At 45.8% G+C, this 56,802-nt stretch carries 61 protein-coding genes and 1 other annotated feature (1 of these 62 cut by a window edge); of the genes, 25 read left to right on the plus strand and 36 right to left on the minus strand.

Annotated features, from left to right (window positions below):
• Nucleotides 1-339 precede the first annotated feature (339 nt).
• Entirely contained in the window at nt 340-585 is a 246-nt protein-coding gene (locus C1T29_RS22955; protein WP_009968363.1) for a GlsB/YeaQ/YmgE family stress response membrane protein, read from the plus strand.
• Between the two features lie 70 nt (nt 586-655).
• On the opposite strand, the gene galT is transcribed toward C1T29_RS22955, so the two are convergent.
• The 4 genes from galT to slrC all read right to left on the minus strand — a co-directional run bounded on the left by galT (nt 656) and on the right by slrC (nt 4,528).
• On the minus strand, nt 656-2,197 hold the full coding sequence (gene galT, locus C1T29_RS22960; RefSeq protein WP_103749230.1) for a UDP-glucose--hexose-1-phosphate uridylyltransferase: 1,542 nt from the start codon (nt 2,195-2,197) through the stop codon (nt 656-658).
• A 3-nt stretch (nt 2,198-2,200) separates the two neighbouring features.
• A complete protein-coding gene (locus C1T29_RS22965) occupies nt 2,201-3,373 on the minus strand; it encodes a galactokinase (RefSeq protein ID WP_095431110.1) in 1,173 nt (390 codons plus the stop codon).
• An 82-nt stretch (nt 3,374-3,455) separates the two neighbouring features.
• Entirely contained in the window at nt 3,456-3,839 is a 384-nt protein-coding gene (locus C1T29_RS22970) for a GtrA family protein (RefSeq protein ID WP_095431109.1), read from the minus strand.
• Between the two features lie 17 nt (nt 3,840-3,856).
• A complete protein-coding gene (slrC, locus tag C1T29_RS22975; protein ID WP_095431108.1) occupies nt 3,857-4,528 on the minus strand; it encodes a transcriptional regulator SlrC in 672 nt (223 codons plus the stop codon).
• A 354-nt stretch (nt 4,529-4,882) separates the two neighbouring features.
• On the opposite strand from slrC, the gene slrA reads away from it, so the two are divergent.
• The 3 genes from slrA to C1T29_RS22990 all read left to right on the plus strand — a co-directional run bounded on the left by slrA (nt 4,883) and on the right by C1T29_RS22990 (nt 7,331).
• Complete coding sequence (gene slrA / locus C1T29_RS22980; protein ID WP_014665849.1) at nt 4,883-5,041, plus strand: transcriptional regulator SlrA; 159 nt, start codon at nt 4,883-4,885, stop codon at nt 5,039-5,041.
• A gap of 443 nt (nt 5,042-5,484) precedes the next feature.
• On the plus strand, nt 5,485-5,793 hold the full coding sequence (locus tag C1T29_RS22985; RefSeq protein WP_003222190.1) for a DUF485 domain-containing protein: 309 nt from the start codon (nt 5,485-5,487) through the stop codon (nt 5,791-5,793).
• Nucleotides 5,790-7,331 carry a solute symporter family protein gene (locus tag C1T29_RS22990; protein WP_095431107.1) on the plus strand — a complete coding sequence of 514 codons (1,542 nt, stop codon included), beginning with the start codon at nt 5,790-5,792 and terminating at the stop codon, nt 7,329-7,331. The genes C1T29_RS22985 and C1T29_RS22990 overlap by 4 nt, the downstream gene beginning before the upstream one ends.
• Nucleotides 7,332-7,360: 29 nt before the next feature.
• Here C1T29_RS22990 and C1T29_RS22995 read toward each other — a convergent pair whose 3' ends face one another.
• The 7 genes from C1T29_RS22995 to C1T29_RS23025 form a co-directional block, all read right to left on the minus strand.
• A complete protein-coding gene (locus C1T29_RS22995) occupies nt 7,361-7,963 on the minus strand; it encodes a DsbA family oxidoreductase (RefSeq protein WP_095431106.1) in 603 nt (200 codons plus the stop codon).
• A 281-nt stretch (nt 7,964-8,244) separates the two neighbouring features.
• Nucleotides 8,245-9,495, minus strand: a complete 1,251-nt coding sequence (gene efeB, locus C1T29_RS23000; protein WP_069838454.1) for an iron uptake transporter deferrochelatase/peroxidase subunit — start codon at nt 9,493-9,495, stop codon at nt 8,245-8,247.
• Nucleotides 9,496-9,513: 18 nt separating this feature from the next.
• The gene (gene efeM, locus C1T29_RS23005) at nt 9,514-10,671 is read right to left on the minus strand and encodes an iron uptake system protein EfeO (protein WP_103749229.1); all 1,158 of its coding nucleotides are present in this window, start codon (nt 10,669-10,671) and stop codon (nt 9,514-9,516) included.
• The gene (gene efeU, locus C1T29_RS23010) at nt 10,668-12,113 is read right to left on the minus strand and encodes a ferrous ion permease EfeU (RefSeq protein ID WP_103749228.1); all 1,446 of its coding nucleotides are present in this window, start codon (nt 12,111-12,113) and stop codon (nt 10,668-10,670) included. Before efeU ends, efeM begins: the two co-directional genes overlap by 4 nt.
• Nucleotides 12,114-12,268: 155 nt before the next feature.
• A complete protein-coding gene (gene thiE, locus C1T29_RS23015) occupies nt 12,269-12,937 on the minus strand; it encodes a thiamine phosphate synthase (RefSeq protein ID WP_071581847.1) in 669 nt (222 codons plus the stop codon).
• Nucleotides 12,934-13,752: a hydroxyethylthiazole kinase gene (thiM, locus tag C1T29_RS23020; RefSeq protein WP_103749227.1), complete on the minus strand. Its 819-nt coding sequence runs from the start codon at nt 13,750-13,752 to the stop codon at nt 12,934-12,936. The genes thiE and thiM overlap by 4 nt, the downstream gene beginning before the upstream one ends.
• A 7-nt stretch (nt 13,753-13,759) precedes the next feature.
• Nucleotides 13,760-14,665 (minus strand): cidABC operon transcriptional activator CidR, encoded by a 906-nt coding sequence (locus C1T29_RS23025; RefSeq protein WP_040081438.1) that lies wholly within the window; start codon nt 14,663-14,665, stop codon nt 13,760-13,762.
• Between the two features lie 105 nt (nt 14,666-14,770).
• On the opposite strand from C1T29_RS23025, the gene C1T29_RS23030 reads away from it, so the two are divergent.
• From C1T29_RS23030 to C1T29_RS23045, 4 genes are all read left to right on the plus strand, one after another.
• Complete coding sequence (locus C1T29_RS23030; protein WP_003227375.1) at nt 14,771-15,157, plus strand: CidA/LrgA family holin-like protein; 387 nt, start codon at nt 14,771-14,773, stop codon at nt 15,155-15,157.
• On the plus strand, nt 15,139-15,816 hold the full coding sequence (locus C1T29_RS23035; RefSeq protein WP_014665858.1) for a CidB/LrgB family autolysis modulator: 678 nt from the start codon (nt 15,139-15,141) through the stop codon (nt 15,814-15,816). Before C1T29_RS23030 ends, C1T29_RS23035 begins: the two co-directional genes overlap by 19 nt.
• A 100-nt stretch (nt 15,817-15,916) precedes the next feature.
• The gene (locus tag C1T29_RS23040; RefSeq protein ID WP_014665866.1) at nt 15,917-17,119 is read left to right on the plus strand and encodes an MFS transporter; all 1,203 of its coding nucleotides are present in this window, start codon (nt 15,917-15,919) and stop codon (nt 17,117-17,119) included.
• Between the two features lie 33 nt (nt 17,120-17,152).
• On the plus strand, nt 17,153-17,350 hold the full coding sequence (locus C1T29_RS23045; protein ID WP_003227367.1) for a YwbE family protein: 198 nt from the start codon (nt 17,153-17,155) through the stop codon (nt 17,348-17,350).
• 32 nt (nt 17,351-17,382) lie between these two features.
• On the opposite strand, the gene C1T29_RS23050 is transcribed toward C1T29_RS23045, so the two are convergent.
• Entirely contained in the window at nt 17,383-18,570 is a 1,188-nt protein-coding gene (locus tag C1T29_RS23050) for a class I SAM-dependent rRNA methyltransferase (RefSeq protein ID WP_103749226.1), read from the minus strand.
• A gap of 120 nt (nt 18,571-18,690) precedes the next feature.
• Here C1T29_RS23050 and glxA point away from each other — a divergent pair, with 120 nt between their 5' ends.
• Complete coding sequence (gene glxA, locus C1T29_RS23055) at nt 18,691-19,071, plus strand: glyoxalase GlxA (protein WP_014665869.1); 381 nt, start codon at nt 18,691-18,693, stop codon at nt 19,069-19,071.
• A 38-nt stretch (nt 19,072-19,109) separates the two neighbouring features.
• Here the strand turns inward: glxA and C1T29_RS23060 are convergent, their stop codons facing one another.
• Nucleotides 19,110-19,787 (minus strand): DUF2711 domain-containing protein, encoded by a 678-nt coding sequence (locus C1T29_RS23060; RefSeq protein WP_103749225.1) that lies wholly within the window; start codon nt 19,785-19,787, stop codon nt 19,110-19,112.
• A gap of 78 nt (nt 19,788-19,865) precedes the next feature.
• Entirely contained in the window at nt 19,866-21,200 is a 1,335-nt protein-coding gene (gene celB, locus C1T29_RS23065) for a PTS cellobiose transporter subunit IIC (RefSeq protein ID WP_014665871.1), read from the minus strand.
• 227 nt (nt 21,201-21,427) lie between these two features.
• Here celB and epr point away from each other — a divergent pair, with 227 nt between their 5' ends.
• From epr to sacY, 3 genes are all read left to right on the plus strand, one after another.
• The gene (gene epr, locus C1T29_RS23070; RefSeq protein WP_103749224.1) at nt 21,428-23,365 is read left to right on the plus strand and encodes a minor protease Epr; all 1,938 of its coding nucleotides are present in this window, start codon (nt 21,428-21,430) and stop codon (nt 23,363-23,365) included.
• Between the two features lie 430 nt (nt 23,366-23,795).
• Nucleotides 23,796-25,175: a SacY negative regulator SacX gene (gene sacX / locus C1T29_RS23075; RefSeq protein WP_014665875.1), complete on the plus strand. Its 1,380-nt coding sequence runs from the start codon at nt 23,796-23,798 to the stop codon at nt 25,173-25,175.
• A gap of 53 nt (nt 25,176-25,228) precedes the next feature.
• Nucleotides 25,229-26,071: a transcription antiterminator SacY gene (gene sacY, locus C1T29_RS23080; protein ID WP_095431096.1), complete on the plus strand. Its 843-nt coding sequence runs from the start codon at nt 25,229-25,231 to the stop codon at nt 26,069-26,071.
• A 52-nt stretch (nt 26,072-26,123) separates the two neighbouring features.
• Here sacY and C1T29_RS23085 read toward each other — a convergent pair whose 3' ends face one another.
• Nucleotides 26,124-26,984: a glycosyltransferase family 8 protein gene (locus C1T29_RS23085; protein ID WP_014665877.1), complete on the minus strand. Its 861-nt coding sequence runs from the start codon at nt 26,982-26,984 to the stop codon at nt 26,124-26,126.
• 109 nt (nt 26,985-27,093) lie between these two features.
• On the minus strand, nt 27,094-27,807 hold the full coding sequence (locus tag C1T29_RS23090; protein ID WP_071582427.1) for a YwaF family protein: 714 nt from the start codon (nt 27,805-27,807) through the stop codon (nt 27,094-27,096).
• A 150-nt stretch (nt 27,808-27,957) separates the two neighbouring features.
• Between C1T29_RS23090 and ywaE the strand changes: the two genes are divergently transcribed.
• From ywaE to ywaD, 3 genes are all read left to right on the plus strand, one after another.
• Nucleotides 27,958-28,473, plus strand: a complete 516-nt coding sequence (ywaE, locus tag C1T29_RS23095; protein ID WP_071582428.1) for a tyrZ transcriptional regulator YwaE — start codon at nt 27,958-27,960, stop codon at nt 28,471-28,473.
• Nucleotides 28,468-28,682, plus strand: a binding site (T-box leader). (Overlaps the previous gene by 6 nt.)
• Nucleotides 28,683-28,723: 41 nt before the next feature.
• Nucleotides 28,724-29,965: a tyrosine--tRNA ligase gene (tyrS, locus tag C1T29_RS23100; RefSeq protein WP_095431094.1), complete on the plus strand. Its 1,242-nt coding sequence runs from the start codon at nt 28,724-28,726 to the stop codon at nt 29,963-29,965.
• 155 nt (nt 29,966-30,120) lie between these two features.
• Nucleotides 30,121-31,488 (plus strand): aminopeptidase YwaD, encoded by a 1,368-nt coding sequence (gene ywaD / locus C1T29_RS23105; RefSeq protein ID WP_103749223.1) that lies wholly within the window; start codon nt 30,121-30,123, stop codon nt 31,486-31,488.
• A gap of 46 nt (nt 31,489-31,534) precedes the next feature.
• Here ywaD and C1T29_RS23110 read toward each other — a convergent pair whose 3' ends face one another.
• The 6 genes from C1T29_RS23110 to C1T29_RS23135 form a co-directional block, all read right to left on the minus strand.
• Nucleotides 31,535-32,374, minus strand: coding sequence for a helix-turn-helix transcriptional regulator (locus C1T29_RS23110; RefSeq protein WP_095431093.1), 840 nt, complete (start codon nt 32,372-32,374; stop codon nt 31,535-31,537).
• A 67-nt stretch (nt 32,375-32,441) separates the two neighbouring features.
• Nucleotides 32,442-32,825, minus strand: coding sequence for a carboxymuconolactone decarboxylase family protein (locus tag C1T29_RS23115; protein ID WP_069150568.1), 384 nt, complete (start codon nt 32,823-32,825; stop codon nt 32,442-32,444).
• Nucleotides 32,826-32,831: 6 nt separating this feature from the next.
• Nucleotides 32,832-34,025, minus strand: coding sequence for an MFS transporter (locus tag C1T29_RS23120; RefSeq protein ID WP_103749222.1), 1,194 nt, complete (start codon nt 34,023-34,025; stop codon nt 32,832-32,834).
• A 137-nt stretch (nt 34,026-34,162) separates the two neighbouring features.
• The gene (gene ywaC / locus C1T29_RS23125; protein ID WP_103749221.1) at nt 34,163-34,795 is read right to left on the minus strand and encodes a GTP pyrophosphokinase YwaC; all 633 of its coding nucleotides are present in this window, start codon (nt 34,793-34,795) and stop codon (nt 34,163-34,165) included.
• A gap of 139 nt (nt 34,796-34,934) precedes the next feature.
• The gene (locus C1T29_RS23130; RefSeq protein WP_103749220.1) at nt 34,935-35,870 is read right to left on the minus strand and encodes a 1,4-dihydroxy-2-naphthoate polyprenyltransferase; all 936 of its coding nucleotides are present in this window, start codon (nt 35,868-35,870) and stop codon (nt 34,935-34,937) included.
• 161 nt (nt 35,871-36,031) lie between these two features.
• Nucleotides 36,032-36,166, minus strand: a complete 135-nt coding sequence (locus C1T29_RS23135) for a hypothetical protein (RefSeq protein ID WP_052438131.1) — start codon at nt 36,164-36,166, stop codon at nt 36,032-36,034.
• Between the two features lie 149 nt (nt 36,167-36,315).
• On the opposite strand from C1T29_RS23135, the gene C1T29_RS23140 reads away from it, so the two are divergent.
• The 7 genes from C1T29_RS23140 to C1T29_RS23170 all read left to right on the plus strand — a co-directional run bounded on the left by C1T29_RS23140 (nt 36,316) and on the right by C1T29_RS23170 (nt 42,690).
• A complete protein-coding gene (locus tag C1T29_RS23140) occupies nt 36,316-36,465 on the plus strand; it encodes a teichoic acid D-Ala incorporation-associated protein DltX (protein WP_003227330.1) in 150 nt (49 codons plus the stop codon).
• Nucleotides 36,466-36,482: 17 nt separating this feature from the next.
• Complete coding sequence (dltA, locus tag C1T29_RS23145; protein WP_103749219.1) at nt 36,483-37,994, plus strand: D-alanine--poly(phosphoribitol) ligase subunit DltA; 1,512 nt, start codon at nt 36,483-36,485, stop codon at nt 37,992-37,994.
• Entirely contained in the window at nt 37,991-39,178 is a 1,188-nt protein-coding gene (dltB, locus tag C1T29_RS23150; RefSeq protein WP_014665890.1) for a D-alanyl-lipoteichoic acid biosynthesis protein DltB, read from the plus strand. Before dltA ends, dltB begins: the two co-directional genes overlap by 4 nt.
• A gap of 16 nt (nt 39,179-39,194) precedes the next feature.
• Complete coding sequence (dltC, locus tag C1T29_RS23155; RefSeq protein ID WP_003227325.1) at nt 39,195-39,431, plus strand: D-alanine--poly(phosphoribitol) ligase subunit 2; 237 nt, start codon at nt 39,195-39,197, stop codon at nt 39,429-39,431.
• The gene (dltD, locus tag C1T29_RS23160; RefSeq protein WP_103749218.1) at nt 39,431-40,609 is read left to right on the plus strand and encodes a D-alanyl-lipoteichoic acid biosynthesis protein DltD; all 1,179 of its coding nucleotides are present in this window, start codon (nt 39,431-39,433) and stop codon (nt 40,607-40,609) included. Before dltC ends, dltD begins: the two co-directional genes overlap by 1 nt.
• Before the next feature lie 90 nt (nt 40,610-40,699).
• A complete protein-coding gene (locus tag C1T29_RS23165) occupies nt 40,700-41,458 on the plus strand; it encodes an SDR family oxidoreductase (protein WP_015385019.1) in 759 nt (252 codons plus the stop codon).
• A gap of 140 nt (nt 41,459-41,598) precedes the next feature.
• Nucleotides 41,599-42,690 carry a branched-chain amino acid aminotransferase gene (locus C1T29_RS23170; protein ID WP_103749217.1) on the plus strand — a complete coding sequence of 364 codons (1,092 nt, stop codon included), beginning with the start codon at nt 41,599-41,601 and terminating at the stop codon, nt 42,688-42,690.
• Nucleotides 42,691-42,722: 32 nt separating this feature from the next.
• Here the strand turns inward: C1T29_RS23170 and licH are convergent, their stop codons facing one another.
• From licH to C1T29_RS23205, 7 genes are all read right to left on the minus strand, one after another.
• The gene (licH, locus tag C1T29_RS23175; RefSeq protein ID WP_040081400.1) at nt 42,723-44,051 is read right to left on the minus strand and encodes a 6-phospho-beta-glucosidase LicH; all 1,329 of its coding nucleotides are present in this window, start codon (nt 44,049-44,051) and stop codon (nt 42,723-42,725) included.
• Nucleotides 44,048-44,380: a PTS lichenan transporter subunit IIA gene (licA, locus tag C1T29_RS23180; protein WP_014478379.1), complete on the minus strand. Its 333-nt coding sequence runs from the start codon at nt 44,378-44,380 to the stop codon at nt 44,048-44,050. The genes licH and licA overlap by 4 nt, the downstream gene beginning before the upstream one ends.
• A gap of 18 nt (nt 44,381-44,398) precedes the next feature.
• On the minus strand, nt 44,399-45,757 hold the full coding sequence (gene licC, locus C1T29_RS23185; protein ID WP_015250911.1) for a PTS lichenan transporter subunit IIC: 1,359 nt from the start codon (nt 45,755-45,757) through the stop codon (nt 44,399-44,401).
• A 15-nt stretch (nt 45,758-45,772) separates the two neighbouring features.
• Nucleotides 45,773-46,081 (minus strand): PTS lichenan transporter subunit IIB, encoded by a 309-nt coding sequence (licB, locus tag C1T29_RS23190; protein ID WP_003218755.1) that lies wholly within the window; start codon nt 46,079-46,081, stop codon nt 45,773-45,775.
• 128 nt (nt 46,082-46,209) lie between these two features.
• The gene (licR, locus tag C1T29_RS23195) at nt 46,210-48,135 is read right to left on the minus strand and encodes a transcriptional regulator LicR (protein ID WP_103749216.1); all 1,926 of its coding nucleotides are present in this window, start codon (nt 48,133-48,135) and stop codon (nt 46,210-46,212) included.
• Nucleotides 48,136-48,297: 162 nt separating this feature from the next.
• A complete protein-coding gene (locus C1T29_RS23200; RefSeq protein ID WP_009968374.1) occupies nt 48,298-48,456 on the minus strand; it encodes a hypothetical protein in 159 nt (52 codons plus the stop codon).
• Nucleotides 48,457-48,484: 28 nt separating this feature from the next.
• Nucleotides 48,485-49,075: a DNA-3-methyladenine glycosylase gene (locus C1T29_RS23205; RefSeq protein ID WP_003227303.1), complete on the minus strand. Its 591-nt coding sequence runs from the start codon at nt 49,073-49,075 to the stop codon at nt 48,485-48,487.
• 129 nt (nt 49,076-49,204) lie between these two features.
• Between C1T29_RS23205 and katX the strand changes: the two genes are divergently transcribed.
• Both katX and C1T29_RS23215 read left to right on the plus strand, forming a co-directional pair.
• A complete protein-coding gene (katX, locus tag C1T29_RS23210; protein WP_103749215.1) occupies nt 49,205-50,848 on the plus strand; it encodes a catalase KatX in 1,644 nt (547 codons plus the stop codon).
• A 103-nt stretch (nt 50,849-50,951) separates the two neighbouring features.
• Nucleotides 50,952-52,154: an MFS transporter gene (locus C1T29_RS23215; protein WP_103749214.1), complete on the plus strand. Its 1,203-nt coding sequence runs from the start codon at nt 50,952-50,954 to the stop codon at nt 52,152-52,154.
• Here C1T29_RS23215 and C1T29_RS23220 read toward each other — a convergent pair.
• Genes C1T29_RS23220 through sigY form a run of 6 tightly spaced genes read right to left on the minus strand, consistent with a single transcriptional unit; the run spans nt 52,151 to nt 55,055 of the window.
• Nucleotides 52,151-52,927: an ABC transporter permease gene (locus tag C1T29_RS23220; protein ID WP_021480961.1), complete on the minus strand. Its 777-nt coding sequence runs from the start codon at nt 52,925-52,927 to the stop codon at nt 52,151-52,153. The genes C1T29_RS23215 and C1T29_RS23220 overlap by 4 nt on opposite strands.
• The gene (locus C1T29_RS23225) at nt 52,924-53,811 is read right to left on the minus strand and encodes an ABC transporter ATP-binding protein (protein WP_032725109.1); all 888 of its coding nucleotides are present in this window, start codon (nt 53,809-53,811) and stop codon (nt 52,924-52,926) included. The genes C1T29_RS23220 and C1T29_RS23225 overlap by 4 nt, the downstream gene beginning before the upstream one ends.
• 6 nt (nt 53,812-53,817) lie before the next feature.
• Nucleotides 53,818-54,006: a sigma Y negative regulator YxlE gene (yxlE, locus tag C1T29_RS23230; RefSeq protein ID WP_003227293.1), complete on the minus strand. Its 189-nt coding sequence runs from the start codon at nt 54,004-54,006 to the stop codon at nt 53,818-53,820.
• On the minus strand, nt 54,003-54,209 hold the full coding sequence (gene yxlD, locus C1T29_RS23235; RefSeq protein WP_003242917.1) for a sigma Y negative regulator YxlD: 207 nt from the start codon (nt 54,207-54,209) through the stop codon (nt 54,003-54,005). Before yxlD ends, yxlE begins: the two co-directional genes overlap by 4 nt.
• Nucleotides 54,206-54,526: a YxlC family protein gene (locus tag C1T29_RS23240; RefSeq protein WP_032722728.1), complete on the minus strand. Its 321-nt coding sequence runs from the start codon at nt 54,524-54,526 to the stop codon at nt 54,206-54,208. Before C1T29_RS23240 ends, yxlD begins: the two co-directional genes overlap by 4 nt.
• Nucleotides 54,519-55,055: an RNA polymerase sigma factor SigY gene (gene sigY, locus C1T29_RS23245; protein WP_003243678.1), complete on the minus strand. Its 537-nt coding sequence runs from the start codon at nt 55,053-55,055 to the stop codon at nt 54,519-54,521. Before sigY ends, C1T29_RS23240 begins: the two co-directional genes overlap by 8 nt.
• A gap of 211 nt (nt 55,056-55,266) precedes the next feature.
• Here sigY and C1T29_RS23250 point away from each other — a divergent pair, with 211 nt between their 5' ends.
• The gene (locus tag C1T29_RS23250; protein ID WP_021480965.1) at nt 55,267-56,640 is read left to right on the plus strand and encodes a cytosine permease; all 1,374 of its coding nucleotides are present in this window, start codon (nt 55,267-55,269) and stop codon (nt 56,638-56,640) included.
• Nucleotides 56,641-56,657: 17 nt separating this feature from the next.
• On the opposite strand, the gene C1T29_RS23255 is transcribed toward C1T29_RS23250, so the two are convergent.
• A protein-coding gene (locus C1T29_RS23255) for an NAD(P)H-hydrate dehydratase (protein ID WP_103749213.1) crosses the window boundary here: on the minus strand, nt 56,658-56,802 show its 3' portion. It continues 683 nt past the right edge of the window; 145 of the gene's 828 nt are visible here — the last part of the coding sequence; the start codon falls outside the window, past its right edge — the gene reads right to left on this strand; the stop codon is at nt 56,658-56,660.

Below are 56,802 nucleotides of genomic sequence, written 5' to 3' on the forward strand. Positions count from 1 at the left end.
CCGCTGTTACTGACGGCAGATTGTGATTGGCGCATATAAGTAAAGAAAAGATGATGAAGAACTAATTCTGACAAATAAAGGTTTACCACAATAAAAAACTTAGGTCAATCAAAAATTTCATTTTGTTAAACTTTCTAGATAGGAATTATTTTTTCCTTGTCTAGCATCTTTTCACACGGTTACCATTTTAACGCATCAAATATTGAAAGAAAAGGCGCAATGAAGAGCCAATATGCTCTGAATTGTCCGCATTTTTTTATGAGAGCATCCAGTTGTTTATCTTATACAAAAAAGAGGAATGATATAAGCAAATAAATAAAAATTAGGATGTGTTGCATGATGAGTTTTCTTATTTCACTTATCGTCGCTATTATTATCGGATGGCTTGGAAGCCTGTTTGTAAAAGGAGATATGCCCGGAGGAATTATCGGGTCTATGATCGCAGGTCTTATTGGCGCCTGGATCGGACACGGGCTGCTTGGAACATGGGGGCCGCACCTAGCCGGATTTGCCATTATTCCAGCGGTAATCGGCGCAGCCATTGTTGTCTTTCTAGTAAGCCTGTTAACCAGAAAAAGAGGATAAAAGCAGCAGCACCCAAAGCGTCAGCGCTTTGGGTGTTTGTTTTGCCATAAAAATCGAAAAAGCCTCAACCCTAGCGGTTGAGGCTTTTGACTGGTTTGGCGCCCAACTGGTCGATAAACCTTCTGAAGGCCTGTTTTCCTTCCGTTGTCTGTTTAAACACACCGGCATGTTCAAGAATGCGAGCGAATACATGTCCCAGCTCTTCTTTTATGACTAGATCTGCATTCTCTTTTGTTATGGTTCTTTTTTCCATCATCCGAATAGCCCACTCACTATGTTTTGCCGTGAGCGGATTTTGTTCTAAGGCTGTTTTTGGATCAGCAGAGCATAGTGCCGCTGCCGTTTCTTTCATTTCCTTCTGTAAGCGGCCAGGCAATATCGCCAATCCCATGACCTCAATCAGGCCGATATTTTCTTTTTTAATATGGTGGACTTCTTGATGAGGATGAAATATTCCTAATGGATGCTCCTCATCCGTCCGGTTGTTCCTCAGTACGATATCGAGTTCGTACAATTCTCCCCTGCGCCGCGCAATCGGTGTGACCGTATTATGGGGCGTATCGCCTGTATAGGCGGCAATGCCGGCTTTTTCATCGGAATACGTTTGCCACGTGCGGAAGATATGATCAGCAGCTTCAGCGACACGATCCGGTTTGTCTCCTTGGAGCCTGAGCACAGACATCGGCCACTTCACTAAGCCCAGCGACACGCTGGGATAATCATTTAAGTCATAAACGTCTTCCGCTTCTGCACGTGCCATTGGAAAATCATGCGCGCCGCCTTGAAAATGATCATGGGTTAGGATGCTGCCTCCGACAATCGGGAGATCCGCGTTCGAACCGATAAAATAATGCGGATACTGCCCAAGAAACGACATCAGCCTTTCAAATGTTTTTTTGCTGATCTCCATCGGTTCATGTTCACCTTTTAAGACGATGCAATGCTCTGGATAATAGACGTATGGCGAGAATTGCAAAAACCATTGTTCGTCTTCAAGGATGACTGGAATGATTCTGTGATTTTGCCGGGCTGGATGATTCACATTTCCCTCAAACCCGACATTTTCTCTACACAGCAAACACATCGGATAATTTGTCTGCACCTGCTCTTTTGCAGCCGCAATCGCTTTCGGGTCCTTTTCAGGCTTGGATAGGTTAATGGTCATTTCCAGCTCGCCATATTCGGTCGGTACTGTCCAATGAACATTTTTGGCGATTCTGTCAGTACGTATATAATAGACATCCTCTGAATATTGATAGAATTCCTTTGTCGCCTGTTTTGGGCCGTATAATGCTTTTGTTTCTTCAAACTTGCGAATGACCTCGGATGGAGGAGGTACAAAACAGCCCATCAGCTTTGCGCTGAGCAGGTCACGGTACGTATCTGTATCCGCTTCCATTCGGCCGGTTTCCGCAGCCCATTTATAAATGGGAGCGAGTAAGTCCGGAAGGCTTTGTGACTGCTTAATAGAGGTGCTGGAGACCGGCTCGGGATGTGTGATGCCCAGCGCTTCATAAAGACGGTTTCTCGTATATTCCCGATCCCAGATTGAAATCAGTTTTCGTTCTAGGCCATACTCAAGCAGCTGTTCCAGATGTTCTACAATACTCATGTGTCACTCCCCCTTTAGTTCTCTTGCTCCTTCTCCGATATCGGCGACATAAAAATCCGCTTGGAGCCCTGTTTTTTCTTGATATCTGTCTCCAACTTTTTGAATAAAATCATCCACAAACACATCTTTTACAATGCTGATGGTGCAGCCGCCGAAGCCCGCGCCCGTCATTCTTGATCCAATTACACCTTCGTGATCCCACGCCGCAAACACAAGCTCATCAAGTTCAGGGCATGTTACTTCATAGTCATCCTTCAATGAAAGATGGGATTCCTTCATTAAACGCCCGATCTCATCTATATTGTTTTCTTTGAACATATGGGCTGTCTTGATGGCACGGTGATTTTCGTATACAGCGTGCTTTGCCCGTCGTCTGTTCGTTTCATTTTGGATCAGGCTGGAATGCGCATCGAAATCAGAAGGCGTGACGTCGCCCAGCGAGGCAATATCGAGGCCTTTTTGCAGATCAAGCAATGCATCGTTGCATTCTTGGCGTCTCGTATTATAGCTTGAGTCTGCCAATGTCCTTTTTTTGTTCGTATTCGCGATGACCAGCGCGAGGCCAGAGACATCGAGCTTGCTATATTCATAGTCAAGCGTGTCACAGTTCAGCAGCATCGCATGATGTTTTTTCCCCATTCCGATTGCGAATTGGTCCATAATCCCGCAATTGACGCCGATAAAGTGGTTTTCCGCATGCTGCGCCATTTTCACAAGCTCAAGCGCATCTACTTCAGGATGAAAATAGCTTTGGAGGACGACTCCCATCAGCAGTTCAATAGAAGCGGACGACGACAGCCCCGCCCCGTTTGGAATATTTCCTGAAAATACAATGTCAAAGCCATGGGGAACAGAATAGCCCCTCTGCTGGAATTCATAAATAACGCCTTTCGGGTAGTTCGCCCAGTCGTCTTCTTTTTGATAGTGAATGTCGCCAAGGCTGCACTCCTTGATGCCTGCGTTTTTAAAGTTATCTGAATACATCCGGACAAGCCCGTCGTTTCTTTCTGCAACAGCAGCATATGTACCCATTGTCAGCGCGCACGGAAATACATGCCCGCCGTTATAGTCAGTATGTTCTCCAATCAAATTCACTCTTCCAGGTGCGAAAAAAAACCGTAATCCCTCTTTTTCTCCGAATACACTTGCAAATATCCCCTTTAGCTCTTCCCGCATGTGCAATCACCTTTCTGGTTTTTATTTTTTATTCCCTTTATTTCTTCAGAGAAAACGGTAGATCATATGCTGCTGTCCTCTGTCATACCCCTTCTTCTTTTGTTTTTTTGAAGACGAGCCATTTGCTCGCAACATAGTTGACGACAACAATGACTGCGTTGTCGAGTATTTTGGCCAAGGTTTCATTTGTATTGAACTGGCCGACAAGAATGATCATCATGCCTAAATCTATGCCGAGAGACAGGACCCGAACGCTGAAAAAAGCAGTGATCTCTTTCAGCAGGCTCTGCAGATCATGTGTTTTTTGCTGAAACACATATAATTTATTTGTTATGTAAGCAAACAGCACGGACAAAATCCAAGCAGCGACAGTGGCGGCTTTGTAATCCATATTTATCATCTCTACCAATATATAAAAGCTGGCGATATTCACAATGGTTGTGAAAACCCCCATAATGACATACATAATCATTTCTCTATACTTCACTGATGTTCCTCGCTTTCTGAAAAACTTTTCAAAATTCTTGGCCTCTCGTGCGCTCTGTCTAAGGTGAAAAATGCCGAAAGTGCGTCTAAAAAGCTGCGGAAGGTGGCGGGCTGGCCCAATACATATGATTGTTTGATGATTCCGTCGAGGACTGCACATATTATTTTAGCCGTATATTCCGGATCAATACAGGCGTCAATCAGCTTTCTCTCCTTCAGCCAATTAATAAACAACACATTTTCTTCCACCCACAATTCGTACAGCCGGACATAGGCCTTGCATTTCTGTAAGACTTTATATGTCGGCATGTTCATGGCAAACGAGGTAATGTCCCACGACGGTTTATTTATGTAATAGGAATAAAGCAGTTCTGCAGCGTGTTTTGCAGCCTCGTCCAATGTCAGCGATTTCACTGATTCCCGCTCCATTTGATCAAGGTACCCTATAATGATCTTTTTTTTCATCTGGCGTTTTTCAAGAAGATACAGCAGAAAATCGTCCTTGCTGACAAAATGAACATAAAACGCTCCTTTGCTGTATCCGGCGGCTCTGCTGATATCTTCTACAGAAACCGGATCATACGCTCGATCAATCAACAAATTCACGCCAGCTTCTATAAAACTTTCAAATGTTGCTTCTCTTTTGATTTGAAATTTGTTTTTTTTCATATTTTTCTCCTGGCGGTAATGATTACCCTTATCTTACACCGGATCAATCTTTAGCGGTATTTATTTCTTTGAACGGTTATGCTATTCGGTTTCCCAGGGGTCATTTTTAATAGGCTAATTGATTTATTTTCATTTACATACTATCCAGTCAGTATTTAATTGTTTATTATTATAATTAAGATCCATTGGTTATATTAGTCATTTTTTTAGGGAATAGGTAGGTGGTTTTTCCTTCAGTTTGTGAACACCGAGCAACTATGTGTGAAATTTGTTGTACTCGCCTCATCATCGCGCCGGCTTGTCTTTTATTGCCCGCATGTTGCAGGAAAACATTTTATACAATTGGAGGTTACTATGAAAACTCATGTTAAAAAAGATTTGGACAAAGGTTGGCATATGTTGATTCAAGAAGCTAGATCCATTGGATTAGGCATTCATGATGTGAGGCAGTTTTTAGAATCTGAAGCAGCATCGAGAAAGAAAAACCACAAAAAAACCGTCCGCCAAGACTAATCCGAACAGGCGGATCTATTTACCTCTGGCTTTTCTATCACCTGATCTGAGTTTTCACCATATCCTCTATTTCGAAAGCACATTGCTGCGCTTAGCTTGAGGACAAACGGTGTGTCAGCTAACAACAACAGACAGCCGGTGATGCGATCACCTCTTGGCACATGCATTGTCATAAAGAGGTGATGTGAATATGATAACCGTGCTCTGATAAACAGCAGCTTTGCTGAGAAGAAGCTGCATTCGGTGAGGTTTTGAAAGCAAACTCGTTTATACACGGCCGAGCTTGAAAACCTTCGCCTGTCTTTATACCGCTGTGTTCACTTCTTCACGACTTCCTTCTTTTTTCATCCTCCAGGTATAGTTCAACGCATAAATCAGACTTTCAGTACATACCTATTGGTGTACCTTTTTGCTTACGTATAGCGAATAAAAGGAGGAAAGCCATGTACAAAGCTGATTACAAACAGATTGCTGCAACGCCGTCTTTCCAAGCTTTTTTAAAGCAGAAACGCGCTTTTATTGTTCCTTCAGCGATTTTCTTTTTTGTCTTTTATTTTTCACTTCCTGTTTTGACATCTTATTTCACCTTTTTGAATGCGCCGGCCATTGGAGCTGTTTCATGGGCTTGGCTGTTCGCCATCGCCCAATTCGCCATGACCTGGATACTGAGTACGGTGTATTCCCGGAGAGCAGCTCATTTCGATCGGTATGTAAGCGCTTTAAAAGAAGATCTAAAGGGTGAACAGACATGAATATGACCGCTTTTTTATTGTTTTTGGCGATTGTCGGCCTGACGCTTATTATCACGTATTTTGCCGCGAAGAAGACAAAAACGACAAGTGAGTTTTATACGGCGGGCGGCGGGCTCACCGGTGTTCAGAATGGACTGGCAATTGCGGGTGACTATATGTCTGCCGCCTCGTTTCTTGGGATTGCCGGAATGATTGCGTTATATGGATTTGATGGTTTCTTTTACAGCATCGGTTTTCTTGTGGCTTATCTCGTTGTCTTGTATATCGTGGCGGAACCGCTTCGGAATCTTGGAAAGTATACAATGGCAGACATGATAGCCGCTCGATTTAAAGAAAAGAAAATCCGCGGAGTTGCGGCGCTCAATACCATTGCCATCTCTACTTTTTATATGATTGCCCAGCTCGTGGGGGCAGGCGCGCTGATCAAACTGCTTCTTGGACTGGATTACACCGCGGCGGTTCTCATCGTCGGAGTGCTGATGACCATTTATGTCGTGTTTGGGGGCATGATCGCGACAAGCTGGGTTCAAATTATTAAAGCCGTTTTGCTGATGGCCGGCACACTCGTGATTTCGATCATCGTGTTTTCAAAATTCGGCTTTAGCCTTAATACCATGTTTGAACAGATGAAAACGGCTACTCCGCTTGGCGCTGATTTCTTGAATCCCGGGAATAAATACAAGGTGCCGCTTGAAACCTTATCGTTAAACTTGGCACTCGTGCTGGGAACCGCCGGGCTTCCGCATATACTGATCCGGTTTTATACGGTTAAGGATGCCAAAACGGCCCGTACATCTGTTGTGTCAGCGACATGGATTATCGGCGTGTTTTACATTATGACGGTGTTTCTCGGCTTTGGCGCTGCTGCATTTGTCGGTTTTGACGCGATTACGGCAGCTGATCAAGCGGGAAATATGGCGGCTCCGCTTTTAGCAAAAGCGCTCGGGGGAGACTTCCTATTCGCGTTTGTATCAGCCATTGCCTTTGCTACCATTTTGGCTGTCGTGACAGGATTGGTGCTGTCTGCCGCCTCAGCATTTGCCCATGATATTTACAGCCAGATCATCAGAAAAGGAGAGGCAACTGAAAAAGAACAGATGAAAGCGGCCAGATGGGCTTCTGTCGCCGTCTCAGTGCTCTCGATTCTTCTAGCGATTTTTGCACAGTCCTTAAATGTGGCGTTCCTTGTTGCCCTTGCGTTTGCGGTAGCCGCCAGCGCAAATCTCCCGCTGATTGTGTTTACTGTCTTTTGGAAACGATTCAATGCTTCAGGCGCTTTATGGGGAAGTCTGACAGGCCTGATCAGCGCGCTTGTGCTTGTGTCGATGAGCCCTAGTGTGTGGGATCCGGCCGGAGGTGCTATTTTCACAGGCGATCCGCTCATCCCGCTGTCTAATCCAGGGATTATTTCCATCCCGCTTGGCTTCCTCGGCGCGTGGCTCGGAACGGTGCTGTCGTCTGATAAAACAATTGATGAAGATACCTTTGCAGAAATACAGGTGAAGGCGCATACCGGCATTCATATGGAACAGGAGTAAAAAAGCTCTCTTTATCGAGAGCTTTTCCCTTACTTTTTCTTCTGCTCGTCAGAAATCGCTTTTTCAAATACATCCTTGCCGGCCGCACCCGGAATGACAGTGTCGCCAATAATAAAGGTTGGAACGGCTGTGATGTCAGCCTCTTCATAGGCGTGCTTCAAGGCTTGGCGCTGCACGTCCTGATATGTTCTTGCTTCCAGTGCTGATTGAAATGATGCTCCGTCTAATCCCACTTCCTCGGCGAGCTTCGTCAAGATGTCAATGTCGCCGATATTTTGTCCCTCTTGAAAAAATGCCTGAAAGACACGGGTGTTGTATTCATGTCCTTTATTGAATTCCTTCGCAAAATGGAAGCCTTCAAACGCGAGATCTGTATACGGATGGGGCGAGACGTTTGGAAAATTGATCTCGACTCCTAATTTCTCCGCCATTGGCTGAATGGAAGTCTGCCACATGTATTGTTTGGACGGATCATTGACCGGATCAAGCTGAGGGGATGGGCTTGGGCGCAGTTCAAACGGCATCCACTCGACTTCAACATCCTTTCCTTTTATCGCTTCTTCAAAAGCGGCTTTTCCAACGAAACAAAATGGGCAGACGTAATCTGAATAAACTTTGATGTGTACTGTCATGATAATTCTCCTTTCGTATAAATTGATTTTAAACTGTAACAATTAAAGTTACAACTGTTTTTTTAAAAAGAAGCCGATAAGGCTTCTTTCAGATTGTTGACAAAATCCTAAAAAGTTTTAGGATTTTGTCATCCTTTCAGCGTGATTGAAAACCCTTGAAGTCTAGGAAAGCCGAGCATTGGAGCGGAGCGAATGCTCTAATTCGTGAGCACCAACGCACAGGCTTGACAACGAATGCGAGGGTTTGTCGACACGCTGAAAGAAGCCTGTAAAGGCTTCTTTTATGATTCCAGCAAACGCTGGGCAATATATTCTCCTTTTTTGCAGCCGCCTGGGCATGCATATAAAGCAGAACCGATTGTTTGTGTATATTCGTTTAACGCATCCTTTGCTGAAAGAGCCTTCAGCATCGGGATAAACTGATTGTCGGGATTTTTTTGAAAACTGATAAACAGGAGACCTGCATCCATATAGCCGGTTTTCGGATCAAGTCCTTCTGTGTAAGAGAAAGCTCTTCGCAAAATTTGTTTTCCAGTAGATTTCGCTAGACTGACGTGCGAATTAGACGGAATTTGATTCAGCTTCACGGGATCTGTTTCCTTTTTCTGTCCGAAAGGCGCCCCTGAGCTTTTTCTGCGGCCGAAGGTATCCTCTTGGTCCTTGAGGGAAGAGCGATCCCATATCTCAAGGAACATTTTGATTTTCCGAAAAGCCATATAGGTGCCGCCCGTCATCCAGTCAGGCTCACCGGACTCAATCCACACGATCGAGTTCATCAAGCTGTCATCCTCCGTGCTCTGGTTGCCTGTTCCATCTTTGAACCCGAAGAGGTTGCGCGGTGTTTCACCATTTTTCCCTCCGCTTAAAAAGCCTTTGTTCACAAAGCGGACCTCACAAGTGCCGACCGCTTGATTTAACAGGTTGCGCAGCGCGTGAAACGCCACTTGCTCATCGTCTGCACACACTTGAATGCAGATGTCCCCGCCTCCCTGCTTTTCATCCAGGTTGTCATTCGGCATCGCTGGAAGAGCGGCCAAGTGCTTCGGTTTTTTGCTTTTCAGCCCGAAGCGGTCCTTTCCGTCTTTTTCAAAAAAGCCAGGCCCGAATCCGAATGTGACCGTTAAGTTGGAAGGGGGTAAATCAACAGACTCACCTGTATCCTGCGGCGGCAGATATTGATTTTTCTGCTCAGCCGACATTTTCTTGCCAGACGTCAGCATCTGTGTGAGACTTGTCCAGTTTCTAAATAATGTAATGATGTCGCTTTTCTCTTTTGCTGTCACATCCAGCGCAGCAAAGTAGACATACGTTTGATGGGCAGTTGTGATTCCGGCCTGATGCTTTCCGTAAAACGGAACGACCTGGTCATCCTCTTTTTCATCCTTTTTCGATGGCTTAGCCGCGGTCTGCACAAGCGGAGCGAGTCCGCCGAGTCCGCTGGCACCGATCGCAACGGCTGCCCCCGCCATTGCCCCCCATTTTAAAATGTCCCGTCTGTGAATTTGTTCTGGCTTTTTTTGTTCATCGCTCATGATGTTACAAAACTCCTTTTATAGCACATTCGCAATCTTCGACATGGTTTCAGAAAGAGTCGTCAGCTTAGTGCTCAGCTCTCTGATTTGCTTTTCACTTAATTTATCATAAGACGTATAGGACTGATCATTTGTTTTGTATTTTGCCATTAAAACTTCAAATTCGCTGAATTCCGTATCCAGTTTTTCCGTCAAGTCGGAGTGATCTTTTACAAGCGCGCTTTTCACTGTTTGATAAACGGCTTCGGAGCCTTCTACATTTGCCATAAGATCGACTAAGTCGATTCGTGAGTAGCGCTCTTCTTCTCCCGTGATTTTCGAAATCCCGGCTTCGTTCAGAAGCTCCATCGCGCCTGCTACAATTTGTTCAGGTGTTAATTTCAGTGATTGAATTGAACCGTCAAGCTCTTTTACATCTTTGAGAAGCTGGTCAGCTGTTGCCTTTTCCCCGGAAATATCTTGATCCTTCCAAATGGCCTTCTCAAGCTTATGGAAGCCTGTCCATTTGTCTCCTTCTTCAACATCGTTTTCTCGTGCATCAATTTTCGGGTCAAGATCTCCAAGGCTTTCAGCGATCGGCTCGATTCGCTCGTAATAAACACGCGCTTTCGCATATAACGTTTTAGATTTTTCGATATCGCCGGATTTCACAGCGCTTGTAAATGCTTCAGTCGCTTTGACAAGCTGGTCACTCTGCTCTTTGACATAGCCTTTATATTCATCCGTTGCTTTTGCCAGCTGATCGCTAGCCTTTTTGCCGCTCTTCTTTGCTTCTGTCAGGTCTTCTAAGGATGCTTTCAGTGACTCGGATTCTGTCTTGATTTTTGCTGTATCCGGTTTGTCTTTTTGCGCTTCTGTGTAGATTGGCTGAAGATGCTTTTCGATTTCTGTATATTCGAATGGATAGTCGCTGCGAATATCATTTTCAAAGGAAAGCCAGTAGCTGTTTAACTCTTTCCCCTTCTTTTCAATCTCTTTTTGGTCTCCTTTTTCCGCTGAGTCATTCAGCTTGGAAATGATGGTTTCCATTTTATTTACCGATGCGGAGATCTCTTTCGTGACCCCGCTTTTCTCAGATGAAGCTTTTTCTTTAGTTGAAGATGTGTCGTTGGCTCCGCAGCCCGCGCACAGCGCAAGGATGCATCCGGCTGATACAGCGATTTTTGTGAAATTCATTTTGTCAGTTCCTTTCCGTTTGTAAAATGTTTTGCCGCTTCTGAAACAAGCGCAATCAATAAAAAGAGTAAAATCAGCAATTGCGGAATCGTGCTGTAAACGGACGGATAAATTCCTAACACCGATACAGATGGCAGCCAGCTTTCTGCATCAGACGGAAGAATGCCCGCCAGCTGAAGGCTGTGAACGCCGGTTCCGAGAAATTTCACGCACATATACAGGACAACCGCCATTGATAGAAGAAAGAACGGCTTCAATGGAATGCGCATTCCGAGCTTGATCATCAGAACACCGACGATAACGAGAACGATAAGCCCTGCGGCAGTTCCGCCGATCAGTTCAGTGAGCGGGAGCTTCCCGACAAGCCCGATGAAAAAGATGACCGTTTCGAGACCTTCTCTTACAACTGCCAGAAATGCAATGAGCGCAAAGGAAAGCAAGCTTCGTTTTTTCAGTGCCTGGGACTTCTGGATATTGATTTTTTCTCTCCATTTATCCATTGAGGCGTTTCTGTGCAGCCACACCCCGACATACAAAAGCATGACAGCGGACAATACGCCGGTAACACCGCCAAGCAAGAAATTATTTTCTCCGAATACACTGGAGGAGAACAGAACCGTGACACCGATGCCGGCTGCTAAGGAAACAACCATGCCGGCGGACGCCCCGCCCCAGATCCATGCCGAGGAGCGCGTGACCCGCGCTTTTTTTGTCATGGTTAGTAGCGCTCCGATGACAAGGAGGGCCTCCATTCCTTCACGAATCGGGATCAGCGCCGCGTCCCACCAGCTGTAGCTGCTTGAAGCGATCGGCTCGAGCAATTGAATCATTTCGTCAATTTGCTTTGATACCTTTTCGGGATGGCTGCCGATCTCAGCTTTCATCAACGCTAGATTTTCCTCTGACGTCGTATAGGCTTCTTTCGATTGGGAAACGACGTCTCCCTCTACGGCGAGCCAGGATGTAACTAAATTGTCGATTGCAGATGACGCTTCATCCAATTGTTTTTTTTCTATTAACTGCTTCGTGTCTTTCAAGCTGTGTATATAGGCTGTTAAGGATGCCCTTGATTGACCTGAGGATGTCTTTTTCAGCACGACAGCCTGCTGATAGGTTTCTAAATGAGACGAAAGCTCTTCAAGCTGTGTTTTGAGCTTGTCTGCATCTTGATTGATAAAAGAAAGAGAAATCATTGCGATATTCGCGTCCATTTCGCTGTGAGAAGAAAGGTTTTCCTTCTTAATAGAAGGTTCTTCTTTTTTCCACTTCGCCTTGAAGGTTTCAAACGTTTGTTGTGCCGAGTCTATATCTCCGTCTTGTACGGATTTGATCATTTGCTTGTTTAATTGAATTAATGCAGCGATCGGATCATCTTCCGCGTGTGCCGCAGAACCGAAAACTATCAACAAGCTGAATAAAATAAGTGCCAGCCCCCGAGCCATCATGTTCCTCCTATAACTGAAAATGATTATCATTGTATAACATAATCATAGCCAGTTCCTGTCCTTTGTCAATTAAAATTTGAAGGTCTGAAAACCTTGATATAAAGCAAAAAGGCTGTCCTTTATAGAACAGCCTTTTGAAGGAAGAAGAACGTTTACCTTCTTGTTTTATACGTTTGAATTTCTTCATGAAACTTGCGTGCGGCACCCTCAGGATCCTCCGCCTGACTGATGGCGCTGATCATACTGACACCATCGGCCCCCGCTTGGATAACAGGTGAGGCATTATCTATTGTGATGCCGCCGATGCCGACAATTGGAATGGTGATGCCTTGGCGGCGGACTGCTTCGATAAGAGATACCCCTTGTACCGCTCTCGTATCCTTTTTCGTTTCAGTCGGATAGATCGGCCCGAGTCCGACATAATCCGCTCCGTCTTCTTCGGCTTGCTTCACCTCAGACATCGTATGGGCGGAAACGCCGAGAATCATATCACCTATAGTAGCTCTTACCTCTTTCGCGTTTGCGTCTTCCTGGCCGATGTGGATACCGTCAGCTTTCAGCTTCAGAGCCAATTCCACATCATCATTGACAATGAACGGAACACCAGCTTCACGGCAGGCTGCCTGCACTTTTTCAGCAAATTCAGCCCGAGCCTCTCCAGTCAGTGCATCCCCGCCCTTTTCACGGAATTGGTACAGGGTGGCACCGCCTTTTAACGCTTTTTGTACAACTGTGACAGGATCAGCTTTCGTATTGTTTGACCCCATAATGAAGTAAACAGATAATAACTCTTTCATCATTTCCCGAGAAATACGAGTCATGAGACAGTCACCCTTTCAATTGTCGCCCATTCTTGGACGTCTTGTTCAGTAACAGACGAAAGCTTGTTCAGCAATTCAATCTGAAAGCTTCCTGGACCTTTGTCAGCTGTTTGCTGTGCGGCAAGCTGAGCTGCGACTCCATACGAGGAAATAGCAGCGATAGCTGCAAACAATGGATTTTCTTCCACAGCGCAAAACGCACCGACAACGGAAGTCAACAGGCAGCCGGCGCCTGTTACTTTTGTCAGCAGCTTGTGGCCATTATGAAGGGCATATACGTTTGATGTGTCGGCAATGACATCGACTTCACCAGTAATCGCAATGACCGTGTTTAGCTTTTGTGCCGCTTGCTGAGCCAGCCGGATGATGTCGCCTCCGCCTTCACCCGCATCAACACCTTTGATCAGCCAATCCGTCACACCGACGGTATGGGCAATTTCCGCCGTATTTCCTCTGATTGCAGCAAGGCGCACCTCACGAATGATGTCACGTGCCGATTCAGTTCGGAACGGTGTTACTCCGGCACCGACAGGATCAAGAATGACGGGGACGCCATGTTCATTGGCTGATTTTCCCGCGATGATCATCGCTTCGACTGACTCCTTGCTTAGCGTTCCGATATTCAAAACGAGTGCCCCCGCAATCTTCGCCATATCGGCAACCTCTTCTTTCGCGTACGCCATAACGGGCGATGCGCCGAGCGCGAGCAGGCCGTTTGCTGTGAAATTCGTTACAACATTGTTGGTTATGCTGTGCACCAGAGGGCTATGCTGGCGGACAGCAGTCAGGCATTTTGCTGCTGATTGTGCATCCATGTTTGCATCATCCTTTACTATCTTTTTTCGGGTCCCATAAATACGATTTCGTATGTTCGAGCCAAGCTCTGGCGGCAAACGGCAAGTAGCGGTCCTTTCTCCAAATAATGGCGAGATGCCAAGGGATGACCGGATCGATAAGCGGAATGACTTTCACTTTTTCCGGGTCAAGTCCGCGGCAAATTCGTTCCGGCAAAAGCCCGATCCCAAGGTTGGCTGATACCATCTCACTAATAAAATCCCATTGTGAGGTTTCATAAATGATATGAGGCCGGAATCCAGCCTTAATACATTCCGTCATAATTCGGTTGTGCAGGACAAAATCCTCCCTGAAGAAAATAAAAGGCTCGTCCTTCAACTCACGCAGCTGACATTCTTTCTCATCAGCCAGCCGGTGGGAAGGGTGAACGACAAGCATTAAGGTTTCTTTTACGATTGTAAACGAATGAAAGATGTCTTCGTTTGCGGGAAGGACCACAACGCCGATATCAAGAGAGCCGTCCCCGACACCTTCTTGGACTTTTATAGAACCGTCTTCGACTAGTTGAAAGGTGACATTCGGATAGTTTTCACGGAAATCGCCGAGCACTCTCGGGAAAAACCCCGAGCCGATCATCGGCGGCAGTCCAATCCGTACGTGCCCTTTCTTGACTTCCATAATATCATTTAATTCTGACGTCAGGTTTTGAAATGATTTAATAATTTCCTGCGCCTGCACATACATGCTATGGCCGGCGTCTGTCAGTTCCACCTGCCTGCCGTTTCGGTAAAACAGTTCAATCCCGAGCTCTTCTTCTAAATTTTTGATCATTTTTGATATCGTCGGCTGAGAAACATAAAGGGATTGGGAAGCCTTCGTAAAACTTTTTAAACGGGCGACTTCCAAGAAATATGTTAAATGGCGGATATCCATGTGCTTCACCCTTTCTATAGACAAAAGGAATACTTCTTATTCTTAATATATATTTTACCTATAGCGAGACCTTATGTACAATATGAATATAAGGGAGGCATCAATATGAAAAAACTGTTGCTAACCGTTATTCAAATCGCTCTGTTATTTATATTTGCTCGGCTGATTAATTGGGTGACAGCCCTTCTTCATATAAATATTCCCGGCAGTATAATAGGGATTGTGATTCTTTTCACATTATTGCACTTTAACATCATCAAGCTGGAATGGATAGAGCTTGGTGCAGCGTGGCTTCTCGGGGAGCTGCTTTTATTTTTTATCCCGTCTGCCGTCGGAGTGATTGAATACGGAGACATTATGTCGAAATTTGGTGTCAGCATTCTGCTTGTTGTCATCATCAGCACGTTTGTCGTGATGGTGTCTACAGGAACGCTTACACAACTTATTGCAAAAAGAAAGGAGAAAAAGCATACGTGTTCATCGGAATTGTAAGTTTGTTTTTAACGGTTTTGGTGTATTTAGGAGCAAAAAAGGTCTATCAACGCTTTCCGCGTGTTTATACGTCGCCGCTCTTGCTGACGCCCGCTGTGTTAGTCGGTCTGCTGCTGCTGGTGAATGTCCCGTACGAGTCCTATAATCTCGGCGGCGGTTTGCTGACCGATATGCTTCAGCCGGCCACCGTGGCATTCGCGATCCCGCTATATAAATATTTCCCTGTTTTAAAGAAATACGCAGTGGAAATTATTTTGAATGTGGCTGTCGGTTCATGCATCGCGATTATTTCTACCGCTCTTATTGCGAAATGGCTTCACCTCGGCACCGGCTTAATTGACAGCCTCGTCCCGAGATCAGTGACAACGCCGATCGCGATGAACGTATCTGAAATGATCGGCGGAATGCCTGCCGTCACTGCCGTGTTTGTGATTTTAACCGCTTTGTTCGGCACGGTGATCGGCCCGATGGTCATCCGCTATTTCCGCATTGATAACGAAATCGCACGAGGCGTGCTGCTCGGCACAAGCGCGCACGGAGCGGGAACGTCAAAAGCATTTGAGCTCAGCTCTGTGTCCGGCACGATTTCAAGCGTGTCGATGATCCTAGCTGCGATTATGACGCTTTGCGCGGCGCCGTTTTTGCTTTCATTTATGTAAAACTGTCCTTTCACGGGCAGTTTTTTTATGTGCTTCCACTTATTGAAAAGCTGGCGAATTCCAATATAATGTATTTGTGGATACCAAAGGAGGCACCCTGATGCACAACTTGCAGGTGAGACGGCATTATGCCGCGTTAAAAGGATTTTATTTGTTTGCTTTTCTCGGTACGGGCAGCATGATTCCCCTACTCAGTATGTATTTAACGAAGGAACAGCATTTAAGCGGATCACAGGTCGGCTTGATCATGTCACTGGGCCCGATTGTGATGATTTTCTTTCAGCCGTTTTGGGGCATGCTGAGCGACTATACACAAAAAACGAAAAGCTTGCTGGCGGTTTGCACATCAATCACAGGCATCATTGGACTAGGCTATATTGCATTTGACAGCTTTCCTCTGTTTATTTTGATTGCGGCCTGTTTTGCAGCCTTTCAAAGCACGATTATCCCACTTTCGGACAGCATTTCACTAAGGTACACACAAGAAACAAACGGCAATTATGGCGGAATCCGCCTGTTTGGTTCTCTCGGCTTCGGCGTCGCGGTGTTTGTGATGGGACAGGTGACGAATCAGCTGTATCCCATTCATGTGATCTTTATCTTCGGCTGTGCCTTTCTATGCATTGCCGCCATATTGGCTTCTCAAATGCCGGGCCAGCAGAAAACGAAAACAAAGGTCAATATCCGCAAAGGATTCCGAGAGCTTATCAGCAACAAAACTTTCCTCATCTTTATGATCATCACTTTTACGACATTTGCTCCAAACTTAGCAAACAATACGTATTTTAGTCTTTTTCTGGACAAAAGCGGCGCGTCACTTTCCGCTATCGGCATTTTATTTTTCATCGGTGTCATTTCAGAAATTCCATTTATGAGATTCGCCCAAACATTTATAGATAAAATGGGGCTGCTCAACGTCATTATGCTGTCAGGCGGAGTCTCATTATTCAGGTGGGCGCTCTATTTCACGGCGCCTTCACTATGGATCATTTATGCGACGGTCTTTCTTCAGGGAGTGGCCATCGGTTTATTTATCCCGGCAGCGCTTCAATATGTGAAAAAGATTACCCCAAGACACGTTGAAGCGACGGCACTGACCATGTACGCCGCCATTGGCAACGGGTTCGGCAACTGGTTCTGCACATTTGCAGGCGGGTACATTTTTGACTACGTGTCGATTTTCGCGGTCTACTTGCTTTTTGGCATTCTGAGCATAGCAGGCTTTGGCCTGACATTATATTTAATGAAGGCTGAAAAAAACAAAAATACACTTCATCAGCCGGCTGTTACTTTTAAACCATAATGACTATAATGAACAATAGAAAGGATGTGCGTTATGAACGGGCAAGAGCGAAACAGCATTTCGAAAGGGTTGCAGGTTGATATTGTATTGAAAGCAGATCAAAAAACAGGAAAACTGACGAGAGGGACAGTGAAGGATATTTTGACGAAATCAAACTTTCATCCGCATGGCATTAAGGTCCGTCTTGAAGATGGCCGCATCGGCCGCGTCCAGCAGATCATTTCTACATAAAAAAGCTGCCCCCGAACAGGGCAGCTTTTTCGTTATTTTTTCTGCAGAAAGACCACTTTCAGATAGTTGCCTTCCGGAAATGCCGAAATCGTTTTGAAATCCTCCGGCAGTGTAAATTCCTCAATAATCGTGTAGCGTTCATTTGTTTCTTTAAAGGCGGCATCGATAAAGCCTTTGAATTTCTTCATGCCAAAGGCGCTGCTGTTTGTAGAGGCTACAATGACACCCTTGTCAGCTGTGATGGCGATCGTTTCCTTCAGCAGGTTTTTATAATCCTTGGCCGCGCTGAAGGTGCGTTTTTTTGTACGCGCAAAGGAAGGCGGGTCGAGGATAATGAGATCAAAGCGCAGATCCTTTTTTGCAGCATATGAAAAATAGTTAAACACGTCCATCACTTTAATGTCGTGCGCTTCGTAATCCAGCTTGTTCACGCTGAATTGCTCGATCGTTTTGGCCAGGCTTCGATTTGCCACGTCCACGCTTGTTGTTTTCTCCGCTCCGCCAAGCGCCGCTGCCACGGAGAATGCACCCGTATAAGAAAACGTATTTAAAACGGTTTTCCCTTTTGCATAGCGGTCTCTGATTGCCTTGCGCACATGTCTTTGATCCAAAAAGATGCCCGTCATGGCGCCCTCATTCAGATCCACCGCGTATTGAATGCCATTCTCCTGGATGATGATCGGGAACTCGCCTCTTTTCCCTTTCACGAAGTCATCGTCTTCAACGTATTGTCCAGCCGTGTCGAAGCGTTTTTTCTCGTAAATCGCTTTATAATCAAGATTCATCTCATCCAAAGCGGAAATCAGCATATCTTTAAAGGTGTAAATGCCCTTGCTGTACCATTGTACCAGCAGATAGCCGTCATAATAGTCGATGGTGACGCCCCCGACACCGTCGCCCTCACCATTGAACAGGCGGAAAGCCGTTGTATCTTGAGCCTCAAATAGTTTGGCGCGCGCTTGGGCCGCTTTTGTTAATTTGGTGAGAAAAAAGGCTTGGTCAATCTGTTCATGTTTATTGCGGGTAAGCGTCCAGCCGACCCCTTTGTTTTGCAGGCCATAATAGCCCCGCGCGAGAAACTCGCCGCTCTCAGCCACGATATCAACGAGGTCTCCTTCTTTCATGTGCCCCGCACTCCCTGCGAGAGCTTCTTTTTCGATAAGGGGATAGCCTTTTTTGATTTTGGCAGCGTGTGCTTTCTTTAGGGTGAGTAGCTTCATATATGTCGTCCTCTTTCTGTTTGCTTTCTCTTATCGTACCACAAAACGCCAAGATGTCTGCATTGACAGAAAGGAAAGGTTTTTCTACGATAGACAAAAAGAGTTACGAGGAGGAGCAGCATGCCAAAACGAATTGACCATACAGGCATCATGGTAAGAGATATTAACGCGTCTATCACATTTTATGAAGAGGTACTCGGCATGAAATTGAAGGATCGCATCACGCACACGAACGGTGTTATCGAGCTTGCTTTTCTCGGCTTTGAAGACGGCCCGGAAACAGAAATCGAACTGATTCAAGGCTACAGCAGTGAGCTTCCCTCCGAAGGAAAAGTGCACCACATTGCCCTGCTGACGGATGACATCGCGGCTGAATATACAAAAGCGGAAAGAATGAACGCGAAATTTATTGATGAGGAAATCACAACACTTCCAAACGGATACCGTTATTTCTATATCGAAGGCCCTGACGGTGAGTGGATTGAGTTCTTTCAGCGGTAAAAAATAACGAACGTACATACTATGATGTACGTTCTTTTTTATCTGTACCAACTGATATGCGTCGACTCATCGCAAACCATCACTTCCCAGCCCATACGCTGAACCAGGTCATTGATGTTTTTATCTTTTGCTAAAAAGACATTAATGAATGAGTCATATACGCTCATAAACACAAACCCCATTTTCTCATCAGTCAAAACGAGCTCTGCCGCGGCTTCATCAAGAACCGTTCGCAAGTTCGCCTCAGTTATGTCCAAAAAGCCGCTGTTTTCCACAATCGGTTCTGCGTAATAAAACCGATTAGATCCGTTCATACCTAACACCTTTATCAAACCCGGAATGTGGAAATTTGAAATATGATCCTCACTGGGATAATATAGGTCTCCATTTATGTTTTCATGTAAAAGCTCAGCCAAATCCTCTCTCGCGCACTCGTCCCTTAAGGCGCCTATCGATGTCATTAAAGCCAGCGCCAGCTCAGCATGTGTTTGCAAGCCGCAAGAGGACATAACCTTCTCCCAGGAAACAGCCTTACCTTTTCTTCTTATTTCATCATCGTTTGGATAAATATGCTCGTAATCATGTTTTCTCTTTGCTTTCTCCCATCCTTCAGGCATTTGGATAAAAGGAGAAAAAATAAGAGCAGCTGATGAGTATTCAACAGGTATTTGTTTTAAGATCGGTGATTCGTCATCGAACCATATATAATCTAACATGCGCACCTCCTTTACATATTCTAACATTTCCATTCGTTTGAAAGAAGATGATCAGCCCTATGACAGGCTGATCATCTATCACGTCACATTCTTATCTCCGGATTCAACCGCACTCTCTTCCCGCCATTTTTGATGATCCCATATTCTGAAAAACGGATAGTAGATAGCACAGGTGATCAGCAGATTCACCAGCTGCATAACGGCGCCCGAGACCTTGCCGCCTGTCGCCAAATAGCCTGATATGAGCGGCGGCATCGTCCATGGCACGGCGATTCCGGCCGGCCTCGCCACCAATCCGGTGCTCATGCCGATATAAGTTGCGGTAATCGTAAGGAGTGGCGCGATGATGAATGGAACAATGAGAAGCGGGTTCATGACAATCGGCATGCCGAAAATGATCGGCTCGTTGATATTAAAAAGCGCGGGCCCAATCCCTAATCGGCCAAGCTGCTTCATTTGTTTGCTGCGAGACCGGACAAGCATCGTCAAGACAAGCGCCAGCGTCGCTCCGCTTCCGCCGACATTGATCCAAATTTGAAAAAACTGAGTCGTAAAAATGCTCGGCAGCGCCTCGCCCGCTTGGAAGGCGAGACGGTTGGCATCCATCGCGCCGTACCAAATCGGCGCCATGATCCCGCCAATGATGGAAGCCCCGTGAATCCCGCACGACCAAAGCAGCATCTGCACAAATTCAGCAATCAGGCTTCCGCCGAGACTGCCACCGAGGATGGAAAGCGGTGTGCCAAGCAGGTCTCCTACGACATTGTGCAGGCTCTGAAAAGGTGTCATTTCAATCAGAAGACGCGCCAGCCACACGAGAAACACAATGATAAAGCCGGGGATCAGCGCGACAAACGATTTGCTTACCGCAGGCGGCACACCGTCTGGCATTTTGAAAACGATATTCTTTTGAATAATATATCGATAGATTTCGGTTGAAAACAAAGCGATCAGCATGGCGACAAATAAGCCTTTGCTGCCGAGCAGCGTGATCGGGATTCCGCCCCCTACCATGATGGACTCCGTTGAGCCATCCGGGGTAAACGGCACCTCAAACGGCGTTGCCAATAGAAATGCGGCAATTGAAATCGCTCCGGCCGAAAGGGCATCAACACCATAGCTTTCCGCCAGCCGATAGGCGATCCCGAAAGCGGCGATCATCGCCATAATATCAAACGAAGCATTGACGGGATATCCGAGCTTATCAGCCCACTCCTTCCCAAACACACTCGCCATGAAATCAGCATACCCCGGAATCGGCAGGCTCGTTAAAATCAAGAAGACAGACCCGATAATAATCAGCGGCATGGTCAGGATAATTCCGTCACGCAAAGCGCTGAGGTGCCGCTGTCCGGCAATTTTTCCGGCGACAGGCATTATTTTTTCTTCCATTACCCGAGTGAATGCGCTCATCTGAAAAGCCCCCTTTTCTCATTGCTTTGTAAACAACCTCCGCAATGTTTTCTTTATCTTATTTTGAAAACGCTTACAAATTCATTTGGAAAATTTCCTCTTCTTGCGGAAAAAATCTGCATTTTGCTAAACAACCCTGCCCATGAAAATTTTTTCCCTTCTTACTATCAATCTCTCTTTTTTTCTCCGATATATATATCAAACATCATAGAAAAAGGAGATGAATCATGAAAAACATGTCTTGCAAACTTGTTGTATCAGTCACTCTGTTTTTCAGTTTTCTCGCCATAGGCCCTCTCGCTCATGCGCAAAACAGCAGCGAGAAAGAGGTCATTGTGGTTTATAAAAACAAGGCCGGAAAGGAAACCATCCTGGACAGCGATGCTGATGTTGAAAAGCAGTATAAGCATCTTCCCGCAGTAGCAGTCACAGCAGATCAGGAGACAGTAAAAGAATTAAAGCAGGATCCTGATATTTTGTATGTAGAAAATAACGTATCCTTTACCGCAGCAGACAGCACGGATTTCAAAGTGCTGTCAGACGGCGCTGACACCTCTGACAACTTCGAGCAATGGAACCTTGAGCCCATTCAGGTAAAACAGGCCTGGAAGGCAGGACTGACAGGAAAAAGTGTCAAAATTGCCGTCATTGACAGCGGAATCTCCCCCCACGATGACCTGTCGATTGCCGGCGGGTATTCAGCTGTCAGTTATACCTCTTCTTACAAAGATGATAACGGCCACGGAACACATGTCGCAGGGATTATCGGAGCCAAGCACAATGGCTACGGAATTGACGGCATCGCACCGGAAGCACAAATATACGCGGTTAAAGCGCTTGATCAGAACGGCTCGGGGGATCTTCAAAGCCTTCTCCAAGGAATTGACTGGTCGATCGCAAACAGGATGGACATCGTCAATATGAGCCTTGGCACGACGTCAGACAGCAAAATACTTCATGACGCCGTGGACAAAGCATATGAACAAGGCGTTCTGCTTGTTGCAGCAAGCGGGAATGACGGAAACGGAAAACCAGTGAATTATCCGGCGGCGTACAGCAGTGTCGTTGCGGTTTCGGCAACAAACGAAAAGAATCAGCTTGCCTCCTTCTCAACAACTGGAGATGAAGTTGAATTTTCAGCGCCGGGAACAAACATCACAAGCACTTACGTAAACCAGTATTATGCGACAGGAAGCGGGACATCCCAAGCGACACCGCACGCCGCTGCCATGTTTGCTTTGTTAAAACAGCGGGACCCTGACGAGACAAACGTCCAGCTTCGTGAGGAAATGCGGAAAAACATCGTTGATCTTGGTACCGCAGGCCGCGATCAGCAATTTGGCTACGGCTTAATCCAGTATAAAGCACAGGCAACAGATTCAGCGTACACGGCAGCAGAGCAAGCGGTGAAAAAAGCGGAACAATCAAAAGCACAAACCGATATCGACAAAGCGCGGGAACTCGTCAGCCAGCTGCCGGACTCCGACGCCAAAACTGCCCTGCAAAAAAGACTGGATAAAGTACAGTCATACAGAAATGTAAAAGATGCGAAAGACAAAGTCGCAAAGGCAGAAAAGTACAAAACACAGCAAACCGTTGATACAGCACAACCTGCCATTAACAAGCTGCCGAACGGAACAGACAAAAAGAACCTGCAAAAACGGTTAGACCAAGTTAAACGCTACATCGCATCAAAGCAGGCGAAAGACAAAGTTGCGAAAGCGGAGAAAAGCAAAAAGAAAACAGATGTGGACAGCGCACAATCAGCAGTTGGCAAGCTGCCGGCAGGTTCAGAAAAAACGTCCCTGCAGAAACGCCTTGCCAAAGTGAAAAGCACCAATTTGAAAACAGCGCAGCAATCCGTCTCCTTCGCTGAAAAGACATCAACTGATGCAAATGCGGCAAAAGCACAATCAGCTGTCAATCAGCTTCAATCAGGCAAGGACAAAACAGCATTGCAAAAACGGTTAGACAAAGTGAAGAAAAAAGTGGCGGCAGCTGAAGCAAAAAAAGTCGAAACGGCAAAAGCTAGGGTAAAGAAAGCGGAGAAAGACAAAACAAAGAAATCGAAGACATCCGCTCAGTCTGCAGTGAACCAATTAAAAGCATCCAATGAAAAAACAAAGCTGCAAAAACGGCTGAACGCCGTCAAAGCGAAAAAGTAACCAAAACCCTTTAAGACTTGCATACCAGGTCTTAAAGGGTTTTTATCTTCTTAGAACACCGCACACAACCTTTTTCCCATCCATCGCACAGGCTTTTCATACTATTGCTATACAGCCATGAACAGCATAAAATGAACGTTATTACAGTTATCACCACATATGGCGGGATTGTGACTGGGCAGGCAGGCAAGACCCAATGATGCAAAGGGAGTATTAGTGCCTAAAAAAGCAGGGCATTTTAACTCTTCTTTTCGTGTTGGTCTCATAACGGCGCCTTGGACAACAATTCCTATACTAATGCTCCGTCACCGACGCGGGCATTTTTGTCATTTTCAACCGGTATTTCTCACTTTTTTCATTTTGATTGTCAACTTTTCATTTGATACGATGAACAAGCCGACTTTTCTTCAGCAAAGGAGGTTTTGATTGCTTGCATAATGAGATTGCAAAAGACTTACTGCTGCTAGCAGGAGGAAAAAACAACATTATCAGCATCAGCCATTGTACGACCCGTCTTCGTTTTGATGTAAAGGACGAGACGAAAATTGATATACGTGCCATTGAGAACCTGCAAGGTGTGCAGGGCACCTTTTTCCGATACGGACTATTCCAGATTATTTTCGGAGCAGGCGTCGTCAACAAAATATATAAAGAAGTCGTTCAAGTGTGGGAGGCCGCGCCTTCTGAAGAGCCTGTTCACCAGAAAAAAGCCAGCCGGAAGCTGAACCCTGCCGCAGCTTTTGCGAAAACACTGTCTGATATTTTTGTGCCGATTATTCCGGCAATAACAGCAAGCGGCCTGCTCATGGGGCTGATTGGCATGATTAAGGTGTTTCACTGGTTCGCTGCCGGCAGCCCATGGATTAAAATGCTCGACCTCGTGTCCAGCACAGCCTTTATTTTGCTGCCGATTTTAGTCGGCTTCAGTGCCGCACGGCAATTTGGCAGCAACCCATATCTAGGGGCAGTGATCGCGGGGCTTTTGACGCACCCTGATCTGCTGGACCCGTCTATGCTCGGCAGCAAAACCCCGTCTTCTTTAGATATATGGGGGCTTCACATCCCGATGATGGGCTATCAGGGTTCCATCATACCGATTCTTCTCTCCGTTTTTGTCATGAGCAAAATTGAGAAGCTATTAAAAGCGATTGTGCCGAAGTCACTTGATGTCGTGATCATTCCCTTTATTACGGTCATGGTGACAGGGTGCCTCGCGCTGATTGTGATGAATCCCGCCGCTTCTATCGTCGGCCAAATCATGACACAATCGATAGTCTATATTTATGATCACGCCGGCATTGCCGCCGGAGCCCTTTTCGGCGGCATCTACTCTACTATCGTCCTATCTGGCTTGCATCATAGCTTTTATGCGATTGAAGCAACGCTGCTTGCGAATCCGCATGTCGGTGTCAACTTTTTAGTGCCGATATGGTCGATGGCGAATGTGGCCCAGGGCGGAGCGGGGCTTGCGGTATTCCTCAAAACGAAACAATCAAGCCTGAAAAAAATTGCGCTCCCCGCTTCTCTGACCGCGTTTTTAGGCATTGTTGAACCGATTGTATTCGGGGTGAATCTCAAACTGATCCGTCCCTTTATCGGTGCAGCCATCGGCGGTGCTATTGGCGGAGCGTACGTAGTTGCGGTACAAGTTGTGGCAAATTCCTACGGGCTGACAGGCATTCCGATGATTTCAATTGTGCTGCCGTTCGGCGCCGCGAATTTTGTTCATTATATGATCGGTTTTTTGATCGCCGCCGTCTCTGCTTTTATAGCTACATTGTTTCTCGGGTTTAAAGAAGAGACAGAATAACTGGATTTATTCGTTTTCATTCATAAAACGGGGGATGAAAGGACAAAAAAGCTATGAAAATTAAAAGAATCTTAAATCATAATGCTATCGTCGTAAAGGATCAAAATGAAGAGAAGATTCTCTTGGGTGCAGGAATTGGGTTCGACAAAAAGAAGAATGATATTGTTGATCCGTCAAAAATAGAAAAAACCTTTATCAGAAAAGATACAGCTGACTATAAGCAGTTCGAAGAGATTTTAGAAACATTGCCTGAAGACCATATTCAGATTTCTGAGCAAATTATCTCTCATGCCGAAAAAGAGCTGAACATCAAAATCAATGAGCGCATTCATGTCGCTTTTTCAGACCATCTTTCCTTTGCGATTGAACGCCTGAGCAATGGGATGGTCATTAAAAATCCGCTGCTGAATGAAATCAAGGTCCTTTATCCGAAGGAGTTCCAGATCGGCTTATGGGCCAGAGCACTGATTAAAGATAAACTGGGGATTCACATTCCAGATGATGAAATCGGCAATATTGCCATGCATATCCACACAGCAAGAAACAATGCCGGCGATATGACCCAAACGCTAGATATTACAACAATGATCCGTGATATTATCGAGATTATCGAAATTCAGCTGTCTATCAATATCGTGGAAGATACCATCTCCTATGAACGGCTCGTGACCCATCTCCGCTTTGCCATTCAGCATATCAAAGCGGGCGAATCCATTTATGAGTTGGACACAGAAATGATCGACATCATTAAAGAGAGGTTTAAGGATGCTTTCCTGTGCGCCCTTAGCATCGGCATCTTTGTGAAAAAGGAATACGGCTTTGAGTTTCCTGAAAAAGAATTGTGCTACATCGCCATGCATATTCAGCGGTTCTACCAACGGTCAGTCGCACGCTGAAGCAAACAAAAAAACGCTTTTGATCATCTCAAAAGCGTTTTTTATATCTATATTATTGGTTGATCGCCGGATTGCTGATCGTATTCCACTTCGTATACGACATGTAATGGAAATACTCATCGCGATATGGATGTTTTGTATTGGAGTTCCAAGGCTTTTCTCCGCCGCAGAAGTGCACGATTGCCGGGTTTTCTCTCGTTTCATTATATTGCTTCCGCCCTAACAGAGTCGGTGGGGTTTTCAGCTTTAACATGATATAGGTTTGAGCGTTCCAGCGCGGATGAAGTTCATACCACTGATCATACAAGATCGCATTCAGTGCATCTTGGTCGTGCAACACAAGAAAATCTTCGTCTGGGTGTTCATTGATAAAGTTGATGACTTTTTCTGTGATGTTTTGCTTTCTCCAAGACTCACAATCAATAATCATGATACCTGAGTTAAAATACTTCCCTGTATCAGTGATGTCCATTTCCTTCAGGCGTTCATGCTGCCCCGCATCCTCAACAGCGGCAACGGTGTATGGCGCAATGTCCAAGTCCCATAACTTTGAAATATCCTCTAGGACAAGCGCATCGCAATCGATGTAAATCATTCGTTTGATGCTTTCATCCTTAATTAAGTCGGGAATCGAAATACGGTAATACGCTGCTTTTGTAATATGGCTGCTCTCTACAGCATGTTCATACATGTTGGTATCCACTTCTAAAAACTCAATCGGCACGCCGAATTTCAAAGTAGTTTCTTCCAGTCTTTTTTTGTTATCAGGCTGAATTCCGCCATCAATGACGTATAATTTAACCTCTCTCTCCTGATCCATATTGGTCAATAAAGAAACGAACATCCCACCCAAATGACGAGCATAATTATCATCTGCGCATGATACGATATGCATGATTTCATCTTTCCTCAATGGTATTCATCTCCCTTTTTGTTGTACAAGTTACATACCCTTTTTCAAAAAAATAAACACGTTCTCCGACATTTTTTAAAACAGAATGTGTGATACAACAAAAAAGGTGTCATTTTTTGAAGATGCGATAAAGCCAATAAAGAATGAAAAAGCTGGCGATCGTGATGGCTTCAGCCGAGACGATATACCACGGCCATGGCCCGAGAACATCCAAGAGAGAGGATCCTCCCGGTTTTTTCGTCAAATACATATAATTCGCGCCAAGCCATCGATCAATCAGGTAAATGCAGACGCCGTACACATTGACAAGCAGGACAGTCACCCATAACGAGCGCTGGCCCATTCTGTATGTGCCAATCACCGCCATCAGCAGACAGGATAAAAACACGGACCCGTGCGAAATAAAAAAGAGGATATATCGGATATGCGGAAAAGAATACATGCCGAGGTCGGGAGTGGCAAGAGCCTGAATCGAACTGCCAATGCCGGCAAAAAACAAAAATACAAACAGCTTTCTGCTTTTTGTCACTAGCATAATGGCTGACAAATACACCGACAGGTCACTAAGCTGGAGAGGCAATGAAGTGCGCACTGACCACCTGCCCGTGGCGATCATCCATATTTGATAGCCGATTTGCGAACCAAGCAAAAGAAACACAAACAAAAAACGCAAAAACCGGCTGGCCTTAGACCGTTTAATCCCATCTTGAAACAGAAACAACAGAACGGCCAAAAGAGCGATAATCGCTAGCGTTACCACATGCTCTGTCGAAAACAGATGAAATGGATCATGCTTATAGACGGATTGAACATACTTTTGCAAAACTGCACCCCCGTTTGCGGTTTTTTGTTTATTTTGGCGTTGTTTGGGCTTTTTTTATTCAACCGATATATGGGCTTGAAGTTCACATCAGACTCTGTTACAATTCGTTTCATAGCTAATGATTCTGATAATTTAAGGCAGGCCTAAAAAATGGAACGTTCACATCGACATCAGCAGCTTCGGAAGGAAGAACACGATACACTTTCTAAGCTCAAACAAATGCCCGTCGAGTCACTCAACCTGGAAGCCATTTCGATCGCTACGAATCTGTATCGGTCTGCGCAAAGGCTCCGTGTCAAAATGGAGACTGAGGTTCTTTCTTCCTATAACCTTTCTTGGACCGCTTTCTCCATTCTTTATGATCTATGGGTATGGGGAGCGCTCGAAACAAGAAAAATCGCTGAGCTGTCAGGGATATCTACAGCTACAGCAAGCAACGTGATCAAAACACTTGAAAAAAAGAGTTTTTGCCGTAAAAGCATCGACACAAGAGATCGGCGACTCGTGTTTGTCTCCATCACCGATTCCGGCAAACAAGCGATCGAAGAACTCTACCCTGAGTTTCACAAAGGGGAAACAGAGCTCATAGGGGGAATGACAAAGGACGAACAGAAAACATTGACAGGGCTGCTTAGAAAGGTAGCTGACAATCTTCATACACCATAAGCTTTGACAGGAATCCAGTAGGGTTTGTCTCCCTGTTCCAGAGAGCCGGCGGAAGGTGCGAGCCGGCGCACAGGCAAACGTGAATTACCTCCCCGAGCTTTCTTTGTGAACCTTAAAAGTAGCAAAGAACGGGAAACCGTTATTCGAATGAGCGGAAGACGATGTCTTCAACCAGGGTGGTACCGCGTGCATTGAGCCACGTCCCTTATCGGGATGGGCTCTTTTTTGTGTTTGTAAAAAAGGAGGAAAAGTGATGAAAACATTTGAACAGCTCACAGCAGCACAGCAAAAAGAAGTCGAAAGACAGCTTCAGCTTTACATGACAGGCGCCCACGAAGTCATACCGCCGGAGGAATTAAAGGCAAAGCTCGTGAAATCGATTTCGACAGGCACACCGCTCAAAATTAAACTTGGATTAGATCCGTCTGCACCAGATGTACATTTGGGCCATACGGTTGTGTTAAACAAGCTTCGCCAATTTCAAGAAAACGGCCACATTGTCCAGCTGTTAATTGGGGATTTCACAGGGAAAATCGGTGATCCGACCGGAAAATCAGCAGCAAGAAAGCAGCTGACTGATGAAGAAGTTCAACACAACGCCAAAACATATTTTCAGCAATTCGGAAAAGTGCTGGATCCTGAAAAAGTCGAGCTTCACTACAACTCGAAATGGCTGAAAACATTGAATCTGGAGGATGTCATTGAATTGGCAGGCAAAATAACCGTAGCCCGCCTGATGGAGCGCGACGACTTTGAAGAACGCATCGCCATGCAAAAACCGATCTCGCTTCATGAATTCTTTTACCCATTGATGCAGGGATACGATTCTGTCGTTCTCGAAAGCGATATTGAACTTGGCGGAACAGACCAGCATTTCAATGTCCTCATGGGCCGGCATTTCCAAGAACGATACAACAAAGAAAAACAAGTTGTCATCCTGATGCCGCTCTTGGAAGGCTTGGATGGCGTGGAGAAAATGTCGAAGTCGAAACACAACTACATCGGCATTGACGAACATCCAAACGACATGTACGGAAAAACGATGTCACTGCCCGACAGCCTGATGAAAAAATACATCCACTTGGCAACAGACTTAGAGCTTGAAGAGAAAAAACAGCTCGTGAAAGACTTAGAAACCGGCGCAGTTCATCCGCGTGATGCCAAAATGCTTTTAGCCAAAACAATCGTCCGAATGTATCACGGAGAGAAAGCAGCAGAAGCTGCCGAACACTCGTTTAAAACAGTCTTTCAGGAAAACAGCCTTCCTGATGATATTCCGTCTGTCCAATGGGAAGGCGAGAAAACAATCGCGATTGTCGATCTGCTCGTTACATTGAAGCTCCTCTCTTCGAAGAGCGAGGCGCGCCGCATGATTCAAAACGGAGGTGTACGCATCGACGGAGAGAAAATAACAGATGTTCACGCCAAAGCAGAGATAAGAGAGAATATGATCATCCAAGTCGGCAAACGCAAGTTTTTAAAGCTCCAATAGTCTGATATTCCGAAACGCTTATGACCCTTCATTCATAAGCGTTTTTTTGCAGGTATAAAGCACTGTCTTTTCAAAAACGCTCTCCATCTTGCAGGAAACTCCTTTAGCATCCCGAAATATTCCCCAACCATACATTTAGGGGAGGTTTATTTTTGATGAAAAAGCTTTTGACTGTCATGACGATGGCTGTTTTAACTGCCGGCACACTGCTCTTGCCGGCACAGAGTGTTACTCCTGCGGCGCACGCTGTACAACTATCAGATAGCGAGCGCGAGCTTCCATTCAAAGCAAAGCGTGCGTACTCTACCATTTCTCAGCTAAGTGAAGCAATCGGCCCCAGAATAGCCGGAACTGCAGCTGAAAAAAAGAGTGCCCTATTGATCACCTCATCAATGAGAAAATTAAAGCTTGATGTAAAGGTTCAACGATTCGACATTCCTGATCGCCTTGAGGGAACGCTGTCTTCAGAAGGACGCGATATTCTTCTCCAAGCGGCGTCCGGCTCGGCTCCGACTGAGGAACAAGGACTAACGGCTCCGCTTTACAATGCAGGCTTGGGCTATCAAAAGGACTTTACCGCTGACGCCAAGGGCAAAATCGCCTTAATTTCCAGAGGAGACCTGACTTATTACGAGAAAGCCAAAAATGCCGAAGCCGCTGGAGCGAAAGCTGTCATCATTTATAACAACAAAGAAAGCCTCGTACCTATGACGCCAAACCTGTCGGGAAATAAAGCCGGCATTCCGGTCGTCGGCATTAAGAAAGAAGACGGCGAAGCACTTACCCAGCAAAAAGAAGCCACTTTAAAACTAAAAGCATTCACAAACCAAACCTCCCAGAACATCATCGGAATCAAAAAACCAAAGAATATCAAACATCCAGACATTGTGTACGTGACGGCCCATTACGACAGTGTTCCTTTTTCGCCCGGAGCAAATGACAACGGCTCAGGAACCTCTGTTATGCTGGAGATGGCGCGTGTCTTAAAAAGCGTTCCATCTGATAAAGAAATCCGCTTCATCGCTTGCGGCGCTGAAGAGCTCGGTTTGCTCGGCTCCTCTCACTATGTAGATCAACTATCCGAAAAAGAGCTGAAACGAAGCGAAGTGAACTTCAACTTAGATATGGTAGGCACAAGCTGGGAAAAAGCGTCTGAGCTGTATGTCAACACATTGGACGGCCAATCGAACGCTGTTTGGGAATCCAGCCACACGGCCGCTGAAAAAATAGGGTTTGACAGCCTGTCTCTGACACAGGGAGGATCATCTGATCACGTGCCATTCCACGAAGCCGGCATTGATTCCGCCAACTTTATTTGGGGAGACCCGGAAACAGAAGAAGTTGAGCCATGGTATCATACCCCCGAAGACTCGATCGAACATATCAGCAAGGACCGCCTCCAGCAAGCAGGCGACCTTGTGACAGCCGCTGTCTATGAGGCTGTGAAAAAAGAGAAGAAACCGAAAACCAATAAGAAACAAATGAAGGCCAAAGCATCTGACATTTATGAAGATATCAAATAAAAAAAAAGACGGCTTGGGTGCCGTCTTTTTTATAATGATCAGCTGTTTAGCCGTCTATAAGTAAAGCTTTCAGTTTATCAACTGTATTTTCTTTTTCTAACGGCCGATAAATGGTCAGTTTCAAATCAGGAGAATCGTATATTTGTAATGTCATATGCTCCATCACCATTGTTCCGGCTGCCGGGTGATGAAGTACTTTTTCTCCTGCGTGTGTGCCTAATACTTCATGGTGGTTCCACCATTTTTTAAATTCCGGGCTTATTTCAGTTAACTCATCGATCAGCTCTTTTATCCATGCTTCCCCAAGAAACCGGCTGGCTGTCGATCGAAACTGTGCGATCAGTTTTTTGGCGTGGCTTTCCCAGTCGTCAAGCAGATTCCGATACTCCTTCGAGGTGAAACATCGCCATATGGCGTTTCTTTCCTTTCTGCTCATTTGGCCAAAATTGCCGAACACAGCACAAGCTGCTGTGTTCCAAGCAATAACATCCCACTTTTCGTCAGTCACATAAACAGGGCAATTGGTTAAATGATCAATAAAGTGCCGTACAGCCAGAGGAAGGCTTTTATTTTCTTCATCCTGATCATCTAAAGGAACATGATGGCCCGCCAACAGAAAGACATGGCGTTTTTCCTCGTAATTCAATTTGAGCACTCTCGATATGCTTTCCAGTACCTGTGTAGATACCCGAATATCCCTTCCCTGCTCAAGCCATGTGTACCATGTGACACCTATACCGGACAGCTGGGCTAATTCCTCTCTCCTCAAGCCTGTCGTTTTCCTTCTGGTGCCCATAGGCAATCCAAACTCTTGCGGAGAAATCTGTGCCCTTTTAAGTTTTAAAAACTCCCCTAGCTCTTTCCGTTTTTCTGCCATACTGTCCACATACACACTCTCCTTCTGCATAGAATTTCCTATTAGTATTCTACATAAAAAGGAGAAGGTTTTTATATTATTTGTTTCGTTCTGCAAATACTTCCGCGGCCACAGGAAGAATGGTATTCAGTGCATTCGGGAAACCTGAGTAAATAATCATCTGCATCATCACTTCTATGAGTTCTTCTTGTGTCCATCCGACATTCAGGGCTCCGTTAATATAGAATTTTAGCTGCTGGGTATTGCCCAATGCAGTTAATCCAGCAACGGTTGCTAATAATCTGGATTTCAGATCAAGACCTGGTCTTGAAAAAATCTGACCGTAGTTAAACTCCACAGCAAGCACACCAAGGTCAGGAGCGATGGAATGTTTAAAATTGTCCACGATCGCTTCATAGTTCTCCTCATCAATTTGTTTCAGAATATCTAACCCTTTTTTATAACGTTCACTTGTTTGCACCAGCTTCTATCTCCCTTCCAATATCGCTTTTTTAGTCGTACGATTTATGGTAATCCTTGAACTGAAGGCAATACCGACCATGATCATCCCCACAATACAAACGCCGTTCCAATGAAACAGCATCCAGACTGCACCCCCTGCATACGATCCCAAGGCGCCGCCTAAAAACGTGCTGACCATAAAGATGCCATTCAATCTGCTTCTCATTTCAGCCGACAATTGGAAAATCTCCGCCTGACACGCCACCTGATTCGCCTGAATGCCCATGGTGATGAATAAAGCGCCCAATACAATCACAATCAATGAAGTCTGGCCTGCCATTAATAAAACAAATGACAATAAGGTAAAAGACATACAAAGCTTGTTGGAAAAAGCAGCTCCTTTTTGATCAATAATCCGGCCGATCAGCGGAGTCGCAAAAGCCCCGCCAATTCCCACCAAACCGATTGTTCCGGCAGTCTGGCTGCCAAACGAAAATGGAGGTTCACTCACCATAAACACTAACGCCGTCCAAAATAAACTGAAGGCCCCAAACATGAAGCCTTGGTTTACACATGCTTTTCTTAACACCTTCTCCTTGATCAAAAGGGGAAATAATGAAGAAATGAGTTTTCCGTAATAAAATGCATGTGTCCCTTTGCTTTTCGGAAAGCAGAAGTGAATGATCAACATAATGATGACGGCTGCTGCACAGGCAATCCAATACATCACGCGCCAGCCATAATGGGCATCTATCGCCCCGCTGACCACTCTCGCCCCTAAAATTCCGCAAACCAAGCCGATGGCTACGTTTCCGAGTACTTTCCCTCTGTTCCTGTCATTTGCTAAACCTGCCGCAAACGGCACAAGGATTTGAGGAATAATCGTAAAGAATCCCAATAATAAATTTGTGATCACTAGCCATGGAAAGCTTACAGCTAACGCTGAAGCGGCCGAACAAACCCCCACTAAAAATAGCAGGCTCACAATGAAGCGGCGGCGTTCAAATAGATCTCCCAATGGAACAAGCAGCAAGTTCCCCGCCGCATAGCCAATCTGCGCCAATGTAGCAATCATTCCAGCTTGTGCCGACGTCACATGAAACGTGCCTGCCATGCTGACAAGCAATGTTTGATTGATATAGACATTAGCTACAGTAAACCCGCAAGTCACCGCTATAAGAAAAATCAAACCTCTCGATAATGAAATGGAATGGTTCATGTTTACCTCCTTTCTTCATGCATGATAAAGCAGGTTCAATCATGGAAACAGAAGTGAGTTTATACTGGTATAAAAAGTACTACAAAGCAAAAAAGCGAAACCCTGTCAGGCTTCGCTTTTGTAAAACATTTTGTTAATCAATCCACTTCTTTCTTAATCCCCAGCATTTTCTCATCTAGGTAATGGGCGATTTCCGCGGCTTCCTTCAGCTCATCTGTTAATTGCTTAGGAACGTCATTGTTCAATTTATAGTAAATTTTATGTTCAAGGCTTGCCCAGAAGTCCATCGCGATCGTCCGGATTTGAATTTCTGCTTTGACATATTCCACACGGTTCGTTAAATTCACAGGCACCTCAATGATTAAATGCAGGCTTCGGTAGCCATTCGGTTTGGGTGTCTGGATATAATCCTTTACCTTTACGATTCTCAAATCTTCATGCTGCTTCAACACATTTACGACATTATAAATGTCAGAAATAAAGGAACAGATGATGCGCACGCCGGCAATGTCGTGAATATGCTCCTTCATTTCCCTCGTCGTAATTTCGCAGCCCTTTCTCATTAACTTATTCACGATGCTTTCAAAGCTTTTGACACGGGATTTTGTATGTTCAATCGGGTTGTGTCCGTGAATGAGGTTATATTCCTGGCTGATAATTGAGAACTTTGTATCGAGTGCATCTAGCGCAAATTTATAAACTAATAATTCATTTTTCCAATTTTCCATTACTGTTTTTAAATCGTCCATATGTGTTACAGATAAATCCATTTTCGTCATCTCCTTTAACGGAACTTTATCCGCTGTCCATGTACTAGACGTCCCTGTCAGCTGCAAGGTTCTATGAATTTTTTTACAAAATGCGGTCGATTGTAACAAAAAAGACCGCACGAAACGAGCGGTCTTTTTTTTATCGGAAATAGCTGATCAATAAACCGATTGAGAGCAGGAATCCGAAAAATGTATTTGTTTGGGCTGTTGATTTCATTGCGACAATCATATTCATCGGCATTTCTTTCTGGACGAAGCCCTTCACTGCCTGAACCGGCTTAGGCACGCTCAAAAAGACGACAAACAGCCAAGGGCTTGCGGCACCGGTAAGAACCAAGCCGACAACCCAAATATAAGCGACGGCAAACGACGCAGCTAACAGAGTAACAGCTCCCTTATGCCCCATCAAAATCGCCAATGTTTTGCGGCCGCCTTTTTTGTCCTCTTCAATATCGCGAATGTTGTTTGACAAATTAATCGCGCCGACAAGAATCGCAATCGGGATCGAGATCAAAATGCTTTGCGTGTTGATCATATCTGTCTGAATAAAAAACGAAATCAGCACAAACACCGAACCCATGCAAATGCCTGAGAATAATTCACCGAACGGCGTGTACGCGATCGGCAGCGGCCCGCCTGTATACAGGTAGCCGATTGCCATGCCGACGAGGCCGATCACAGCGAGCCACCAGCTGCTGCTGGCACAAATATAGACACCGAGCAGAATGGCAATCCCGTATGATGCGAGGGCTAATTGCAAAATCGTTTTGGGCTTCATTCCGTGGCGTACAATTGCCCCTCCGATTCCGACTGATTCTGCTGTATCTAACCCGCGTTTAAAATCATAGTATTCATTAAATAAGTTCGTCGCAATCTGGATCCATAGGCAGGAAAACAGCATAGCCAAAAACAGCAGCAGATCAACCTTCACATAAAACATCGCCAAAACGGTTCCGAGCAGCACAGGCACAAACGATGCGGTTAACGTATGAGGACGGGTTAACTGCCAAAGGATCTGCCCCATGCTTTCTTTTTGCGGCGCTGTCTGACCCTCACCCTTATTTGTTTGGTTCATCTTCCTCTTCCTTTCTATTAAAAGGCTTACTTTTTTTCAGCCGGCAGCTTAATAAAAAACTCCTTTTGCTTCCTTATCTATCATAATGACTTCTCCCTTATTTCACAAGATACCGCAAGAAGGCGTTTTCTTTCTTATTATACGCTTCCGCCCCGATTTCATTAGGTTTCTGCTTCCACTTGATCGAACAGGTACAGAAAAATTTTTTTAAGTACATTACGCTTTTTAAAAGTTAAAAAGATCTTTTGACTCCATGTATCTTTTCCTTTATTATGAATCAGCTCGAAACATTCCATTCTTGCCCCTGTAGGTATAAAGATTCATTTTTAAAAACAGACGCCGATATATTAATTTGAGGGAGTTTAGGGAAAAAATGAAACTTTTTGAGCATCTGATCGTCAAATAATCATGTGATTGTCGAAAAAACGGGAAGGGAATTTTTGATATGCTGCAATTAATGAAACAGCTGTATGAAAAACCCGCTGTCAAGTGGACATGTCATACAGGCTTTTATTTGATGATACTGCTTGTTTTGTTTTTTATGTATGGTTTTCACACCGCGAATACCGGTTCATATATTTATAACGATTTCTAATTGGAGAGAGAATAACTATGAAACTTTTACATGCTATTCAAACACATGCGGAAACTTATCCGCAAACCGATGCCTTCCGCTCTCAAGGCCAGTCGCTCACGTATCAGGAGTTATGGGAGCAGTCTGACCGCGCGGCTGCCGCGATCCAAAAACGCATTTCTGGGGAAAAGAAATCTCCTATCCTTGTGTACGGCCATATGGAGCCGCACATGATCGTTTCCTTCTTGGGAAGCGTCAAAGCGGGACATCCTTATATTCCGGTTGATCTGTCCATTCCGGCTGAACGGATTGCGAAAATTATCGAAAGCTCTGGAGCAGAGTTGCTGATCCATGCAGCCGGACTTCCAATTGATGCAGTCAGCCAGCAGATTCAAGCCGTTTCAGCGGAAGAACTGCTGGAAAACGAAGGCGGCTCTGTCACCGAAGATCAATGGGTCAAAGAACACGAAACGTTTTATATCATTTACACTTCTGGAAGCACAGGAAATCCGAAAGGCGTGCAGATTTCCGCTTCTAACCTTCAAAGCTTCACAGACTGGATTTGTGCAGACTTCCCAGTCAACGGCGGAAAAACATTTTTAAACCAAGCGCCATTCTCATTTGATTTATCTGTCATGGACCTATATCCGTGCCTGCAATCAGGCGGGACTTTACATTGCGTGACAAAGGATGCTGTGAATAAGCCGAAAATCTTATTTGAAGAGCTGAAGAAGTCCGGGCTGAATGTGTGGACATCAACACCTTCTTTTGTGCAAATGTGCTTGATGGACCCGGGTTTTTCACAGGACCTGCTGCCTGGTGCGGACACATTTATGTTTTGCGGAGAGGTTCTTCCCGTTTCTGTGGCAAAAGCGCTGCTTGAGCGTTTTCCGAAAGCAAAGATTTTTAATACGTACGGCCCGACTGAAGCGACAGTGGCTGTCACATCGGTTGAAATTACGGATGACGTGATCAGCTGCAGCGAATCGCTTCCAGTGGGCTTCGCCAAACCAGATATGAACATTTTCATTATGGATGAACAGGGACAGCCGCTTCCTGATGGAGAAAAAGGGGAAATCGTCATTGCAGGACCGAGCGTAAGCCGAGGCTACCTTGGTGAGCCGGAACTGACGGAAAAAGCGTTTTTCTCTCATGAAGGCCAGTGGGCATACCGGACTGGCGATGCCGGCTTTATTCAAGATGGACAGATTTTCTGCCAAGGGCGTTTGGATTTTCAGATTAAACTTCACGGCTACCGAATGGAACTGGAGGAAATCGAGTTTCATGTCAGACAGTCACAGTACGTTCGCTCTGCTGTCGTGATTCCTTATCAGCCAAACGGAACAGTTGAGTACCTGATCGCTGCTATTGTGCCTGAGGAGCATGATTTCCAGAAGGAATTCCAGCTGACAAGCGCTATTAAAAAAGAGCTTGCCGCTTTTCTTCCGGCATATATGATCCCGAGAAAATTTATCTATCAGGATCACATTCAAATGACGGCTAACGGCAAAATTGACCGAAAACGCATCGGCGAAGAGGTTCTTGTATGACGCCTTACAGCTCGTTTTTATTCTTTATACTGCTTGGCATTCTTCTCCTGCCGACGATCATCCTCGGCTTAAACGGAAAAAGATTTCAAGCATACAACATGTTCATATCTATCATTATATTGGCTTTAATTTTTTCGCACGACTTACATGGGGTCATTGCACTGTGCCTGTTTACAATATGGCAGGTGCTCCTGGTCAGCGGCTATCTGGCATACCGGCAGAAAGCGAACAGCGGCTTTGTGTTTTGCGGGGCTGTTATCGCGTCGATTCTGCCTTTATTTCTGTCAAAAATATGGCCGTTTCTTTCACACCCGCAGCCGCATCATCCGCCGCATAACCTGATCAGCTTTTTAGGGATCTCTTATTTAACCTTTAAAGGCGTTCAGCTGATTATGGAAGCAAGAGACGGACTGCTGAAAGAACAGCTGCCATTGCACCGACTGCTGTATTTCATCCTGTTTTTCCCGACGATCTCCTCCGGTCCGATCGACAGATACCGCCGATTCGTCAAGGATGAACAAAAGGCTTGGACGAAAGAAGAATACGCCGACCTGCTGTATACGGGGATCCATAAAATCTTCATCGGTTTCCTGTATAAATTTATTATCGGCTACGCGATCAATACGTACTTCATCATGAATCTTCACGCAATCACGCACAATAAGATTCTTGGGAACCTGCTGTACATGTACGGCTACAGCATGTATTTATTCTTTGATTTCGCCGGCTACACGATGTTTGCCGTCGGGGTCAGCTACATTATGGGCATTAAATCTCCAGAAAACTTTAATAAACCGTTTATCAGTAAAAATATTAAAGATTTCTGGAATCGCTGGCATATGTCTCTGTCATTTTGGTTCAGAGATTATGTGTTTATGAGATTCGTATTTTGGATGACGAAGAAAAAGTGGATCAAAAACCGCATGGCTGTCTCAAACATCGGGTATTTCCTGCTGTTTATGCTGATGGGGGTTTGGCACGGGCTTGCGCCGCAATATATCATTTACGGCCTTTATCACGCCGTGCTGATGACATGTTACAACTTTTTCGAGAAGTGGAATAAGAAATATAAATGGCTGCCGTCCAACCGCTGGACAACCATTCTTGCTATTGTGATCACGTTCCATTTCGTTTGCTTCGGGTTTTATATTTTCTCAGGAAAACCATTTCATCACCACCATTAAAGGAGATTAGAAAGCTATGGATTTTAAACAAGAGGTATTAGACGTTTTAGCAGAGGTTTGCCAGGATGACATCGTAAAGGAAAATCCTGATATTGAAATTTTTGAAGAAGGTTTGCTTGATTCTTTTGGAACAGTAGAATTGCTGCTTGCGATTGAAAACCGTTTTGATATTTTAGTGCCGATCACTGAATTTGACCGGGACGTTTGGAATACCCCTAACAACATTGTAAATCAGCTGTCTGAGTTGAAATAATGAAAAAGCGTTTTTTCGGTCCAATTATTTTGGCGTTTATTCTATTCGCAGGCGCCATCGCAATTCCATCTTCATGGCTGACAGGCTTCATCACCGATAAGCGTGTGAAAGAGTCAGCAACAGCCTTGAATCCGAGCATGTTTCAAGGGCTATATTTACAAGATCAGATGCTCAAAGATCCGACATATCTTCCGATTTACGGGTCTTCTGAGCTTTCTCGGCTGGACGAGTTCCATCCATCTAATTATTTTCAGGTAAACAATGAGGGATTCACGCCATACCTTGTCGGCAAAGGCGGGTCCCAATCATTGATTCATTCTTTAAACTTCGCTGCCCATATGGATCAGCTGAAAGGCAAAAAAATCGTATTCATCGTGTCTCCGCAATGGTTTATTAAACGCGGGTCTGATGAACAGCATTTCGCGCCGAACTATTCTGCGCTGCAAGGGCTTAATTTGGCGTTTAACGATCAGATCGACCCTGAGATAAAAAAGAAAATGATGAAACGCATGCTGCGCTTTAAGGCTGTGCAAAACGACGCGATCCTTTCCGAGCTGTGCAAAGCAATCGTAAACGGCCAGACGTGGAAAGCGAACGCCCTAAAGCCGGCAGCGAAAGTGTATTACAGCATGCTGGAAAAGAAAGATCTGTATTATTCAACGACAGAATCATCCGGACCAAAGCGTTATATCTCGCAGTCAGTAAAGGATAAATCATGGTCTGAACTGAATAAACTGGCAGATCAATCGGGCAAACGCCACTCCGGGTCTAACGATTTTCGTATCGACAACCCTGTCTATAAAAAGCTGAAGCCGAAAGTGCCTAAGCTGAAAGGGAAAAACAAAGGAAGATCGTATGCGGTGTCACCGGAATATGGCGACTTTGAAATGATGCTCGATATCCTGAAGGATGCGGGCGCAGAGCCTATGTTTGTCACCATTCCTGTTAACGGGAAATGGTACGATTACACGGGCTTCCCGAAAAAAGGACGCACTGACTATTACAAAAAGGTAAATAAACAAATCAGAGCGAAGGGCTTCCAGGTTGCTGATTTCTCAGGGCATGAATATGACCCGTATTTCATGAAAGACACCATTCACATCGGCTGGAAAGGCTGGGTGTATGTCGATAAAGCAATTGACGAATTTTATAAAACCGGAAAAGTCACTTCATCCTGAGCATCTCATAGGACGCGGCTGCATATTTCCTGCTAAGATTTGAAATAGTAAAGGAATCACAGCCAACTTAATTAAGAGGTGTTACATCCAATGAAGATGACAGGCAATACGGTTTTAATCACAGGGGGTTCTGCTGGCATCGGGCTTGAACTTGCCAAGCGCCTGCTGGAGCTCGGCAATGAAGTTATCATTTGCGGACGCAGCGAAGCACGTCTTGCAGAAGCGAAGCAGCAGCTCCCAAACATCCATACAAAGCAATGTGATGTTGCAGACCGTTCGCAGCGGGAAGCATTGTATGAATGGGCTTTAAAGGAATATCCGAACTTGAATGTTCTCGTCAACAACGCCGGCATTCAAAAGGAAATTGACTTTAAAAAAGGGACAGAGGAGCTTTTTGTGGACGGTGATGAAATTGAACTTAATTTCCAAGCGCCTGTCCATTTATCCGCCCTTTTCACACCTCATTTGATGAAGCAGCCCGAGGCGGCAATCGTTCAGGTCACATCCGGGCTTGCGTTTAACCCGTTAGCTGTTTATCCGGTGTACTGCGCAACAAAAGCGGCACTTCACTCGTTCTCGCTTACGCTCAGACACCAGCTCCGCGACACGAGCGTGGAAGTGATTGAAATGGCACCTCCTATGGTGGACACGGGCTTAAACCAAAAATCACGCGATAAACAAGGCCTGACGTACCGGGGCATTTCATCTGAAGAATATGTTCAATATTTCTTGGACGGCTTGAAGGAAGGCAAACAGGAGATTACAAATGAACGTGTTGAAGGTCTTCGTGATGCCACTCGCGCCGATTATGACAGGTTATTCGAGCAAATGAACACGCAGGAGAATTAATTTCTCCTGCTTTTTTCATATGAATTTCTTACAAATTTGAGCAAACCTATTGCGATTATTTGTTGAAGGTATACAATAGAATATAATTATTTTCAAATAAGTTTGATAATATAAACAATTTAACAGCAGGGAGATTGACCATGACTAAACAAACAATTCGCGTTGAATTGACATCAACAAAAAAACCGAAACCAGACCCAAATCAGCTTTCGTTCGGAAGAGTGTTTACAGACCACATGTTTGTAATGGACTATGCCGCAGATAAAGGTTGGTACGATCCAAGAATCATTCCTTATCAGCCCTTATCAATGGATCCGGCCGCAATGGTCTATCACTACGGCCAAACCGTGTTTGAAGGGTTAAAGGCTTACGTGTCAGAGGATGACCATGTTCTGCTTTTCAGACCGGAAAAAAATATGGAACGCCTGAATCAATCAAACGACCGCCTCTGCATCCCGCAAATTGATGAAGAACAGGTTCTTGAAGGCTTAAAGCAGCTTGTCGCAATTGATAAAGACTGGATTCCAAATGCGGAGGGCACGTCCCTTTACATCCGTCCGTTCATCATCGCAACCGAGCCTTTCCTTGGTGTTGCGGCATCTCATACGTATAAGCTCTTGATCATTCTTTCTCCGGTCGGCTCTTATTACAAAGAAGGCATTAAGCCGGTCAAAATCGCTGTTGAAAGTGAATTTGTCCGTGCGGTAAAAGGCGGAACAGGAAATGCCAAAACCGCAGGAAACTATGCTTCAAGCTTAAAAGCGCAGCAGGTAGCCGAAGAGAAAGGATTTTCTCAAGTACTCTGGCTGGACGGCATTGAGAAGAAATACATCGAAGAAGTTGGAAGCATGAACATCTTCTTCAAAATCAACGGTGAAATCGTAACACCGATGCTGAACGGGAGCATCCTGGAAGGCATTACGCGCAATTCAGTCATCGCCTTGCTTAAGCATTGGGGCCTTCAAGTTTCAGAACGAAAAATTGCGATCGATGAGGTCATCCAAGCCCATAAAGACGGCATCCTGGAAGAAGCCTTCGGAACAGGTACAGCAGCTGTTATTTCCCCAGTCGGCGAGCTGATCTGGCAAGGTGAAACACTGTCAATTAACAATGGTGAAACAGGGGAAATCGCAAAAAAATTATATGACACGATTACAGGCATTCAAAAAGGCGCTGTCACAGACGAATTGGGATGGACGACCGAAGTTGCAGCACTGACTGAAAGCAAGTAAGAAAAAAGCCGGCCCATTACAGGCCGGCTTTTTTACGCTTCAATTTTATTGAAGAACTGCGGCAGATACGCTTTGTGCGCCTCCAGCATGTCGTCTAAAATCTGTTTGGCCACAGTATCGGACGGGACAAGCGGGTTAATCGTCATGGCAAGGAGGGCGGTTTGATAGTCACCTGTAACTGCCGCTTCTGCTGCGACACGCTCAAAGGATTTGATTTGCTGGACGAGGCCTCGGACAGACACCGGCAAGTCGCCGACAGCAATTGGCTTAGGGCCTGTTTTCGTCATCACACAGTTCACTTCAACTGCGGAATCGTCCGGAATGCTCGCTATTGCACCATTATTGATCGTGTTCACCGGCTGAATGTCATGTTTATCATTGTAAATGGAGCTGATTAGGTTACATGCTGCATCACTGTAGTAAGCTCCGCCCCGTTTTTCCAGCTGCGGCGGTTTGATCGCAAGGTTCGGATCTTTATAGAGCTCAAACAGCTCTTTTTCGACCTTTTGCACGACTTCAGCGCGGGTGCCCTCCGTTTGTGATGCTTCCAGTTCGTGCTCCAGCATCTCTTTTGTTTTGAAATAGTAACGGTGATAGCCGCAAGGGATGACATTGAGCGCTTTTAAGAAATCCGGTTCCCATTCGGCGCCTGAGATATTTTTCATTGTCATCGCGTTTTTCGGGTCGCCCATCGCCTCGATGACTTGCTCCTTCACACTTACGCCGTCCAAGAAAACATCCAGCCCAAATACCATATGGTTCAGTCCGGCGAATTGGACTTCTACGCGGTCCACATCTACATCAAGCGCTTTGGCTACGCCCATTTTGATGCCGATTGGAACATTACAGAGACCGACGACTTTCTTCAGGTTGGAGTAGCGAAGCAAGGCTTCTGTTACCATGCCGGCAGGGTTTGTGAAGTTAACAAGCCAAGCGTTCGGGCAAAGCTCTTCTATGTCCTTTGCGATCTCAAGGATGACCGGAATTGTGCGCAATCCTTTAAACAGGCCTCCCGGGCCGTTTGTTTCCTGGCCAATCACTCCGTATTTTAGCGGAATGCGCTCATCCTTTGCTCTTGCCTGCAAAAGTCCGACACGGAATTGGGTCGTGACAAAGTCTGCGTCTTTCAGCGCTTTTCTCCGGTCGAGCGTAAGATGAATGTCGATCGGGACGCCAGCTTTTTCAACCATCCGTTTGGCGAGTGTGCCGACAATATTCAGCTTTTCTTCGCCCTCGGGGATATCGACGAGCCATAATTCGCGCACAGGCAGCTCATCATACCGTTTAATAAACCCTTCCACTAGCTCGGGCGTATAGCTTGAACCTCCGCCAATCGTTACAATCTTCAATCCTTTTGTCATATGCTTGCTCCCCTTTGCTCGGTGATTTTTTCATATAACTCAATGATCTCTGCAGCCATATCCTTCACTGTCATTGCATTCATTAAATGATCCTGTGCATGAACCATCAGAAGCGTCATTTCCGTCTTTTCTCCGCTCGCTTCATTTTGGATCAGCTCTGTCTGATAATGATGGGCTTTTGACAATTCTTCAGCAGCGTCTTGAAGCTTTTTCCGCGCTTCTTCTGCGTCACCGCTTTTCGCAGCGGCAATGGCCTCCATTGCGGAGCTCCTACCGTTTCCTCCGTGAAGGATGATTTGAAAAATGATTTGTTCCATTTCCTCATTCACGCGATTCACTTCCTTTCTCTACAGAGCCGCTTCTTTGTCATCTGATGCTGCAGGCGTTTGGACCAGCTCCAGATCGTTTTCTTCTTTCAGCTTCTGCTTATCCCACATTCTGAAGAATGGATAGTAGACAACAAAGGACACGGCAATATTAATGGCTTGCATGACCGCACCTGAGACTTTTCCTCCTGTCGCCAAGTAGCCTGAAAAGATCGGCGGCATGGTCCACGGCACTGCGATACCCGCCGGTTTTGCGACAAGGCCGGTGCTCATTCCGATGTACGTAAGTGTCACTGTGACAAGCGGTGTGATGATAAACGGAAGTAAGAGCATTGGGTTCATGACGATCGGCATTCCGAATATAATCGGTTCGTTAATATTGAAGATGGCCGGTCCGACCGCAAGCTTCCCGAGCTGCTTCATTTGTTTGCTTCGGGCGCGCAGGAACATCGTGACAACCAGTGCCAATGTGGCGCCGCTTCCGCCGATATTGACCCAGATATCGAAAAATTGCTGGGTGAAAATCTTAGGAAGCTCCTCACCGGCTTGGAAGGCGATCCGGTTGGCATCCATTGCGCCGTACCAAATCGGTGCCATGACGCCGCCGACAATGTTTGCACCGTGAAGGCCGCAGGCCCATAAAAGCATTTTGACGGCTTCGGCGACAAGGCTTCCTCCAAGGCTTCCTCCCAGAATGGAAAGCGGAGTCCCCAATAAAACGCTTACAATATTATGAAGGCTTTCAAACGGTGTCGCTTCAACAATCAGCCGGGCTGCCCAAATCAGGAAGATGACGGCAAAGCCGGGGATTAACGCGACAAATGACTTGCTTACCGCCGGCGGGACACCGTCCGGCATTTTGAAGACTAAATTGCGCTGGATAATAAGGCGGTAAATCTCTGTGGACACCATTGCGATAATCATGGCGACAAATAAGCCTTTGCTTCCCATGAGCGAAAGCGGAATCCCGCCGCCAACCATGATTTCTTTCGTCGCGCCATCCGGCATAAACGGCACTTGATAAGGTGTTGCTAATAAAAATGCCGCAAGGGAAATGGCTCCGGCCGACAAGGCATCAACACCGTATTTCTCGGCGAGCCGGTAGGCAATGCCGAACGCGGCGACAAGACCCATAATTTCAAAGGTCGCGTCGACTGGGTAGGCCAGTTTTTCAGACCAGGAGCTGCCAAACGTTTTTGCCATAAACTCAGCGTATCCCGGGATCGGGAGGTTGCCAATGATGAGGAAAAAGGAACCGATGATAATCAGGGGCATCGTGAGGATGATACCATCACGCAGCGCCTGCAAATGACGCTGTCCCGCAATTCTTCCCGCTATAGGCATGACCTTTTCTTCTAAGATCTGATTGACTTTATTCACATAGCCCGCCCCTCTCTATGACACATGTCCAAGCTGTTCAGCTGATTTCAGCACTTCCGCCCCGTTGCACGTGCCATAATGGACGGTATTAATGACGTCTACCGGAACCCCCTTTGACTCTCCTAATTTTTTGAGCTGCGGAAGCATGTAACGGACTTGCGGACCGAGAAGCAATACATCCGCTTTATCGATATGATTTTGTACAGAATCGCCTGAAACTGCCCAAATGGTATAGTCTTTTCCCTGTTCCTGCGCACTTTTTTCCATCTTGCTCACCAGTAAACTAGTAGACATGCCTGCTGCACAAACGAGTAATATATTCATGTAAAAGACCCCCTAGAGTTTGATCAATTTTGTAATGTCCTGCTGTTGCTATCATCATATTATGAAATCGCTTTCATAAACACTCAGGGTTTTTCCGCAGGCAACGGAAAAAAGGTATATACAGGCTGTCAGCTCAGCATTTTTTGGTCAAACACATCCGAAAGCTCTTGATATGAACGGCATTTGATCAGCTGGTTCACCGCCGCCGGGTCATCCAAAATGCTGCCAAGCAGTTTATACATGCTTTGCAAATCCGCTTTGTTCTCCTTTTCGACACAAAGCAGACAGACAAACTGAACTCGCTGACTCTCCCAATCGATCGGTTTTTTGAGCGTACAAACGGCCCAAAACGTTGTTTTCGTCTGCGGAACAAGCGGGTGCGGGATGGCAACAAGATTGCCAAAACACGTTGGCGACATGTCTTCTCTTTCAAAAATGGAATCTATGATTTCTTCATCGGCAAAGCCGCATTCGACCGCTTTCTGCCCTAAAAATTGAATCACTTCTTCTTTTGAGCGCAGATCCTCCTGAAAAAAAACGAGTTCTTTTTTTAGGTAGCGATTGGCTTTTTCCTTTTCATCACTCAGAATAGATTCTATTTTTGTAAAGTCAGTTCCGCCTAAGATGGTGTTAACCTTCAGTACTGGTACAGGGAGCTCTTTTTTAATCGGAATGGTGCTGATGACAAAATCAATTGATTCGTAGGACATTTGATCAAGACTATAATACTCAGCCGTTCCAAGAATATCGAGCCGCTTGCCGAAATGGGAACGCAGTTTTTCGCGCAGAAGCTGGGCGCTTCCGGCTCCCGATGCGCATACAATGATACAGCGTTTCGGCGGGCTTTCTGTTTTTTTTCGTTCAATCGCGGCGCCAAAGTGGAGAGCCAAATATCCAATTTCGTTTTCATGAATCTCAATACCCGTTTGTTCCTTTATCACGATTCCGGCAATGATCCCGGCTTCAAAAGCGAGTGGATAATGTTCCTTGATCGCTGCCAGCATCGGATTTCGAAGATTCATGCCGTATCGGTTGCGGCTGATCGCCGGCTTCATATGCAGGGCCAAGCCGATTTTCAGCTCTTTGTCATGCAGGATGCCAAGCTTCAGTTCACGATCAACAGCTTTGATCATGGCAAGTGTCAGCTGATCGGTTTCCTCTTCTATTGAAAATGTGTCCTCTCCGCATTGTGATTGTGTCATTCGTTTTGTGCCAAGGAGATGCATGGTGATGTAGGCCGTCTCGTCTTTCGGAAACGTAACGGCAAGCGCTGATTCCAGCTCTTTTACGATGGCTTCTGCAGCCTGGTACTCCTTTTGATGCAGGATATGATCCATATCTTTCGGGAAAAGAGATACATAGTTTTCCGTTCTGATCCGTTTACAGGCGATAGCGATATGGATAATGAGGTTATTCAGTCCCATGTTGGACAGAGGGATGCGGTCGTTTTTCATTTTTTTCAAGATGGCGAAACGGATGATCTCAATTTCTTCTTTTGGCAAAATATCAGCCTTTTCATTTAAAACATCTATCTCCGTTTCTCTTTCATCGACAATGTACTCCGCCATGCAGTACCTCATCTGCACCTCGTCCCCGCGCAGCTTGAAGCCGTAATTCGGACGTGTTTCCATGACGATGCGGTAAGGCAGCAGACGTTTCTTTACTTCCTTTAAATCCGTTTGGAGTGTAGATTTTGAGATAAATAGTTCTTCAGCAAGTTCATCGAGCTTGAGATAATGGTCCGCCAGCAGCAGACGTTTCATAAGATAGGCCATTCTCTCCTCCGGCAATACCGGCAGGCCCTTTTTTTGCTGAAATTCATCTTGCAGCAGTGTTCTGAATACTTGCTCGTCATCAATGCGGAGCTTGTAGCCGGAGCCTCTTACCGATTGTACAAAGGCACCGTGACCGCTTAGCACACCTTGAAGTTCCTTTATATCATTGCGGACTGTCCGCGTCGTTACGTTTAACTGCGCGGCAAAAAACGAACTTGTCACCGGGGCTTCAGCCGCCATCAGCAAGCGCAGAATATCACGTAGTCGCCCATGAAGCATGAGAAAAACCTCCTAACTAGTAGATGCAGGGATTCAGTGAATAGGCAGAAAGGATGATGAAGGGATGCGAAATGTATATAAATTCTATAATGGAGAGAATGGCAAGTCAATGAACATCCGGAGGACTAGAGGGAAAACTGACCTATAAAAAAACAGCCGGGATCAGCCGGCTGTTCTAGATGCGGACATATTCTTTTGTTTAGACGCCTTGCGATCCTTCATGATTTTTCGAACAATCGGGTAAATGACCGGCGCCCATTTGATAACGGTTTTGATCATCTTTTTCAAAGCTCCGATTCTCCCTTCTTTTTTCTCAACCATTCCCCTGATTGCCTCTTCCTTAAACATGCTAACGCGACACGTACCTGTTTCCCGTCACCCAGAAACGCCATGGATAATCGCGTGCCTCCCCGCTGTTGTCAATGCCGATGCGCGGGCCGGTTGAAATTGCTTCCGGTGTGTACCCGCTTTCGATGTAAAGCGGCTGTTCCGTGATCCAGCGTCCGTAGTCATTCATCGTAACGCCAAGCGCTTTCGTCAGCTTTCCGGGTCCGTTTGTCCATTCCCTCGGACTCCTGCCCGGCCTTCTCTCCTCCATTAACAGCTGGCCTTCATGCGGCTCAATCGCCCTGATTAATACCGCTTGCGGAACATCCTCTTCCGCGGCAACGACATTCAGCAATGTATGGGTGTGCATCACATATGTATATACCCGCCCAGCTTCTGCAAACATGATCTCAGTCCGCTTCGTCCGGCGGTTGTTAAAGCTGTGGGCCGCTCTGTCTCCAGCCCCCATATAGGCCTCTGTTTCCACAATATAGCCTGACGCTGTGCCTTCGTCTGTTTCTTTTACAAGAAGGCAGCCTAGAAGCGATGGGGCAAGCTCAAGAGCGGTTTTTTGATAAAACGTGATGGGCAGCGGATTTTTTTCTCTCGTCACGAATCGACCTCTCCTTTTACCGATTTTTGTACATTGTACCATTCCCGAAGCAGATGAAAAAAAACGGCTGTTTTAAAATCTTTCCATTCAGGGAATATTGTTACCGTTCAAAAAAGGAGGGTCAACCCATTGAAAGATGATCATCATAACAAGCAGCACGGATCAAATGCCCGGGGCAGCGAGGATGCGCTTTCTCATAAGACATCCGGGAAAAATGAGTCAGAGGATACCTTAACGAATAGGCAGGGGCATCCTGTTACTGACAACCAAAATGTGAGAACCGTCGGGAACAGAGGGCCTACAACGCTTGAGAACTATGATTTTCTCGAAAAAATCAGCCACTTCGACCGAGAACGCATCCCAGAGCGCGTTGTTCATGCCAGGGGAGCAGGTGCACACGGGTATTTTGAAGCGTACGGAAGCTTCGGAGACGAACCGATTTCAACATATACCCGGGCCAAACTCTTTCAGGAAAAAGGCAAGAAAACACCGGCATTTGTCCGTTTTTCAACTGTGAATCATGGAAAACACTCGCCTGAAACATTGAGAGACCCGCGCGGTTTTGCTGTAAAGCTATATACAGAAGACGGAAACTGGGATTTGGTCGGGAACAACCTGAAAATCTTTTTTATCCGCGACCCGCTGAAATTTCCGGATCTTGTACATGCATTTCAGCCTGATCCAGTGACCAACATCCAGGATGGTGAACGTATTTTCGATTTCATTTCTCAATCTCTAGAAGCGACACACATGATCACCTTCTTGTTTTCGCCTTGGGGCATTCCGGCCAACTACCGGCAAATGCAGGGTTCAGGCGTACATGCCTATAAATGGGTGAATGAGGAGGGCAAGGCTGTTCTCGTGAAATACCATTTTGAACCGAAGCAGGGCATCCGCAACCTGACACAGAAGGAAGCAGAAGAGATTCAAGGGAAAAACTTTAACCATGCCACACAGGATTTATATGACGCGATTGAAAATGGCGATTATCCAGAGTGGGAAGTGTATGCACAAATCATGAGCGATGATGAGCATCCTGAACTGGACTTTGATCCTCTTGATCCGACAAAACTGTGGTATAAAGACGATTTTCCATGGAAACCGATCGGCAAATTGGTTCTGAACAAAAATCCGGAAAACTACCATGCGGAAGTGGAGCAAGCTTCATTTGGAACGGGGGTGCTTGTCGACGGGCTTGATTTTTCAGACGACAAATTGCTCCAGGGGCGTACGTTTGCCTACTCTGATACGCAGCGCTACCGTGTAGGCGCAAATTACCTGCAGCTTCCGATCAACTCGCCGAAAAAGCATGTCGCCACCAACCAGGAAGGCGGGCAGATGCAATATCGGGTCGATAGAGCAGAAGGACAAAACCCGCACGTCAACTATGAGCCATCCATTATGGGCGGGCTGAAGGAAGCGAAGCAGGACGGAAAAGACCATACGCCGCATGTCGAAGGTGATGTAAAGCGTGAAGCGATTGACAGAACAAACAACTTCGGACAGGCTGGAGAAACGTACCGGAGATTTACTGAATTTGAGCGGAACGAATTGATTACGAATTTGGTGAATACGCTTTCTACGTGCCGAAAAGAAATTCAGGATCAAATGATTGAGAATTTCACAAAAGCTGATCCTGACTACGGAAAACGTGTAGCAGAAGGGCTAAAAAAGGTTTCCGAAAACAACAGCAACGGGCCGATCGGCACAACTGAAACGGAACAGGCTGCAAAGCAGGCTGAACAGGAGAGCCATCCATCTGATCCGTATTAACAACAGCGAACAGGGCTTTTTTTGAAGCCCTGTTTTTTTATTTTTCTATTGAAACGCTTTCAACAATTGTGTTGTACTGGAAGGAAAGGGGTGGAGAGATACGATGGAATTACAGCAGGACTTGATTCCTCAGAAAAAAACAATCGGCGCTTTAGATCACGCCGTTTTTTTATGCATGGTATTTTGTTTCTGGTTTTCAGGCTATATTTACGTTCCTGTATTCAGTCTGTATTTGGAGGATCTGCACTTTTCATATGGCGCAATCGGCATCATTCTCGGCAGCTACGGGGTCACGCAAATCCTTCTGCGATTCCCGCTCGGCCTTGTGTCAGACATCCTGTTTTCCTTGCGCAAGCAATTGTTAATTGCCGGGTTCGGCTTTTCCGTCCTCAGCAGCCTGCTTTTTCTGATGTTTGATTCTTTCTTCTTCGTGCTGGCCGCCCGGCTTTTCGCGGGAATCACTGCTTCTATGTGGGTGATGGCGACCATTTTATACGCACATTATTTCAACAATGGCAATGCATCAAAAGCAATGGGCATCATGCAGTTTTTTACCGTCATGCCTCAGTTTGCCAGCATTGTGTTCTGCGGGCTTGCGGCAGCCCATTTAGGCAGGCAGGTCCCGTTTTGGATGGCGCTGGCAGCTTCTGCCGCAGGTCTGGTGATCTGCTGCTTTATTAAGGATCCGTCTGCTCCTCCCGCAAACCGTGGCACCATTCGTGTCAATCAGTACATCAAAGATACATTGCGGCTGCCAAAGCTGAAGCTTTTCACCATCCTGTCTATGACGGCCCATGCCGTATTATTTATCACAGTGTTTGGTTTTACGCCGCTTTACATGAATCAGCTCGGAATGGGCGACGCGGAGCTGCTTTGGGTGATGAGCGCCTTTTTCCTCCCACACGCAGCCGCCACATTAAGCTTTGTGTTTCTGCGCTTTACAAGCCGTATCGCTTACTCCGTGATGCTCATTAGTTTCGCTGTCACCGGGGTCTGTTTACTATACGTTCCTTTTTCAGCTGCATTGTTCACGGTTTGCATCACACACGCCTGTATCGGACTGGCGCTCGGCTTCGTTTTTCCTCTGCTGCTAAGCCATGTCGTCGAAATCAGTTCTGCCCGATTAAAAATGTCAGTGATGGGGTTTTATCAATCATTTTATGCGCTAGGCATCTTCCTCGGGCCCCTTCTTGCCGGAAAAATCGCACAGCTTATCGGGCTTGCGGGAGTTTTTTATGGAGCCGGGTCTCTGGCATTTGCCGCCTTTTTTGTGATGCTTGCGCAAAAACGTAACATGATCAATTAATAGCTTTCATACCGCCGGAAGCGCCACACAGAAAACACGGCCAGAAGCATGATGCACAGAATGGAGAAAGTGAGTGACCATCCGAAAAAATCTGCCCGCTCTCCATGAAGAAGGATATGCTCCGCCTGCTTGCAAATCTCAGCCGGAAGCCACTTCGCACCATCTGGAAATAGTGAAACAGCAAAGGAAACGGCTGCTGTGAGCCCGATCCCGCAAGCCGCAGCTGCTCCGACAGACCGGAATATCGTACTTCCGGCAAGGCCGGCGGTCACAATAAATATCACCCAAAGCGCGTAAAGGCCAAGGCTTGCGGCAAAGCGGCTGAATGATGCGTCCTCAAACAGCAGCCGAACGTAATAATAAGCAAGCCCGTATCCAGCTGCAAACGACATAATGCCGATCACGCTTTGGATGAGCCATTTACTCACGATATAATGGGCTGCCGTCACAGGCCGCGACATAATCAGCGCTGTTACCCCTTGATTTCTTTCATTGGCTACACTGCCCATCACGCTAAAGATGACCAGAGCCATGCCAAGCGTGTTGAATTGAGAAAGCGTGCTGACCATCACTTCAGACCCGGAGGGCGTCGTAAAACTAATTTTCATGCCGTCAGGAAGGTTCCCTCCATGTGCGATGATTTCCGGCATATAATAAATGGTCAGCGGCTGTGTCAGCCCGACGATCATCATCGCAATCGGCAGCCAAATCAGCTTGCCGCTTTTCCATCCTTCCAGCCACTCCTTCTGCAATAGCGCCATCATCACCTTCATGCGTGCACCACCTTTAGATAGACGTCTTCTAGAGACTCCGTTTTCTGTTCAAATCGGGTGACGGTCAATCCCTTTCGGATACAGTCACTTAATAATGACCGGCCAGCGTGTATATCAGGCAGCTCGAAAACAGCTTGGGACGGATTCTTATAGACAATAGCTGAGACGTAAGGCTTCTCTTCAAGCCAGCCTTCCAGCTTCTCTTTCACTGAAAGGGTAAAAACGTTCGTTTGCTGCTGTTGTTTCAGCTCCTGTAACTCGCCTTTCCATGAAATTTCACCGTTTTTCATAATCACCACTTGATCACACACCTGCTCTGCATCGTGCAAAACATGTGTAGAAAACAGAACGGCCATATGCTTTTTCAGCTCCCGCATCATGTCCAGCACCTCGAACCGCCCTGTCGGATCAAGTGCAGACACCGGTTCATCCAATATCAAAAACTTCGGTTTATGGAGCAGTGCCTGTGCCAGACCGAGTCTTTGTTTCATGCCTCCTGAATAGCCCCCGATCCTTTTGTGCGCCGCTTCGTGCAAACCGACAAATTCCAGCATCTCACCGATTTCCTCTTGGCATTTTCTCTTCGAAAGGCCGGACAGTCTCCCCGCAAATGTCAAAAATTCATTTGCGGTCATCCACGAATAAAAAGCAGGATACTGAGGGAGGTACCCAATCAAACGCCGATCCAGCTTTTTTTCTCCTAACAGCTTAATGTTTCCGGAGGTTGGCGAAAGCAGTCCGGCCAGCATTTGCAGAGTCGTGGTTTTGCCGGCTCCATTAGGTCCTAATAGTGCGACACACTCATTTTCATTCACATGAAAACTGACATTCTTTACAGCTTCATGATGCCTGTACGATTTGCATAATGATTCAATAGACAGCATATCGGCTTACCTCTGCTTTCTGCCGACGGTAAAAAACAAAATCGGCCCGATAATATTGATACATACGATGATTGCAGCCCACATCCACTTTGGCCCGTTCGTCCGCTCTTCTTTTATACAGCTGATGAGGGCAAACACCGCCAAAGCCAGCTGTAATACAATCAGCGGCAAAATCATTTCCCAAGAAATATTCATTGCTTGATCCCCCTTTTCTTCCGATCCGGCCTAATGACAAAAAAGTAATAACAAATCAGAGGCATCGGTGCTTGAATCAATCCGACAATCCCCCAAACCCATGCCATGTGATTACGTTTTTTCGCATCAATAAATAAAAAGATTCCCTGCGCCAATACGATGAGACAAGCCGCAACCGTTATGATAATTTCTGTTTGTGTCATCCGCGTTTCACCTCGCATTCGCCGAGATGCCTTTTTTTCTCAGCCGCAATCAAAATCGGCAGCACCGCAAGCACACAAACCTGAAGCACAATAAACACAGCAGGAGCTTGAGTGAAAGCTAAGATTGCAGCACTCACAACCATCAGCGCGCAGAATACAAATAAAATGATCTCTTGAAGAAGTTTTTTTCTATATTCAGCTTTCATTTGTGACAGCTGGTGAAGCAGTTCTTTTTGAGTCGGTATAGAGGGATTGGCTGTTTGATCAATTTTTTTCCATTCTGACTTTAAATGATCAGAAAGCTTTTCTTTATTCATCGTCCCACTCCTTTCTGATTTGCTGGAGCCCTTTATGAACTCTGGACTTTACAGTGCCTTCTTTGATTTGAAGCATCACCCCGATTTCAGCGTAGGTATAGCCGTAGTAATGCCTTAATAAAACCGGTGTGCGCAGTTTAGGGTCCAGCTTTGAAAACAGATCGAGCGTTTCGCTCCACTCTGCCCCTTTCGCCGACACGTCCCACTTGATCTTGCGGATTGTTTCCTCCGTAACTGTCTGATTCCGTTTCCATTCTCTCTTTCTCTTTTTCTGGTGATCGAGATAGAGCCGCGATGCAATGGAGATCAGCCATGTGGAGAATTTTGAACGGCCCTGAAAGCTTCTTAAATGGATGTACCCTTTCAGAAAGGTTTCCTGAACAAGTTCCTCGCTGAGATCGGGGTGAAGGGAAAGCTTTAACAAGTATTTATATAAGAAAGAATAGTGATAGTGGAAAAGGGCTGTAAACGCCTCGTCGTTTCCCTCTTTCGCCTGCTGGATCAGCCGCTGTTCTTCTTGTGTATCCAATGACCGTGATCCCCCCTTTTTTGTTTTTCTGCCTTATGAGACGACACCGGATTCAAAAGCGTTCATCTTTTTTACAATTCTTTTCAGCCATTGACAGATCAGGCTTCCCGGCCGTTTGGCTGCATATCCTTATTTGTAAACCCCCTTATAGTCTGTTAAGCTAAGACTTTATGTCGATTTCAAAAAAACATCCAATATGGAGGACGATGCATTGAAAGTAGAAAGGCGAACGATTGAATATATTCCGAATGAAGAAAGACATGGTAAAGCGAAAGATTTATTTCCCGTATGGTTCGGGGCTAATATGCATATCACCACGTTAGTGACCGGCACGATTCCCGTTGCAATGGGACTTAATCTGTTTTGGAGTGTTGCCGCTATTATTTGCGGAACCTTAATCGGTGCCATATTTATGGCGTCTCATTCCGCGCAAGGCCCTCAGCTAGGCATCCCGCAAATGATTCAAAGCCGTGCCCAATTCGGCGTAATCGGAGCGATTCTTCCCCTCTTCTTAGTCATGTTTATCTACCTTGGTTTCTTCGCAAGCAGCACGATTCTGGCGGCCGGAACCTTAAGCAGCTTTGTTCCCATCCCGGGATCATGGAGCATTATAGGCTTAAGCGCCGTATGTTTTTTACTCACCATTTTCGGCCATGATTTGATTCACAAAATGCAAAAAATCCTTTCTTGGACCTCTTTTGCTGTATTTTTTGCTGCAACGATTCTCATTTTTCAATTGCCGATTCCAGCAGGCAGCTGGATTCCCGGAGCGATTGATCTGCCAATTTTCTTGGTGGCAGTCAGCGCAGTTGCGACGTGGCAGCTTGCCTACGCGCCATATGTTGCCGATTATTCAAGATATCTGCCAGTTAAAACACCGGCTTCAAAAACATTTTGGTACAGCTATGCAGGTACATCTGTCAGCTCCATCTGGATGATGCTGCTCGGCGCATTGCTGACAACCTCACTTCCTGACTTTACGGCAAACTCAGGCAGCCAGATTGTCCAATTGTTCGGTCCCTTCTCGTTTATTATGCTGATCATTGTGTTATTTGGGCAAATGGCAATCAATGTTTTTAACCTGTATGGGGCTTTCATGTCCACGACAACAACGCTGGAGCCATTTCTGAAATTAAAAGTCACGCCCAAAGTCAGAATCATCATGATCCTGGGTGTCACGCTTGTCGGCACAGTCTTAAGCCTACTGGGACAGAGCAATTTTATGGAGCTGTTTTTGAATTTTATCTTTTTCATCAGTTATTTCTTAATTCCGTGGACGGCAATCAATTTAGTCGATTACTACTTCGTCCGCCACGGAAAGTATCAAGTCAAAGCCATGTTCGACGTAAACGGGCCTTATGGAAAGGTCAATTGGATCACCACAATTGCGTTCGTTCTGTCTATCTTGCTGGAAATTCCGTTTATCAACACAAGCTTTTACATCGGACCGCTTGCCAAAATGTTTGGCGGCGGAGACATCGCATGGATTATCGGCTTGGCCGTGCCTTCTGTGCTTTACTATGCATTAATGAAACCGCGTCTGAAAAAACGGGCGGGGTATCAAGAAAAGCTGTCTTCTCTCTGAAGACAGCTTTTTTATCATTAAAATCGTTTCCACACGCGGGGCAGGATGTCAGATAGCTCATGAGCGAGCAACGTATGAGCGGAGTGCTCGTCCGTCCAGAGCTCGGCGCACGCACCATGCAAATAGACCGCGTTTAATATGGCATGCTTTGGATCTTCATGG

The organism is Bacillus sp. MBGLi79 (assembly GCF_002953915.1).

Excerpts from the sequence above, each read along its gene's own strand:
- C1T29_RS22965 (WP_095431110.1), bottom strand. The coding sequence starts at position 3,373 with ATGCGGGAAGAGCTAAAGGGGATATTTGCAAGTGTATTCGGAGAAAAA.
- slrA (WP_014665849.1), top strand. The coding sequence starts at position 4,883 with ATGAAAACTCATGTTAAAAAAGATTTGGACAAAGGTTGGCATATGTTG.
- slrC (WP_095431108.1), bottom strand. The coding sequence starts at position 4,528 with ATGAAAAAAAACAAATTTCAAATCAAAAGAGAAGCAACATTTGAAAGT.
- efeM (WP_103749229.1), bottom strand. The coding sequence starts at position 10,671 with ATGAATTTCACAAAAATCGCTGTATCAGCCGGATGCATCCTTGCGCTG.
- yxlD (WP_003242917.1), bottom strand. The coding sequence starts at position 54,209 with ATGACACAAACAGAAATTATCATAACGGTTGCGGCTTGTCTCATCGTA.
- C1T29_RS23025 (WP_040081438.1), bottom strand. The coding sequence starts at position 14,665 with ATGGATATCCGCCATTTAACATATTTCTTGGAAGTCGCCCGTTTAAAA.
- C1T29_RS23140 (WP_003227330.1), top strand. The coding sequence starts at position 36,316 with ATGCTGCAATTAATGAAACAGCTGTATGAAAAACCCGCTGTCAAGTGG.
- dltA (WP_103749219.1), top strand. The coding sequence starts at position 36,483 with ATGAAACTTTTACATGCTATTCAAACACATGCGGAAACTTATCCGCAA.
- C1T29_RS23030 (WP_003227375.1), top strand. The coding sequence starts at position 14,771 with ATGAAAAAACTGTTGCTAACCGTTATTCAAATCGCTCTGTTATTTATA.
- C1T29_RS23200 (WP_009968374.1), bottom strand. The coding sequence starts at position 48,456 with ATGGTTGAGAAAAAAGAAGGGAGAATCGGAGCTTTGAAAAAGATGATC.
- celB (WP_014665871.1), bottom strand. The coding sequence starts at position 21,200 with ATGAGCGCATTCACTCGGGTAATGGAAGAAAAAATAATGCCTGTCGCC.
- ywaC (WP_103749221.1), bottom strand. The coding sequence starts at position 34,795 with ATGGATTTATCTGTAACACATATGGACGATTTAAAAACAGTAATGGAA.
- C1T29_RS23045 (WP_003227367.1), top strand. The coding sequence starts at position 17,153 with ATGAACGGGCAAGAGCGAAACAGCATTTCGAAAGGGTTGCAGGTTGAT.
- C1T29_RS22990 (WP_095431107.1), top strand. The coding sequence starts at position 5,790 with ATGAATATGACCGCTTTTTTATTGTTTTTGGCGATTGTCGGCCTGACG.
- C1T29_RS23135 (WP_052438131.1), bottom strand. The coding sequence starts at position 36,166 with ATGGAATGTTTCGAGCTGATTCATAATAAAGGAAAAGATACATGGAGT.
- thiM (WP_103749227.1), bottom strand. The coding sequence starts at position 13,752 with ATGGATGCACAATCAGCAGCAAAATGCCTGACTGCTGTCCGCCAGCAT.
- C1T29_RS23050 (WP_103749226.1), bottom strand. The coding sequence starts at position 18,570 with ATGAAGCTACTCACCCTAAAGAAAGCACACGCTGCCAAAATCAAAAAA.
- C1T29_RS23130 (WP_103749220.1), bottom strand. The coding sequence starts at position 35,870 with ATGAACCAAACAAATAAGGGTGAGGGTCAGACAGCGCCGCAAAAAGAA.
- C1T29_RS23120 (WP_103749222.1), bottom strand. The coding sequence starts at position 34,025 with ATGAACCATTCCATTTCATTATCGAGAGGTTTGATTTTTCTTATAGCG.
- dltD (WP_103749218.1), top strand. The coding sequence starts at position 39,431 with ATGAAAAAGCGTTTTTTCGGTCCAATTATTTTGGCGTTTATTCTATTC.
- C1T29_RS23165 (WP_015385019.1), top strand. The coding sequence starts at position 40,700 with ATGAAGATGACAGGCAATACGGTTTTAATCACAGGGGGTTCTGCTGGC.
- sacY (WP_095431096.1), top strand. The coding sequence starts at position 25,229 with ATGAAAATTAAAAGAATCTTAAATCATAATGCTATCGTCGTAAAGGAT.
- yxlE (WP_003227293.1), bottom strand. The coding sequence starts at position 54,006 with ATGAATATTTCTTGGGAAATGATTTTGCCGCTGATTGTATTACAGCTG.
- ywaE (WP_071582428.1), top strand. The coding sequence starts at position 27,958 with ATGGAACGTTCACATCGACATCAGCAGCTTCGGAAGGAAGAACACGAT.
- C1T29_RS23170 (WP_103749217.1), top strand. The coding sequence starts at position 41,599 with ATGACTAAACAAACAATTCGCGTTGAATTGACATCAACAAAAAAACCG.
- efeB (WP_069838454.1), bottom strand. The coding sequence starts at position 9,495 with ATGAGCGATGAACAAAAAAAGCCAGAACAAATTCACAGACGGGACATT.
- licH (WP_040081400.1), bottom strand. The coding sequence starts at position 44,051 with ATGACAAAAGGATTGAAGATTGTAACGATTGGCGGAGGTTCAAGCTAT.
- C1T29_RS23220 (WP_021480961.1), bottom strand. The coding sequence starts at position 52,927 with ATGAAGGTGATGATGGCGCTATTGCAGAAGGAGTGGCTGGAAGGATGG.
- efeU (WP_103749228.1), bottom strand. The coding sequence starts at position 12,113 with ATGGCTCGGGGGCTGGCACTTATTTTATTCAGCTTGTTGATAGTTTTC.
- dltB (WP_014665890.1), top strand. The coding sequence starts at position 37,991 with ATGACGCCTTACAGCTCGTTTTTATTCTTTATACTGCTTGGCATTCTT.
- licB (WP_003218755.1), bottom strand. The coding sequence starts at position 46,081 with ATGAATATATTACTCGTTTGTGCAGCAGGCATGTCTACTAGTTTACTG.
- C1T29_RS23240 (WP_032722728.1), bottom strand. The coding sequence starts at position 54,526 with ATGAATAAAGAAAAGCTTTCTGATCATTTAAAGTCAGAATGGAAAAAA.
- C1T29_RS23060 (WP_103749225.1), bottom strand. The coding sequence starts at position 19,787 with ATGTTAGATTATATATGGTTCGATGACGAATCACCGATCTTAAAACAA.
- C1T29_RS22995 (WP_095431106.1), bottom strand. The coding sequence starts at position 7,963 with ATGACAGTACACATCAAAGTTTATTCAGATTACGTCTGCCCATTTTGT.
- C1T29_RS22955 (WP_009968363.1), top strand. The coding sequence starts at position 340 with ATGAGTTTTCTTATTTCACTTATCGTCGCTATTATTATCGGATGGCTT.
- dltC (WP_003227325.1), top strand. The coding sequence starts at position 39,195 with ATGGATTTTAAACAAGAGGTATTAGACGTTTTAGCAGAGGTTTGCCAG.
- thiE (WP_071581847.1), bottom strand. The coding sequence starts at position 12,937 with ATGACTCGTATTTCTCGGGAAATGATGAAAGAGTTATTATCTGTTTAC.
- epr (WP_103749224.1), top strand. The coding sequence starts at position 21,428 with ATGAAAAACATGTCTTGCAAACTTGTTGTATCAGTCACTCTGTTTTTC.
- ywaD (WP_103749223.1), top strand. The coding sequence starts at position 30,121 with ATGAAAAAGCTTTTGACTGTCATGACGATGGCTGTTTTAACTGCCGGC.
- C1T29_RS22985 (WP_003222190.1), top strand. The coding sequence starts at position 5,485 with ATGTACAAAGCTGATTACAAACAGATTGCTGCAACGCCGTCTTTCCAA.
- licR (WP_103749216.1), bottom strand. The coding sequence starts at position 48,135 with ATGCTTCATGGGCGACTACGTGATATTCTGCGCTTGCTGATGGCGGCT.
- galT (WP_103749230.1), bottom strand. The coding sequence starts at position 2,197 with ATGAGTATTGTAGAACATCTGGAACAGCTGCTTGAGTATGGCCTAGAA.
- glxA (WP_014665869.1), top strand. The coding sequence starts at position 18,691 with ATGCCAAAACGAATTGACCATACAGGCATCATGGTAAGAGATATTAAC.
- C1T29_RS23225 (WP_032725109.1), bottom strand. The coding sequence starts at position 53,811 with ATGCTGTCTATTGAATCATTATGCAAATCGTACAGGCATCATGAAGCT.
- C1T29_RS22970 (WP_095431109.1), bottom strand. The coding sequence starts at position 3,839 with ATGTATGTCATTATGGGGGTTTTCACAACCATTGTGAATATCGCCAGC.
- C1T29_RS23215 (WP_103749214.1), top strand. The coding sequence starts at position 50,952 with ATGGAATTACAGCAGGACTTGATTCCTCAGAAAAAAACAATCGGCGCT.
- C1T29_RS23040 (WP_014665866.1), top strand. The coding sequence starts at position 15,917 with ATGCACAACTTGCAGGTGAGACGGCATTATGCCGCGTTAAAAGGATTT.